Source organism: uncultured Peptoniphilus sp. (assembly GCF_946998875.1).
Classification (GTDB): Bacteria; Bacillota; Clostridia; order Tissierellales; family Peptoniphilaceae; genus Peptoniphilus_A.
On record NZ_CAMQAY010000001.1, the window covers coordinates 115,085 to 172,755 of the forward strand.

The 57,671-nt window shown below is 34.3% G+C and carries 55 protein-coding genes and 1 riboswitch (2 of these 56 running past the window's edge); of the genes, 43 read left to right on the forward strand and 12 right to left on the reverse strand.

The window, feature by feature from the left end:
- Window positions 1-1,327, forward strand: partial view of a chaperonin GroEL gene (groL, locus tag Q0U74_RS00580; protein WP_297391906.1) — the 3' portion only. The gene continues 296 nt to the left of window position 1, outside the view; the window shows 1,327 of its 1,623 coding nt (coding positions 297-1,623); its start codon lies beyond the left edge, outside the window; its stop codon occupies window positions 1,325-1,327.
- A 514-nt stretch (window positions 1,328-1,841) separates the two neighbouring features.
- A complete protein-coding gene (gene gloB / locus Q0U74_RS00585) occupies window positions 1,842-2,531 on the forward strand; it encodes a hydroxyacylglutathione hydrolase (RefSeq protein WP_297391908.1) in 690 nt (229 codons plus the stop codon).
- A 42-nt stretch (window positions 2,532-2,573) separates the two neighbouring features.
- Here gloB and Q0U74_RS00590 read toward each other — a convergent pair whose 3' ends face one another.
- From Q0U74_RS00590 to Q0U74_RS00605, 4 genes are all read right to left on the reverse strand, one after another.
- Complete coding sequence (locus Q0U74_RS00590; protein WP_297391909.1) at window positions 2,574-3,149, reverse strand: hypothetical protein; 576 nt, start codon at window positions 3,147-3,149, stop codon at window positions 2,574-2,576.
- A gap of 175 nt (window positions 3,150-3,324) precedes the next feature.
- The gene (locus Q0U74_RS00595; RefSeq protein ID WP_297391911.1) at window positions 3,325-4,665 is read right to left on the reverse strand and encodes a sodium-dependent transporter; all 1,341 of its coding nucleotides are present in this window, start codon (window positions 4,663-4,665) and stop codon (window positions 3,325-3,327) included.
- A gap of 71 nt (window positions 4,666-4,736) precedes the next feature.
- Window positions 4,737-6,380, reverse strand: a complete 1,644-nt coding sequence (locus Q0U74_RS00600; protein WP_297391914.1) for a tryptophanase — start codon at window positions 6,378-6,380, stop codon at window positions 4,737-4,739.
- Between the two features lie 300 nt (window positions 6,381-6,680).
- Window positions 6,681-7,571, reverse strand: a complete 891-nt coding sequence (locus Q0U74_RS00605) for a fructose bisphosphate aldolase (protein ID WP_297391916.1) — start codon at window positions 7,569-7,571, stop codon at window positions 6,681-6,683.
- Window positions 7,572-7,658: 87 nt separating this feature from the next.
- On the opposite strand from Q0U74_RS00605, the gene Q0U74_RS00610 reads away from it, so the two are divergent.
- The 7 genes from Q0U74_RS00610 to Q0U74_RS00640 all read left to right on the forward strand — a co-directional run bounded on the left by Q0U74_RS00610 (window position 7,659) and on the right by Q0U74_RS00640 (window position 13,290).
- Window positions 7,659-8,237 (forward strand): ribonuclease H family protein, encoded by a 579-nt coding sequence (locus Q0U74_RS00610; RefSeq protein WP_297391918.1) that lies wholly within the window; start codon window positions 7,659-7,661, stop codon window positions 8,235-8,237.
- Window positions 8,234-8,653, forward strand: a complete 420-nt coding sequence (locus Q0U74_RS00615; protein WP_297391920.1) for a deaminase — start codon at window positions 8,234-8,236, stop codon at window positions 8,651-8,653. The genes Q0U74_RS00610 and Q0U74_RS00615 overlap by 4 nt, the downstream gene beginning before the upstream one ends.
- Window positions 8,654-8,750: 97 nt before the next feature.
- A complete protein-coding gene (mscL, locus tag Q0U74_RS00620; protein ID WP_297391922.1) occupies window positions 8,751-9,170 on the forward strand; it encodes a large conductance mechanosensitive channel protein MscL in 420 nt (139 codons plus the stop codon).
- Window positions 9,167-10,198, forward strand: coding sequence for a patatin-like phospholipase family protein (locus Q0U74_RS00625; protein ID WP_297391924.1), 1,032 nt, complete (start codon window positions 9,167-9,169; stop codon window positions 10,196-10,198). Before mscL ends, Q0U74_RS00625 begins: the two co-directional genes overlap by 4 nt.
- On the forward strand, window positions 10,188-10,817 hold the full coding sequence (locus Q0U74_RS00630) for a CoA pyrophosphatase (RefSeq protein WP_297391926.1): 630 nt from the start codon (window positions 10,188-10,190) through the stop codon (window positions 10,815-10,817). Before Q0U74_RS00625 ends, Q0U74_RS00630 begins: the two co-directional genes overlap by 11 nt.
- Before the next feature lie 386 nt (window positions 10,818-11,203).
- The gene (locus tag Q0U74_RS00635) at window positions 11,204-12,190 is read left to right on the forward strand and encodes a 3D domain-containing protein (RefSeq protein WP_297391928.1); all 987 of its coding nucleotides are present in this window, start codon (window positions 11,204-11,206) and stop codon (window positions 12,188-12,190) included.
- Window positions 12,191-12,384: 194 nt separating this feature from the next.
- On the forward strand, window positions 12,385-13,290 hold the full coding sequence (locus tag Q0U74_RS00640) for a hypothetical protein (protein WP_297391930.1): 906 nt from the start codon (window positions 12,385-12,387) through the stop codon (window positions 13,288-13,290).
- 32 nt (window positions 13,291-13,322) lie between these two features.
- On the opposite strand, the gene Q0U74_RS00645 is transcribed toward Q0U74_RS00640, so the two are convergent.
- Complete coding sequence (locus Q0U74_RS00645) at window positions 13,323-13,562, reverse strand: glutaredoxin (RefSeq protein WP_297391932.1); 240 nt, start codon at window positions 13,560-13,562, stop codon at window positions 13,323-13,325.
- A gap of 106 nt (window positions 13,563-13,668) precedes the next feature.
- On the opposite strand from Q0U74_RS00645, the gene Q0U74_RS00650 reads away from it, so the two are divergent.
- The 16 genes from Q0U74_RS00650 to Q0U74_RS00725 all read left to right on the forward strand — a co-directional run bounded on the left by Q0U74_RS00650 (window position 13,669) and on the right by Q0U74_RS00725 (window position 31,174).
- Window positions 13,669-14,133 (forward strand): hypothetical protein, encoded by a 465-nt coding sequence (locus tag Q0U74_RS00650; RefSeq protein ID WP_297391933.1) that lies wholly within the window; start codon window positions 13,669-13,671, stop codon window positions 14,131-14,133.
- On the forward strand, window positions 14,120-14,890 hold the full coding sequence (locus Q0U74_RS00655) for an alpha/beta fold hydrolase (RefSeq protein ID WP_297391936.1): 771 nt from the start codon (window positions 14,120-14,122) through the stop codon (window positions 14,888-14,890). Before Q0U74_RS00650 ends, Q0U74_RS00655 begins: the two co-directional genes overlap by 14 nt.
- 9 nt (window positions 14,891-14,899) lie before the next feature.
- Complete coding sequence (gene murF / locus Q0U74_RS00660) at window positions 14,900-16,453, forward strand: UDP-N-acetylmuramoyl-tripeptide--D-alanyl-D-alanine ligase (RefSeq protein WP_297391938.1); 1,554 nt, start codon at window positions 14,900-14,902, stop codon at window positions 16,451-16,453.
- A gap of 4 nt (window positions 16,454-16,457) precedes the next feature.
- A complete protein-coding gene (locus Q0U74_RS00665) occupies window positions 16,458-17,630 on the forward strand; it encodes a D-alanine--D-alanine ligase family protein (RefSeq protein ID WP_297391940.1) in 1,173 nt (390 codons plus the stop codon).
- The gene (rnr, locus tag Q0U74_RS00670) at window positions 17,630-19,732 is read left to right on the forward strand and encodes a ribonuclease R (protein ID WP_297391942.1); all 2,103 of its coding nucleotides are present in this window, start codon (window positions 17,630-17,632) and stop codon (window positions 19,730-19,732) included. Before Q0U74_RS00665 ends, rnr begins: the two co-directional genes overlap by 1 nt.
- A complete protein-coding gene (smpB, locus tag Q0U74_RS00675; protein WP_297391944.1) occupies window positions 19,725-20,180 on the forward strand; it encodes an SsrA-binding protein SmpB in 456 nt (151 codons plus the stop codon). Before rnr ends, smpB begins: the two co-directional genes overlap by 8 nt.
- A 149-nt stretch (window positions 20,181-20,329) precedes the next feature.
- Complete coding sequence (locus Q0U74_RS00680) at window positions 20,330-20,932, forward strand: YhfC family glutamic-type intramembrane protease (RefSeq protein WP_297391946.1); 603 nt, start codon at window positions 20,330-20,332, stop codon at window positions 20,930-20,932.
- Window positions 20,919-21,320, forward strand: coding sequence for a hypothetical protein (locus Q0U74_RS00685; protein ID WP_297391948.1), 402 nt, complete (start codon window positions 20,919-20,921; stop codon window positions 21,318-21,320). Before Q0U74_RS00680 ends, Q0U74_RS00685 begins: the two co-directional genes overlap by 14 nt.
- 93 nt (window positions 21,321-21,413) lie before the next feature.
- Entirely contained in the window at window positions 21,414-22,115 is a 702-nt protein-coding gene (locus tag Q0U74_RS00690) for an ABC transporter ATP-binding protein (protein WP_297391950.1), read from the forward strand.
- A gap of 7 nt (window positions 22,116-22,122) precedes the next feature.
- Entirely contained in the window at window positions 22,123-26,124 is a 4,002-nt protein-coding gene (locus Q0U74_RS00695; protein WP_297391952.1) for an FtsX-like permease family protein, read from the forward strand.
- A gap of 213 nt (window positions 26,125-26,337) precedes the next feature.
- Window positions 26,338-26,823 (forward strand): quinolinate synthase NadA, encoded by a 486-nt coding sequence (locus Q0U74_RS00700; protein WP_297391954.1) that lies wholly within the window; start codon window positions 26,338-26,340, stop codon window positions 26,821-26,823.
- Complete coding sequence (gene nadA / locus Q0U74_RS00705) at window positions 26,730-27,254, forward strand: quinolinate synthase NadA (RefSeq protein ID WP_297391957.1); 525 nt, start codon at window positions 26,730-26,732, stop codon at window positions 27,252-27,254. Before Q0U74_RS00700 ends, nadA begins: the two co-directional genes overlap by 94 nt.
- 1 nt (window position 27,255) lies before the next feature.
- Window positions 27,256-28,518, forward strand: a complete 1,263-nt coding sequence (locus Q0U74_RS00710; protein WP_297391959.1) for an L-aspartate oxidase — start codon at window positions 27,256-27,258, stop codon at window positions 28,516-28,518.
- Window positions 28,490-29,335, forward strand: a complete 846-nt coding sequence (nadC, locus tag Q0U74_RS00715; RefSeq protein WP_297391961.1) for a carboxylating nicotinate-nucleotide diphosphorylase — start codon at window positions 28,490-28,492, stop codon at window positions 29,333-29,335. The genes Q0U74_RS00710 and nadC overlap by 29 nt, the downstream gene beginning before the upstream one ends.
- Before the next feature lie 7 nt (window positions 29,336-29,342).
- On the forward strand, window positions 29,343-29,852 hold the full coding sequence (locus Q0U74_RS00720) for a transcription repressor NadR (RefSeq protein ID WP_297391963.1): 510 nt from the start codon (window positions 29,343-29,345) through the stop codon (window positions 29,850-29,852).
- Between the two features lie 359 nt (window positions 29,853-30,211).
- Window positions 30,212-31,174 (forward strand): D-isomer specific 2-hydroxyacid dehydrogenase family protein, encoded by a 963-nt coding sequence (locus Q0U74_RS00725; RefSeq protein WP_297391965.1) that lies wholly within the window; start codon window positions 30,212-30,214, stop codon window positions 31,172-31,174.
- Between the two features lie 47 nt (window positions 31,175-31,221).
- On the opposite strand, the gene Q0U74_RS00730 is transcribed toward Q0U74_RS00725, so the two are convergent.
- On the reverse strand, window positions 31,222-32,205 hold the full coding sequence (locus Q0U74_RS00730; RefSeq protein ID WP_297391967.1) for a LysR family transcriptional regulator: 984 nt from the start codon (window positions 32,203-32,205) through the stop codon (window positions 31,222-31,224).
- A 112-nt stretch (window positions 32,206-32,317) separates the two neighbouring features.
- On the opposite strand from Q0U74_RS00730, the gene Q0U74_RS00735 reads away from it, so the two are divergent.
- The 6 genes from Q0U74_RS00735 (at window position 32,318) to Q0U74_RS00760 (ending at window position 38,027) form a co-directional block, all read left to right on the forward strand.
- On the forward strand, window positions 32,318-33,196 hold the full coding sequence (locus tag Q0U74_RS00735; protein ID WP_297391969.1) for an NAD(P)-dependent oxidoreductase: 879 nt from the start codon (window positions 32,318-32,320) through the stop codon (window positions 33,194-33,196).
- Window position 33,197: 1 nt separating this feature from the next.
- Entirely contained in the window at window positions 33,198-33,899 is a 702-nt protein-coding gene (locus Q0U74_RS00740) for an RraA family protein (protein WP_297391971.1), read from the forward strand.
- Window positions 33,900-33,912: 13 nt separating this feature from the next.
- Window positions 33,913-34,905, forward strand: a complete 993-nt coding sequence (locus Q0U74_RS00745) for a tripartite tricarboxylate transporter substrate binding protein (protein WP_297391973.1) — start codon at window positions 33,913-33,915, stop codon at window positions 34,903-34,905.
- 14 nt (window positions 34,906-34,919) lie between these two features.
- Window positions 34,920-35,387: a tripartite tricarboxylate transporter TctB family protein gene (locus Q0U74_RS00750; RefSeq protein ID WP_297391975.1), complete on the forward strand. Its 468-nt coding sequence runs from the start codon at window positions 34,920-34,922 to the stop codon at window positions 35,385-35,387.
- A 14-nt stretch (window positions 35,388-35,401) separates the two neighbouring features.
- Window positions 35,402-36,883, forward strand: a complete 1,482-nt coding sequence (locus Q0U74_RS00755) for a tripartite tricarboxylate transporter permease (protein WP_297391977.1) — start codon at window positions 35,402-35,404, stop codon at window positions 36,881-36,883.
- A gap of 133 nt (window positions 36,884-37,016) precedes the next feature.
- Entirely contained in the window at window positions 37,017-38,027 is a 1,011-nt protein-coding gene (locus Q0U74_RS00760) for an aminomethyltransferase family protein (protein ID WP_297391979.1), read from the forward strand.
- Window positions 38,028-38,252: 225 nt separating this feature from the next.
- Here Q0U74_RS00760 and Q0U74_RS00765 read toward each other — a convergent pair whose 3' ends face one another.
- From Q0U74_RS00765 to Q0U74_RS00775, 3 genes are read right to left on the reverse strand one after another with little or no spacing between them, the layout of a single operon-like run.
- Window positions 38,253-40,337, reverse strand: a complete 2,085-nt coding sequence (locus Q0U74_RS00765) for a TRAP transporter permease (RefSeq protein WP_297391981.1) — start codon at window positions 40,335-40,337, stop codon at window positions 38,253-38,255.
- Window positions 40,324-40,857 (reverse strand): DUF1850 domain-containing protein, encoded by a 534-nt coding sequence (locus Q0U74_RS00770; RefSeq protein ID WP_297391983.1) that lies wholly within the window; start codon window positions 40,855-40,857, stop codon window positions 40,324-40,326. Before Q0U74_RS00770 ends, Q0U74_RS00765 begins: the two co-directional genes overlap by 14 nt.
- Window positions 40,857-41,927, reverse strand: a complete 1,071-nt coding sequence (locus Q0U74_RS00775) for a TAXI family TRAP transporter solute-binding subunit (RefSeq protein WP_297391985.1) — start codon at window positions 41,925-41,927, stop codon at window positions 40,857-40,859. Before Q0U74_RS00775 ends, Q0U74_RS00770 begins: the two co-directional genes overlap by 1 nt.
- Before the next feature lie 276 nt (window positions 41,928-42,203).
- On the opposite strand from Q0U74_RS00775, the gene Q0U74_RS00780 reads away from it, so the two are divergent.
- The 7 genes from Q0U74_RS00780 (at window position 42,204) to Q0U74_RS00810 (ending at window position 50,564) form a co-directional block, all read left to right on the forward strand.
- Window positions 42,204-43,133: a nitronate monooxygenase gene (locus Q0U74_RS00780; RefSeq protein WP_297391987.1), complete on the forward strand. Its 930-nt coding sequence runs from the start codon at window positions 42,204-42,206 to the stop codon at window positions 43,131-43,133.
- Window positions 43,134-43,197: 64 nt separating this feature from the next.
- Complete coding sequence (locus Q0U74_RS00785) at window positions 43,198-43,926, forward strand: TraX family protein (RefSeq protein ID WP_297391989.1); 729 nt, start codon at window positions 43,198-43,200, stop codon at window positions 43,924-43,926.
- A gap of 201 nt (window positions 43,927-44,127) precedes the next feature.
- Window positions 44,128-45,075 (forward strand): D-2-hydroxyacid dehydrogenase, encoded by a 948-nt coding sequence (locus Q0U74_RS00790; RefSeq protein ID WP_297391991.1) that lies wholly within the window; start codon window positions 44,128-44,130, stop codon window positions 45,073-45,075.
- 407 nt (window positions 45,076-45,482) lie between these two features.
- Window positions 45,483-47,093: a MutS-related protein gene (locus Q0U74_RS00795; protein ID WP_297391993.1), complete on the forward strand. Its 1,611-nt coding sequence runs from the start codon at window positions 45,483-45,485 to the stop codon at window positions 47,091-47,093.
- 142 nt (window positions 47,094-47,235) lie between these two features.
- A complete protein-coding gene (locus tag Q0U74_RS00800; RefSeq protein WP_297391995.1) occupies window positions 47,236-47,841 on the forward strand; it encodes a histidine phosphatase family protein in 606 nt (201 codons plus the stop codon).
- A gap of 9 nt (window positions 47,842-47,850) precedes the next feature.
- The gene (locus Q0U74_RS00805; protein ID WP_297391997.1) at window positions 47,851-48,786 is read left to right on the forward strand and encodes an FAD-dependent oxidoreductase; all 936 of its coding nucleotides are present in this window, start codon (window positions 47,851-47,853) and stop codon (window positions 48,784-48,786) included.
- Complete coding sequence (locus tag Q0U74_RS00810) at window positions 48,783-50,564, forward strand: thioredoxin domain-containing protein (RefSeq protein WP_297391999.1); 1,782 nt, start codon at window positions 48,783-48,785, stop codon at window positions 50,562-50,564. Before Q0U74_RS00805 ends, Q0U74_RS00810 begins: the two co-directional genes overlap by 4 nt.
- A 64-nt stretch (window positions 50,565-50,628) precedes the next feature.
- Here the strand turns inward: Q0U74_RS00810 and Q0U74_RS00815 are convergent, their stop codons facing one another.
- Complete coding sequence (locus Q0U74_RS00815) at window positions 50,629-51,258, reverse strand: HAD family phosphatase (RefSeq protein ID WP_297392001.1); 630 nt, start codon at window positions 51,256-51,258, stop codon at window positions 50,629-50,631.
- 77 nt (window positions 51,259-51,335) lie between these two features.
- Here Q0U74_RS00815 and Q0U74_RS00820 point away from each other — a divergent pair, with 77 nt between their 5' ends.
- From Q0U74_RS00820 to Q0U74_RS00830, 3 genes are all read left to right on the forward strand, one after another.
- Window positions 51,336-52,394 (forward strand): DNA polymerase IV, encoded by a 1,059-nt coding sequence (locus tag Q0U74_RS00820; RefSeq protein WP_297392003.1) that lies wholly within the window; start codon window positions 51,336-51,338, stop codon window positions 52,392-52,394.
- Window positions 52,381-52,797, forward strand: coding sequence for a PaaI family thioesterase (locus tag Q0U74_RS00825; RefSeq protein ID WP_297392005.1), 417 nt, complete (start codon window positions 52,381-52,383; stop codon window positions 52,795-52,797). The genes Q0U74_RS00820 and Q0U74_RS00825 overlap by 14 nt, the downstream gene beginning before the upstream one ends.
- 94 nt (window positions 52,798-52,891) lie before the next feature.
- On the forward strand, window positions 52,892-53,596 hold the full coding sequence (locus tag Q0U74_RS00830; protein ID WP_297392007.1) for a YwaF family protein: 705 nt from the start codon (window positions 52,892-52,894) through the stop codon (window positions 53,594-53,596).
- 26 nt (window positions 53,597-53,622) lie between these two features.
- On the opposite strand, the gene Q0U74_RS00835 is transcribed toward Q0U74_RS00830, so the two are convergent.
- On the reverse strand, window positions 53,623-54,378 hold the full coding sequence (locus tag Q0U74_RS00835; protein ID WP_297392009.1) for a formate/nitrite transporter family protein: 756 nt from the start codon (window positions 54,376-54,378) through the stop codon (window positions 53,623-53,625).
- A 53-nt stretch (window positions 54,379-54,431) separates the two neighbouring features.
- On the reverse strand, window positions 54,432-55,859 hold the full coding sequence (nhaC, locus tag Q0U74_RS00840; protein ID WP_297392011.1) for a Na+/H+ antiporter NhaC: 1,428 nt from the start codon (window positions 55,857-55,859) through the stop codon (window positions 54,432-54,434).
- A gap of 114 nt (window positions 55,860-55,973) precedes the next feature.
- Between nhaC and Q0U74_RS00845 the strand changes: the two genes are divergently transcribed.
- Together Q0U74_RS00845 and thiC are read left to right on the forward strand one after the other, a co-directional pair.
- A complete protein-coding gene (locus Q0U74_RS00845; protein WP_297392013.1) occupies window positions 55,974-56,483 on the forward strand; it encodes an adenine phosphoribosyltransferase in 510 nt (169 codons plus the stop codon).
- Between the two features lie 108 nt (window positions 56,484-56,591).
- Window positions 56,592-56,689: riboswitch (TPP riboswitch) on the forward strand.
- 24 nt (window positions 56,690-56,713) lie between these two features.
- On the forward strand, window positions 56,714-57,671 hold the 5' portion of the coding sequence (gene thiC, locus Q0U74_RS00850; RefSeq protein ID WP_297392015.1) for a phosphomethylpyrimidine synthase ThiC. The gene runs 344 nt beyond the window's last position; the window shows 958 of its 1,302 coding nt (coding positions 1-958); the start codon lies at window positions 56,714-56,716; the stop codon falls past the right edge of the window.

The window sequence follows — 57,671 nt, forward strand, 5'->3', positions numbered from 1 at the left end:
TAGAGAAGGAATGAGAAACCTTGCAGCAGGCGCAAACCCAATGGTTCTACAAAAGGGAATTGCTAAGGCAGTGGAAAAAACTGTTGAAGAAATCAAAAACTTCTCTACAGAAGTTTCTTCTAAGGAAGCAATCGAGCAAGTTGCATCAATTTCAGCTGCCAATGAACAAGTTGGAAAGCTAATCTCTGAAGCAATGGAAAAAGTTGGCAACGACGGCGTAATCACTGTCGAAGAATCAAAATCCATGGGGACAAGTCTTGATGTAGTTGAAGGTATGCAATTTGACAGAGGATACCTTTCTCCATACATGGTGACAGATTCTGACAAAATGGTTGCAGAATTAGAAGACCCATACATTTTAATTACAGACAAAAAGATTTCAAATATACAAGAAATTTTGCCACTACTTGAACAAGTGCTTCAAGCATCAAAACCACTTTTAGTCATAGCAGATGACATTGACGGCGAAGCACTAGCAACACTAGTTGTAAACTCCCTAAGAGGAACACTAAATGTAGTTGGAGTAAAGGCTCCAGGCTATGGCGACAGAAGAAAAGATATGCTACAAGATATAGCAATCTTAACTGGCGGACAAGTTGTTTCATCTGACCTAGGTCAAGACCTTAAGGATGCAACTATTGAAATGCTTGGATCCGCATCAAAGGTTAGAGTAGAAAAAGACCTTACAGTTATAGTAAATGGCGCAGGGGAAAAATCTGAACTAGAAAATAGAATTTCCCACATTAAAAATCAAATAGAAGAATCAGATTCAGAATTTGACAAGGAAAAATTACAAGAAAGACTTGCAAAACTTTCTGGCGGAGTTGCAGTAATCCAAGTAGGAGCAGCAACAGAAGTTGAACTTAAAGAAAGAAAGCTAAGAATCGAAGATGCCCTTGCAGCAACAAGAGCAGCAGTAGAAGAAGGAATTGTAGCTGGTGGCGGAACAGTACTAATCGACTCAATAGATGCAGTAGCAAAAGTAGTTGAGGAATTAGAAGGAGACGAAAAAACTGGCGCAAATATAATCCTTAAGGCATTAGAAGAACCACTAAGACAAATAGCAGAAAACGCAGGACTAGAAGGTTCAGTAATAGTAGAACATGTAAAGACAAAAGAAGCTGGCATTGGCTTTGACGCATATAGGTCAGAATATGTAGACATGAAAAAGGCTGGAATAGTGGACCCAACAAAGGTAACAAGATCAGCCCTACAAAACGCAGCAAGCGTAGCATCAATGATTTTGACAACAGAAGCAGCAGTAGCAAACATAAAAGAAGAAGCACCAGCAATGCCTCCAATGAATCCAGGCATGGGAATGATGTAATGATAAGAAAAACCGAGACGAGTCTCGGTTTTTCTGGTTTTCACAGCGAATGCGAGCGTTAGCGATGCAGGAGCTGATGAAAAATCTTATCCAGCGAACGAAGACGATGCGACCGAATAGGGAGCATTGTCGAGTGAGTCGGATTGTAAATAAAGAAAAAACCTAAACAAAGACAGTCACAAAAAGCGGCTGTCTTTTTAAATGTCTTCACTACGAATGCGAGCGTTAGCGACGCAGGAGCTGATGAAAAATCTTATCCAGCGAACGAAGACGATGCGACCGAACAGGGAGCATTGTCGAGTGAGTCGGATTGTAAATCAGAAAACAACCTAAACAAAGACAGTCACAAAAAGCGGCTGTCTTTTATTTTATCTTTACACTGAAGCCAAGCGATAGCGACGCATGACCTGATGAAAAATCTTATCCATCAAAATAACAAATTTTTAAAGCAAAACAAAGTCACTCCTCACGTTTAAATCTTCACAACAAGAGTAATAATATTATGAGGTGGAATATGTTTATTAACTATATTAAAGCTTTTAATGACAATTATATCTGGGCTATGGAAAAAAATGGAAAAGTCCTTGTTGTGGACCCTGGCGACGCTGGCCCTGTCATAGATTATTTAAAGGATAAAAAACTTGACTACATTCTTTTAACTCACAAGCACATGGACCATGTGGGAGGAGTTAAAGAACTTAAGGATAAATATGGTGCGAAAGTCTACGGACCACTTGAAACAAAAGAATATAACGACATAACTTTAAAAGACGGCGATGAATTTGAAATTCTTGGTGAAATTTTTAAAGTCATTTTAACTGGAGGACACACAGAAGACCACATCTCTTATTTAGTGGAAGACAAATTATTTTGCGGCGATGCCCTTTTTCTTGCTGGCTGCGGCAGGGTCTTTACTAAGGACTACAAAAAAGCCTATGAAGGACTAAATAAATTAAAGGACTTAGATGAAAACACTTATGTTTATCCCGCTCATGAATATTCTCTTGCCAACTTAGAATTTGCAAGGTCTGTCATTTCAAATGAAGACCTAGACAGTGAATATGATAGAGTAAAAAAACTGCGTGAAGAAGATAAGATCACTCTTCCATCAACTATAGGCAAGGAGAAAAAAATAAATCCCTTCTTCTTGGCAAGGGACTTAGATGAATTTATCCAATTTAGAAAGAAAAAGGATAATTTTTAAAGAGAAAGCTCTGGATCATAAGCTGACCCAGAGCTTAATTTTTTATTGATTTAATTCTTTTTCTATCTTATTTAGCAAATCTTCTGGTATAGGGTTTTCTTCACTATACTTAGGATAATCTATTTCCTTGCAGAAAGCGTAAATATATTCTTCTAAACTAGGTGCAGAAGAAAGAGGGTTAGTCATAGAGCGACATTGTTTCTTAAAATTATAATCATCCATTTTTGATAAAATATCACTGTGGTTTTTGGAATCTGTAAGAATTAAATCTGGATAGACTTCAAAGATTACATCTGTATTTGGATTTTTTTCGCTTCCAACAATTTTTGCATCTGGATAAAGGTCCTTTGCTTCTTCTACAACTCCACCAACATTTTCATAGTCAATTTCCTTTAAAATAATAGAAATATTTTTAGTTAGTGCCACAATATTATACTTTTCTTCAATTTGATTATCTTGATTTTCTTTAGCTGAAGTGTCTTCTGCTTGGACTTGTTCACTTTGAGTAGAATTTTTCGGTGCTTCTTCACTAGAATTTCCACTTTCGCTATTTGTTTTTTTACAGCCACTAAAAATTAAGGGAAGTGTCAATAAAATAATGAGATATTTCTTTTTCATAATCTTGCCTCCTAAACTCACAAACTATACTTTACCTTAATAACATAATATCACACAAAAAAACATACAAGAACTTTTTTTTAATTTAGAAATTTTATTTTAGAGAATATAAAATAAATTGTAGGTCAAAAAAAGTGCTGGCAAAAATGCCAACACTTATTTTTTTTATATTATATCAACCGATACCGCCAAATTTTGCGCCTGCTATTAGGGCGATTATGGCAGCTGTTACATATACATATTTTGCAAGTGGATAATACCATCCGCCGATTTCTTTTCTATGACCTTGACTAACTGCAGGGATTACATAATCTTTTCCTGCAACCCATAGGAACATTATGCCTGCAAGGGCTGCTCCAAGTGGGCAGATGTAAATGGAAACTACATCCATCCAACCGCCTACTATAGCTTGAATAAATATAGCTACAATACAACCAATTACATGAATAGTTGTTGTTGCAATTGGTCTTGAAAAATTAAATTGTTCTTGCAAATAGGCAACTGGTGCTTCGTAAAGATTTATTATTGAAGATACGCCTGCGAAGAGCACACAGATGTAGAAAATAATACCAATGACTCTTCCTACAGCCATGCCATTAAATACATTTACTAGGTAAATAAACATTAATCCAGGACCACCAGTATCAAGAGGTGCATTTGCTGTTGCCATGGCAGGGATAATTACAAAGGCTGCAAGTAGAGCTGCAAGAGTATCAAAGACTGCAACATTTCTTGCAGAGGATGGAATGCTTTCGTTTTTAGGTAAATAGGAGCCGTAAATTACTGTTCCATTTCCGGCAACTGATAGGGAGAAAAAGGCTTGTCCAAAGGCAAAAATCCAAACTTTTGGATCCTTTAATCCTTCTGGGTTTACTGTAAAGATGTATTTATATCCATTAGCTGCACCTGGAAGGGTGAAGATGTAAATTGCAAGTCCTACAAATAAAACAAAGAGGACAGGCATCATAATTTTGTTTGCCTTTTCAATTCCGCCAGATACGCCCATTACCATGATGACAAAGCTTGCAATAATTGCTACAATGACCCAAATATTTGCGCCAAAGGCAGAGGCTGTTTGTCCAAAAGTTCCGTCAATTACATCCATGTCTTGACCCATAGCATAAAGTCCGCCTGATAATGAAAGGAAAGTGTACTTAAAAATCCAAGCCATTACACAAGTGTAACCTATTGCTAGGGCAAGGGAGCCTACTACTGGTATAAGTCCAATTATTTCGCCAAGTTTTCTATTATTCCATCTTAATTCCGTGCATTTTCCAAAGGCGCCAACTGGACCAGCTTCAGCAGATCTTCCCAGTGCCATTTCAGAAATTACGCCAGTAGAACCTATAAGAGTTACAAATATTATATATGGAATTAAAAAAGTCATTCCACCATAGGTAGAAACCATTATAGGGAATCTCCAAATATTACCCATACCAACTGCAGAGCCTATACAAGCAAGTATAAAACCCCATTTACTTTTAAAACCATCACGAGCTTTTAAGTTATTATCCATAGTCATTCTCCTTAATAGGGTAGCCCCTCTTGCAAGGGGCTTTTCTTAATATTAAATTAAAAAATTAAAACTTATTTTTCATCTTCAGAAGGTTCATAAGTTTCAAGGAAAGCGTGGAAGTGACGCATTGGAAGGTTCTTGCCTTTTACTATTCTAATATTAGGAATAGTTGCACGATCTTCGTAAAGAGCCTTTACAGCTGCAATAACATAATCCATGTGTTCCTTTGAAAGTTGACTTCTGTTTACTGCGAAACGAACTACATTGGCTACTTCAGCTTGTTGTTCTGGAGTCTTTAGGTCATATTCCATTGAATAGTTGCCTAGTTCTGCAGTTCTAATTCCATAGCGTCTAATTAATTCAACAGAGAAACCTTGACCAGCAAAAGTTTCTGGTCCTCTCTTGTTGTCGAAAAATTCGTCCATGTTGATGTAAACACCGTGACCACCAGCAGGAAGTACAACGCCCTTTACGCCAGCCTTGTAGAAGCCTTGTGCAAGGTATTCGCATTGTTTAACACGGGCATCAAGATAATCAAACTTTGCTGCTTCATAAAGGCCAGCAGCAAGTGCCATAATATCTCTACCACTCATTCCACCGTAGGAGTCGTTGCCGTAGGAAGAAATTTGTTTAACCTTTAAAAGAATTCCAACATCAGTTTTAACTGATCCGTCTTCGTTAAAGTCAGAGAATTTCTTCCAGAATAAGCCCTTATCTCTAAAGGCAAGAACGCCACCCATGTTTGCGTGTCCGTCTTTTTTAAGAGATGCAGTAAAACCGTCGCAATAAGAGAACATTTCCTTAGCGATTTCTGGGATTGATTTGTCAGCATAGCCATCTTCATTAACTTTTATGAAGTAAGCATTTTCTGCCCATCTTGCAGCATCAAACATGTAAGGAATTTCGTATTTGTGAGCAATTCTTGAACATTCTCTCATGTTAGCCATGGAAACTGGTTGACCACAAACTGTGTTGTTAGTAATAGTTGTATAAATTAGAGGAACATTTTCTGGTCCTAATTTTTCAATTAATTCTTCCAACTTTTCTGTGTCCATGTTGCCCTTAAATGGATTCTTTTCATAGTGACCATTTTCAGGAACTTCCCACAAAAGTTCTTTATTGTATAAGTTTCTTGGGATAGAGCCCATTTGCTTGATGTTTCCTTCAGTTGTGTCAAAGTGTCCATTAGAAGGAATTGTATAAGTCTTTCCAGGTTCTCTTCCATTTAAAATATTTCTAACAAGTTCAAATAAAACAGATTCAGCTGCACGGCCTTGTTGGATGATAAAAGTATTAGGTCTTTCCATTTGAGCGGAGCCACCGTTAAATAGTCCACCTTCATATTCACAAAGGTAAACTTCATTCATCATTTTTTCAACATCAGTGCAGTCAGTTCTTACAAGGTCAATAATTCTCTTTTGATCGTCGCCTCTTTCGAAGACATCTCTAAAGGTATCTAGTAGGACATAGTAGCCCTTGTTTCTACCATAGGATTCATCACCCAAAAACATTGCAGACCATTGAACATCTGTCATGGCAGTAGTTCCTGAGTCAGATAACATATCGATAGTTAACATTCCTGCAGGGAAAGCAAATTCATTGTAGTGAGTAGCCTTAAGAGCTCTTTCTCTTTGTTCCACAGTTACATTTGGAATATTCTTTGTAACATAAGTGTAGGAATGTGGTGTAGGTACATCTAATTGATACTTTTTCATAAAAAACCTCCATATAAAAATAAAAAAGTTATAGAGGAACCCCGGTCATCGACAAAAGTCGACTAGCGGACAGTATCCTATAGAGAACCCCGGTTATCAAAATTTTAAAAATTTCTTTCTTGATGAGCGGTCAGAACTCCAAGATAATATGTATTATCTAAGAAATAGTTTACATTACCGATTTATCAAAGTCAATAATAGAAGTTTCCCAATAAATAAATTTTTAAGGGAAAAAATCTTTGGTTTTTTTTAATTTTCCAATAAAAAAATCTCCAATAAAGGAGATCTTTTCGTCTTTATTTATTTTTCAACTGAAGCTGAATAATTTTTTTCTATAGAGTCGTCAAGCATCTTTGTAAATTCTTCGTCACTTTGATTTACATTAAGTCCTTCAGTTAAGGCTCTTGAATAAGATGCAATTACGCCCCTATTTTTTCTAAGTTTTTCGTTAGCTTCTTCTCTTGAGTAGCCGCCAGATAGGGCAACAACCCTAACAGTTTGGTCAAAGTCATATAAATCTTCGTAAAGATTTTCTTTTTCTGGAAGAGTCAACTTAAACATTACATAATTTTCCTTGCCAAGTTTTTTTAGTCCTTCAATTAAATATTTTTTAAGGACTTCTTCGATAGCAGCCTTATCCTTAGCGTGGATGTCAACTTCTGGTTCAATAATAGGAACAAATCCTGCTGCAGAAATTTTCTTTGCGTAGTCAAATTGTTGTTCAACAACTTTTTTAATTGACTCTTCATTAAGTTCCTTTACAACAGAACGCATCTTAGTTCCAAAAATATTTCTTTCTTTGGCATTTGCAAGAAGTTCGTCAAGGTGCTTGAAAGGCTTCATAAGTTGAGCGCCGTCTTTTTCGGCGTCAAGACCTTCGTCAATTTTTAGGATTGGAACTATGCCCTTTTCTTCCCAAAGGTAGTCACCAGTGTACTTGTCGCCTACTTTTGAATTCATTGTAACCTTAAATAAAATTGCAGCCAAAATTCTATCAGATATGAAAGCTTCGTTTGTTATAATTCTCTTTCTCATTTCGTGAACGAGCTTAAACATTTCTTCATCGTTGGAATACTTGTCTTCTGTAACCCCATAATTTAAAAGTGCCTTAGGTGTTGAGCCACCTGATTGGTCAAGAGCAGCTATAAAGCCTTTGCCATTTTTCATTCTATCAAATTGTTCTCTATTCATTTTTACCTCCAAAGTCTAGACTTCTAATTACTTCTAATTATATAATAAGTAGACAAAGTTGACAAATGACAAAATTTTGAGGTGAATATGAATTATTACGCAGTTAGAGTTGGGAGAAATCCTGGCATATATAAAACTTGGGACGAATGCAAAAAAGAGACCATGGGCTTTAAGGGAGCAAGCTTTAAAAAATTCTCTAGCTTAAAAGATGCAGAGGCCTTTATAAAGGAAGTTGAAGAAGAAAAAAAAGACCAGGCAGAAAAAGATGAACTCATAGTTTATGTTGACGGTTCTTATAGAAATTCTGATAAGAGTCATTCATATGGGGTATATATGTATAATAATGAGGAGGAATATTCCTTTTCCAAGAGATTTTTTAAGGATTCAGACATGAGAAATGTTTCTGGAGAAATAAAGGGCGCCATGTGTGCCATGGAATACGCAGAGTCTATTGGTAAGAGAAAAATTTATCTTCATTACGATTACGAAGGCATAAGGTCATGGGCTCTTGGCTTTTGGAAGACAAATAAAGAGGGAACCATAGCCTATAAAAAATTTTACGACGACATTAAGGATAGGCTTCAAGTGCAGTTTATAAAAGTTGAGGCACATACTGGCGTCAAGTACAACGAACTTGTAGACAAGCTTGCAAAGGAGGCAAAATGAGAAAATCTTGGGACGAATATTTTATGGAAATAACTGAAATGGTAGCAACGAGATCTACTTGCGATAGGGCCTTTGTGGGCTGCGTTTTAGTAAATTCTGACAACAGAATAATTTCAACAGGCTATAACGGATCAGTAACGGGAAACCCTCACTGCGACGAAGTAGGGCATACAATGCGCGATGGACACTGCATAGCAACTATCCACGCAGAAATGAATGCCCTCTTATACTGTGCAAAGGAAGGAATTTCTGTCAAGGGCGCCAAGGCTTATGTGACACATTTTCCATGTCTTAACTGCACAAAGGCACTTATACAAGCAGGAATCTGTGCCATTTATTATCACGAAGCCTATAGAGTTGACGATTATGCAATGGAGTTAATTGATAAGAATAAGATAATATTGAAACAAATTTAAAAGCGAATTTATACCTATTAAGTTACATTAATAGGTTTTTTTATTTAAAGGCTGGGTATCTAATATTTGTAATAAATTAATAATTAGGAGGTTAGAGATGAAGGGATTTATGGAAGAGTTTAAGGAATTTATTGCCAAGGGCAATGTCATGGACATGGCTGTTGGTGTCATCATAGGGGGAGCTTTTGGTAAAATCGTTTCAAGCCTTGTAGAAAATATTTTGATGCCACTTATTGGTATAATTCTTGGCGGAGTAAACTTCTCAGATTTAAGTGTAACTGTTGGCACAGCTGAAGTTAAATACGGTATATTTTTGCAATCTGTTTTTGACTTTTTGATAATAGCCTTTGTAATTTTTGTTATGATAAAACAAATTTCAAAGGTTACTGACAAATTCAAAAAGGAAGAAAAAGAAGTGGAGCCTACAGAAAAGGTATGTCCTTTCTGCAAGTCAACTATTGCCATTGATGCTACTAGATGTCCACACTGCACATCTGAACTTGGAAGTGTAAAATGAAAGAGTGGGCTTTAGTTCTTGAAGGTGGTGGAGCAAAGGGCGCTTACCAAGTTGGAGCCTACTTTGCCCTAATGGAAATGGGATTTAATTTTTCAAAAATTGTTGGTACAAGCATTGGCGCTTTTAACGGTGCCATGTTCTCTCAAGGTGACGCCTATGAGTGTTTTAAAGCTTGGAAAAGTTTAGATTTCTCTTCCTTTGACAATGAACTTAAAAATGCAGAAGAAGACGAGGACCTTTTGACGAAAATCGTCGATAAACTTAGAAGTCACGACATAAAAATTCCTGAACTTACAAGGTCTCCCTATCCACTTTTTAGACTTGTGGACCAATTTATTGACGAGGATAAGCTTAGAAATTCAGACATTGATTTTGGAATTTGCACAGTAAATGTGTCAGACTTAAAAGTTGAAAAACTTTTTAAAAAAGATATAGAGAAGGGACTTTTAAAGGATTATATCATTGCCTCATGCTATCTTCCCTTCTTTAAGTTAAAGCCACTTCACGGCAAATATTTTATAGACGGAGGCTTTGCATCACCAGCTCCCATGGAAATGATTGATGACGACATGGACATTGTCCTTGTGAGGCTTTCTGAGCTTCCTCTAAAAAATATTGAGCGTGCAAAATATGTTATTAAGCCCAATAAAAGACTGGGCTCATCTCTTGGCTTTGATACAGAAAAAGCTGATGAGCTAATAAAAAATGGATACTTTGACGCCTTTAGGGCAGTCAAGGGCTTAGTTGGCGATGACTATTATATTATGCCCATTGAGGAAGAGGAGAGTTTAAAGTACATTTATAAGATTTTAAAGGATAAAGTTGATGAAAGTGACAATAAGATTCTTAGAAATATATTTGAAGAGTATGCTCCAAAGATTGCAGGGGAATTAGAATTGCCAGAAACTTTTGGATACGACGAACTTCTCTACAAGCTTCTGGAAAATGAGGCAGAGAAAAAGAAAGTGGACAGATTTAAAATTTATACAGTAGATGAACTAATGAGGGAATTGGAAAATGGATTTTAATGCTGATTTTGACTTAATGAAAATTAAAGCTAAACTTCAGAAGAAAAGTCCCATGCCTGTAGATGTGAAAAATAGATTTGCTGTTATGATTCCTCTAATAAAGAGAAAGGGAGAAATTCACCTTTTGTTTGAGAAGAGAGCCTTAACTCTTAGAAATCAACCTGGAGAAATTTCCTTTCCAGGAGGTCGTATAGAAAAAAATGAGACTCCCTGGGATGCTGCTCTTAGAGAAACTTGCGAAGAACTTTTAATAGAAGAAAATGACCTAGAAATCTATTCAGAGGGCGATTTTTTGGTTAATCCCTATGCTGCAATTATCTACACCTTCATTGGAGAAATTAAAAAAGATTTTTTCGAAATCAGTCCATCAAAGGCAGAAGTGGAAAGTATTTTTACAGTTCCACTAAGGTTTTTTATGGAAACTGAGCCAAAGTCCTACACCATAAATTTAAAGGTCAATAGAAGCGAGGACTTCCCCTACCACTTGATCCCAAATGGTGAGAATTATAAGTTCAAAAGGGGAAAGGAAGAAGTTTTATTTTACGATTACAAGGGACAAATCATTTGGGGTTTTACTGCAAAAATGGCGAGAAGGTTTGTGGAAAGAATAAGCCTATAGACTCAATGAAATTTTGTACAAATAATGTTCAAGAGTTTTATAAAGCATAACAAAAGGAAAAAATTTTCTCATAAAAAAGGGAAAATTTAAGGATTTTTTATAAAAAAAGGATAAAAAAGTAAATTTCATTTGTAACACAAATGTAATATTTCTTTTTCAAGCTCTAAATTTCAAGCTTTAGCGCTTTTTTTATTTTTGTAAGAAAATATATACAAATAATATAAATTTACAAATGGCTAAATATTAGGAATCAGAACAAGAATTACAAATTAGTTACAAAAAATTGACAAATCAAGTTTTTTCTATTATACTTTTATGAGGTTAGAAGAAGTTACAAAATTGTAACAAAATTTACAACTTTGTAACGCAATATGGAGGTAATGTATTTGAATAGAAAAAACATTTTTAAAAATGCGAAATTTATTTTAATCGTCCTAGTTTTTGTGTCTGTACTTACAATGGGTTTTAGCACAGCTCTAGGAAATGATGTTGAATTAAATATTAATGGAAAGACAAAGACAGTTTTTACATATGAAAAGACTGTAGGCGACTTCTTGAAAAAAGAAGGCATCGTACTTAAAAATAAGGACCTTGTAAGTCCAAGTATTGATAAAGAAATTGAAAAGGATATGAAGATTACTATATCTTCTCCAAAGTCTTATCACATCAAGGATGGCAACAAGACTCTTATAGCTGAAGCAAGTGGCTACACAGTAGCTGATGTACTTGACAACTTAAATATCAAGTTAAACAAACTTGATAGAGTTTCTCTTCCTCTTGATGAAATTGCAAAAGAAGGAATGGAAGTTAAAATTGATAGAGTTGTTGTAGAAAATCTTGATAACAAAATTGAAATTCCCTTTGAAACAGAAAGTCGCGAAAATAATGACATGTTTGAAGGAGAAAAAAAGGTAATTACTAAGGGCGAAGTAGGACAAAAGACTGAAAGCCTAAAGAACACTTATGTAAATGGAGTTCTTGAAACAACTGAAGTTTTAAAAAGTGAAATCACAAAGGATCCAGTTAAAGAAGTAGTAGAAGTAGGAACTAAAAAAGGTACACAAGCTCCTAATGGGAAAAATGCAAAGAGAGTAATAGTAATGCAAGCTACTGCTTATGACCCAACAGCTGGTTCAAAAACTGCCATGGGAACTCGTGCAAGAGTTGGCGCAGTTGCAGTTGACCCTAGAGTAATTCCTCTTGGCTCAAAACTTTATATCGAATCAATGGACGGTTTCGCAAGTTATGGATATGCAACAGCAGAAGATACTGGCGGAGCAATTAAGGGCAACAGAATTGATTTATTTTACAATTCAAACGCTGAGGCTAATAGGTTTGGCAGAAGAAATGTAAAAGTATATGTACTTGACTAATTAAGGTCCTGGCAACAGGACTTTTTTTATTGCAAAAATTTTTATTTTTTTAAAAATTTGTTGGAGTTTTATAAAAAATTTGACAAAATTTTCAGCTAAATTAAAAATCTAAGAAATTATAAAATTAAAAAAAATAAAGCTGGACCATTTAAAAGAACTTTTATTTACTTTATAATATATATGAGGATGATTTTATGAAATTAAATGAACATGAACTCGTCGATAGATATATTTATTATTTGCAAAGATACATTCCCTATGACAAGCAAAAGGATGCTAGGGATGATTTTTTAGAAATTTTGAAAGATAGACTTCCCGAAATTTATAGGGAAGATGACATAAAAAAAGAATTAAATAAAATGGGTAATCCCTACGAATTTGCCAGTGCCTATACTGAAGGCGGAAACTTTCTTTTAAGTGGCAAAAATTATGAAATTTTTATCGCTTTTTTGAAGATGCTTTCTCTTTCAGCCCTAATTGGAATAATTTTATTTATTATTAATTACTTCACGAGGTTTATCAGTGCAAATTTATTTGACCTACTAAAGACTCTAGTCATTAGCATTTTTGTCTTGAGTCTACTGCCTTCATGGATTTGTGAAAAAATCAAGACTACAAAAATTTTAAAGGCACTTAGAGAGGATTGGGACATAGATAATCTTTACGAGAATAAGGATTTTAAAATTGAAAAGTATGAAGTTGCGCTACATCTAGTGACTTTTTCAATGTATTTTATGCTTCAGACTTATATAATCACTGCCAGCATAAATATTTCCATTGTCACTTACACCTTTATAATGTTTTTATTTTTTATAAATGTGCTTAGCGACAATTTAAAACTTTCAGAAAACACCCTTGTCTCTAAGGTAATGTATCTGGAATATTTTGTGGATATTTTTACAATAATTAGCTTTGTTTTCATGACTAATTATTTTATTCCAAAGGTATTTATCATAAAGATTTTAATTCTATGCAGCGGTCTAAATTTACTTTTAAATACTTACAATATTTCTAAAAGCAAAAATATTTTGCTATCGCGAAAAAAGAGAAAGAAAAATAAATACAAGAGAAGAAATAAAAAAGACAGAGAAAACTTTTAAAGTCTCCCTGTCTTTTTTTCGTTAAATAAATATTATGCTAGATTTTCCTTTAAATATTTAATAATGTCCAGTGATTCGTAAAGTGGCTTGTCGCCAATAAATAGACATGGCACTTGTTTTTTGCCACCCTTTTCAATTAAATATTCACGAGCTTCTTTGTCCTTGTCGATATTTTTTATTTCTACAGAGTCAATGCCCTTATCTTCCATAAAGGATTCAACTTTTTTACAAAATGGGCAAGTAGTTCCTACATAAAGTGTTAATTTTTCCATAATATCCCTCCAAAATAGATTTACCCAATTAATGGCAAAGAAAACAAGGGCAGTATTTAAAAAACAGCCATTTTTTGATATAATAACATAGATTCGAGGTGATATTGTGGGATTTTTTGACAGTCTCGATGGCAATGTAGATGAAATTATGGAAAATTTAAATTATTTGAAGAAAAAAATCGTTAGTGAGTCACAGGAAATTAAGAAGATGGCAAGGCTAAAGTACGAAATTTTGAATGAAGATAGAAAATTATCTGAACTTTTTGAAGCTCTTGGTCGCCATGAGTATAGTCTTTTAAAGGGCATTCAGTCAGATCTTGATGTTGATGAGACCTTAAGAGAAATTGAAAGGCACAGTGCAAGGATCTCTTCTCTAAAAATGGGTCTTGATACAAAGGATAGTTCTAGTCTTATTTTTACAAGTGATTCTAAAAAAGATTTGGATAAAAATTTAGGCGAAGATAACTTTTCTGGTCTTTTCATGGAAAAAGCTTCTGGAAAAGAAAATAATTTAAAGAAAGATGAAGGCTCCATAATTTTTATAGAAGAAGATGAAGATGAAAGTAAATAAAAATTTTATTGATATAGATGGAATAAAAACTGCATATATAAAGAGAGAGGGCGGCGAAAAAGTTGCTGTCATTCTCCACGGCTGGGGCGCATATATTGAATCAATTATGCCGATTTTTAATGCCATACCAGAATCCTATACAGTTTATGCCTATGATGGACCAGGCTTTGGCGACTCTGAAAACCCAAAAGAAGTCATGGGGACCTACGATTATTATGAATTTCTCTTAAAATTTTTGGATAAGTTTAATATAAAAAGGGCGACCTTTATCGGTCACTCCTTTGGTGGCAAGACATTAACTATTTTAGGTGCCAGAAATAAGGACTTAATAGACAAGCTTGTAATAATTGATGCATCGGGAGTTCTTCCCAAGAGAAAGCTTTCTTATTACACCAAGGTCTACTCCTTTAAGGCGGCAAAAAAATTATATATGCTTACTCATGGGGGTAATGAGAAAGCCTTGGAAAAGTTTTACAAAAATCACGGCTCTGACGATTATCAGGCAGCAGATGGAATTATGCGCAAGTGCTTTGTAAAAGTTGTAAATGAATCAACGAGAGAAGAGTTTAAAAATATTGAGGCAGAGACCCTTCTCATTTGGGGAGATAAGGACGAGGCAACGCCACTTTACATGGCAAAGATTTTTGAAGAAGAGATAAAAAATTCTGGACTTGTGGTCTTAGAAGATGCAGGTCACTATTCTTACCTAGACAAGTTTTCGCAATTTAGCGCAGTTATTAATTCATTTTTAGATTAGGAGATTTACATGGAATATTTTTTGGCGAGATTACCAATTTACTTAATAGATTTTGTAGTTATTTGCCTGGCACTATATTATTCCCTAATTAGGAGCAATTTTCCAATTCATATGCTTCAATTAGAGGGCTACGACAATGATGAATACAAAATATTTTTAAAAAACAACAAGGAAAAGATGAATAAGTTAGTCTATAAGCTTGAGAAAAATCAAAAGACTCCCATAGTTTGGACTGACAGGGCAAAGAGACTTTTAAATAAGCACAAAAGAGTAAATGACATTACTTTTATAATTATAGTAATTATTTCACTGGTCCTATTTGATATGACAAAGTCTTATGTCATTTCAGGTCTTGCGACAATCATCCTTTCCTTTTTGACATATTTTTTCCAATATAGACTTTTGATTTTGTCTAATAAGTGGGCAAAGCCTACTGAAGATAAAATAAATATGGGCTTTTATACTTCTGCCCAAGAAAAAATAAAAAAATTTAAAAAAGAAAAGGGCTTAAAGGTCCTTGGCATAACGGGTTCCTTTGGAAAGACTTCTGTAAAATTTATTTCTGACACAATTTTATCTGAGGGACTAAGGGTTAAGAACACACCATCTTCTTTTAACACACCTATGGGCCTTTCAAAGATTATAAATAACGAGCTTGAAAGTGACAGACAAGTTTTTATTGCAGAGCTTGGCGCCAAGCTGCCAGGAGAAATTCACGAAGTGGCACAGCTTGTCCAACCAGACATTGGCATAATAACAGCTATTGGACCAACTCACATGCACCTCTTTAAGACTATTGAAAACATTCAAAAGACTAAGTACGAGTTAATCGAGGACTTGCCTGAAGATGGAATTGCAATTTTTAACTACGACAACGACTATGTAAAGTCCCTTGCAGACAAGACTAAAAAGAAAACTTACAGGTACGGCACAAAGGATTTTGACAAGCTAGATGTCTACGCCCATGAAATAAAAGTAAATGAGGAAGGCTCCGAATTTACCCTACACATTAAAGATGTGGGAGAAATAAAATGCGAAACTAGGCTTCTTGGAGTCCACAATATTTCAAACCTACTTGCGGCGGCAACAGCAGCTCATGTCCTTGGACTTAGCCTAAAAGAAATTCAAAGGGGCATAAAAAAAGTTGAGCCAGTGGAACACAGGCTTTCACTTATACCATCAAGTAATGGCACAATAATAATTGATGATGCCTTTAATTCAAATCCAGTAGGCTTTAGGGCAGCTCTTGATGTACTAAGAGAGTTTAAGGACCACAGAAAAATTATTATTACACCAGGCATGGTTGAACTTGGCGACATGGAAGAAGAAGAAAATAGAAAAATAGGCGAAGTCATGGCAGATGTCATAGATTTTCCAATTTTAGTTGGAAAAAAGAGAACTATGCCAATTTACCAGGGCTTAAAAAATAAAAATTTTAATGAAGATAATATTTATAGAGTGTCTTCACTAGCAGAAGCTACTGAAGTTTTAGCAAAGATTTCCTTGCCGGGAGATGTCGTTCTCTTTGAAAATGACCTACCTGACAACTACAATGAGGAGTGAAAAAATGGAAAATATAGGAGTAATCTTCGGAGGCAGATCCGTTGAACACGAAGTTTCTGTTATAACAGGAATGCAAATTATTGAAAATATGGATAAGACTAAGTACAATCCTATTCCAATTTATATTACAAAGAGCGGCAAATTTCTATCTGGCGAAAGTTTAAAAAACTTTAAAGCCTACAAGAACCAGGACTTTCATGATGGAGTTGAAGTTTTCTTTAAGCCAATTTATGGCGACAGAAATCTTTACTGCGTGAAACACAATGACAAGAAATTATTTAAGGCAGAATATGATTCTGTAGAAGTTTACCAAAAAATTGACGCAATATTTTTTGCCCTTCATGGAACATTTGGCGAAGATGGATGTACTCAAGGACTTTTTGAACTTATGGGCATGCCTTACACTGGCTGTGGCGTAATGTCTGCTGCTGTGGGAATGGACAAGGTTGTAATGAGAAAAGTTTTTGAATCAGAAAATATTCCCATGACAAAATACAAGTATTTTTACAAAGATGAGCTCAAAAATTTACAAAATATTGTTGAAAAGTGCAAGGATTTGAAATATCCTCTATTTGTAAAGCCAGCAAATTTAGGTTCCTCTATTGGAATTTCAAGAGTGGAAAATGCTCTTGACCTTTCAAAGGCTCTTGAAGTTGCTGCCCATTACGACAGAAAATTAATCGTGGAAGAAGCAGTGGTAAACCCAAGAGAAATAAATGTGGCAGTCCTAGGTTATGAAGATGATTTAAAAGTTTCTGCAGCAGAAGAACCTCTTGGCTTTAAAGATCTTTTAAAGTATGAAGACAAGTATGTTTCTGGCTCAAAGGGAGCAAAATCTTCACAAAAGCATCAAAACAAAAAGCTTCCAGCTGAGCTCACACCAGAACTTGAAAAAGAAATTAAGGACCTTGCTAAGAAAAGTTTTAGGGCAATTGACGGAGCAGGCGTTGCAAGAATTGACTTTTTAGTTGACGGCGATGTGGCTTATGTAAATGAAATCAACACACTTCCAGGTTCCATTGCCTTTTACCTCTATGAAGTTGAGGGCTTAAAGATTAAGGATTTAATCACAAGATTAATTGAACTTGGTCATGAAAGATACAGCGAAAGGGCAGAAAACAGCTATTCCATCGATTCAAACTTATTTAATATGACAAGTTATGGAGCAAAGATTTAATGATTAGAGAAAAGATTTTAGAAATTATCGAAAAGACAACACCTAGGTCAAAAGAGGAACTCCTTAAATTATTTAAAATTAAAAATAAAGAGAAGAAGCAGTTTTTGAAAATAATTGAAGAACTAGAAAATGAGGGACTTATTTTTGAAGACAACAGAAAAAAATATAGATTTGTAGACAATGACAAATTCTTTTATGGAAAGCTTCAAACAAATGCCAAGGGTTTTGGATTTTTGATTACTGAAAATCTTGACGAAGACATTTATATATCAAAAAATAATTTAAACTTCGCACTAAATGGCGACCAGGTCATTGTGAGAAGATATAAAGATTCCTTTGGCGACAAGCCTGAGGGAAAGGTCCTTGCCATAGTAAAGAGGGTGAACACAAAATTTGTGGGCATCTTTCAAGACAAGAGAGACTTCGGTTTTGTAATCACTGACGAGAGCAAAATGGCAATGGACATCTACATTCCAAAGAAAAAAATTAATGGAGCAAGAAATGGTCAAAAGGTAGTCGTAAAAATCGAGAAGTGGCCAGAGGCAAATAAAAAACCAGAAGGACGCGTCCTAGAAATTTTAGGTTATCCTGATGATCCTCATGTGGACATAATGTCTGTGGCAGCAGGTCTTGACCTTCCCATGGAATTTAACAGGGCAGCCCTAGCTGAGGCAAAGAGCCTGCCACAAGAGGTTTCTGCTGATGATATAAAGGGAAGGCGGGACTTTAGAGAGTTACTTACTTTTACTATTGATGGGGCAGATTCAAAGGACTTTGACGATGCCGTTTCTCTTGAAATTTCTAAGAAGGGCAATTACCTTTTAGGCGTTCACATTGCCGATGTGGCTCACTATGTAGAAGAGTTTGGCGCCCTTGACGAGGAGGCTTTCAAGAGGGGCAACTCAGTCTATTTGTTAAACAAGGTAATACCAATGCTACCCTTTGAACTTTCCAATGGCATATGCTCCCTTAATGAGGGCGTAGATAGGCTTACCCTATCAGTTATGGCAGAGATAAATAAAGAGGGCGATGTGGTAAATTATGACATCTGTGAATCTGTTATAAATTCAAGTAAAAGGCTTGTCTATGAAAATGTGTCTGACTACTTGGAAAAGGGAATTCATCACGAATCTATAGTGGGGCTGGAAAAAACTTTAGACAAGATGTATGAACTCTCAAAAATTTTGCAAAAGAAGAGAGAAGAGGGCGGCGCCATTGACTTTGACATACCAGAAGTTGTAATTGAAGTTGACGATAAAGGTTGGCCACAAAATATTCACAAGAGAGATAGAAGGTCAGCCAACAAACTCATTGAAGACTTTATGCTTACAGCCAATGTCTGCGTGGCAAGGGAATATTTTTTCAAACACATTTCTTTCTTATATAGAATCCACGAAAGACCTAAGGAAGAAAAAATTTCTGAACTTAATACCTACCTAAGACCTCTTGGTTACATGATAAATTTCGATGAAAAAGTTCAGCCAAAAGATGTACAAAAGGTTCTTGAAAAGGCAAAGGGCTCTAAGGAAGAGATGTTTATCTCGACTATGACCCTTCGCTCCATGACAAAGGCAAGGTATTCTGAAATAAATGACATTCACTTTGGTCTAGCCTTTGATTATTATTCACATTTCACTTCTCCCATAAGAAGATATGCAGATTTGACAATTCACAGAATTATAAAGAAATACCTAAAGGGCAAACTTTCTGGCGGCGAAATAAAAAATTTAAAGACCATCTTGCCAGAAATTGCAGAGCAAGTATCAAGGACAGAAAAAATTGCTCAAGATGCAGAAAGACAAGTAGATGACATAAAAATGGCAGAATACATGTCAGAGCGCCTTGGAGAAAGATACAATGGTAGAGTCTCTAGCATTACAAGTTTTGGAATTTTTGTGGAACTAGACAACTTAATCGAAGGTCTTGTAAGCTACAGGTCCATGGATGGCTACTACGAATTTGACCTGGACCACTACAAGGCTGTGGACTATGATACAAAAAATGAATTTCACATAGGCGACCAAGTAGAGATTGAAGTTGTAAGTGTGGACTTAAATATGGGAAATATTGATTTTAAATTAGTAGGTGATGAAGATGAGTAAAGAAAAAGATAGTGCAATTGCAAATAACAAAAAGGCAAGCCATCTTTATTTTATCGAGGACACTTATGAAGCTGGCATAGAACTTTTTGGTACAGAAGTAAAGTCAATTAGAGCAGGGCAGGTTAACATAAAAGATTCCTACTGCGACATAAATAAGGGAGAAATTTTTGTCTATGGCATGCACATTTCTCCCTACGAGCAGGGAAATATATATAATGTTGACCCCATGAGGAAGAGAAAATTATTGATGCATAAAAATGAAATTTTCCGTTTGGAAAAAGTTAAGACCCAAGAAGGCTACACAATTATTCCCCTAAAGGTTTATCTATCTCGTGGAAAGGTAAAGGTCTTAATTGCCAAGGCAAAGGGTAAAAAACTTTGGGACAAGAGAGAGACTATGAAGAAAAAAGAAGTGGACAAAAAACTTCGCCAAGCTACAATGTATTAAAATTTTTAAAATATAAAATTATTCGAAGAACGCTCAGTCAAGGGCGTTTTTATTTTGTATTTAAAATCAAAGGAATTTTATTGACATAGCAAAACAATGATGATAAAATTCTATTTAGACAATAATCTAAATAGAAAGGGGTTTTAATTGTGAAAAAATTCTTAAAATTATTTTTGCTAGGAATGATATGTTTTGTATTGTCACAGCTATGCCTTCGATTACCTCTTTTGAAATTATTAAACAACAACTTATGGCTCAACAACTTTCAGAGTCTTTATCCATTATTATATGGATTTTTAATCACCCTGAGTGCTGGACTTTTTGAAGAGGGTGGAAGATTTATTTTTAAGGATAAGTTTTTAAAAGAAAGTAATAGCAAGTCAGATGCAATTATTTTTGGGTTAGGTCATGGACTTATAGAAGTAATATTTGTTCTTATTGTGAGTTCTAGCAGTCTAAACCTAATGACTAGGTCTGATATTTTTTTAGGATTATATGAAAGATTGTTAGCGGTGATTTTTCATATTGGTATGACTTTATTAATATGGCTTGGATTTAATAGAATGGAAAAATACAGATATTTAATTCTAGCGATTTTTTTACATGGTTTTTTTGATTATTTTATAGTTTTAAAGAATATTTTTGGATTTAGTAATTTGATTTTGTACGGAAGTTGGACTTTGCTTTGTATATTTATCTTAATTTTCATTTTTAAAATTAATTTAGGAGGGAATAGAAATGAAAAAATTTAAAATTTTAACTTTAACAGCTATTGTTTTACTTTTGGTTGCCTGCGGTTCTAAGACTAAAAAAATGTCAGATGAGGATTTTAATAAGTATCAAAAAAAATCTCAAGCTGCCATAAGTTTAGTCAATGAGAGAAAAACAGATGAATTTATTGATTTAACAGAGAAATCACTGGGATTTAAAAAAGAAATTTTGGAAGAAGCCTATAAAAATCTTGATGAAAATGGGAAATTTGTAGAATTCGGTGATGCTAAGGGGATCTATGAAGAGGATAAAAATTCAGGAACAATTTATTCTACTATCTTACAAAAGGTCAAGTATGAAAAGAAGGATGTCCTTTTTAGGGTAAGTTTTAATAAGGATGATAAAATAGTTGGAATATTTTTCAAGTAAATGTAATAAAATTAGTTAAAGAACGCTCAGTCAAGGGCGTTTTTTTAAATGTTAAAATAGTTAGATTTTGATATAATAGCATCAGGTGATATTATGTCTTTTATTGAAGTTAAAAATCTTTCCAAGGTCTACAACATTGGCGAGAGATCTGTAATGGCTAATGATAAATTAAATTTTGAAATAGAAAAAAATGAATTTGCAATAATTCTAGGCGCGTCTGGTGCTGGCAAGTCAACTTTTTTAAATATTCTTGGCGGCATGGACACTGCTTCTGGTGGCGAACTCTTAGTGGATGGCAAAAACATTGCCTCCTTTAGCGAGAAAGAACTGACAGATTACAGAAGGTATGACATGGGCTTTGTCTTTCAATTTTACAATCTCATACCAAACTTGACGGCTCTTGAAAATGTAGAGCTTGCCACACAAATTGTAAAAAAGGCAAAGGACCCAGTGGAGGTTTTAAAATCTGTAGGACTTGGCGAGAGAATGGACAACTTTCCATCACAATTATCTGGTGGAGAACAGCAGAGAGTTTCCATTGCTCGTGCAATTGCAAAGAATCCTAAGCTTCTCCTTTGCGATGAACCTACGGGAGCTCTTGACTATCACACAGGCAAGCAAATTTTAAAACTCTTGCAAGATTTAACTAGGACTACAGACACTACAGTAGTTTTAATTACCCACAATTCTGCAATAAAAAATTCTGCAGATAGATTAATTGAAATTTCTGATGCCAAAGTTAAGGATATTATTATAAATAAAAACCCAAGGGATATTATGGAAATAGAATGGTAGGTGCAGGGTGAAAGCTTTTGATAAAGATAATTTTAGAGAGATAAAAAATTCTCTTTCGAGATTTATATCTATTTTAATAATTGTCTTTCTAGGTGTTTTTGTATTAATTGGCTTGCTCTCTACAGGCCAAGTTATGAGAAACACCATTGATAATAAGATAAAAAAACTTAATCAAGAGGATATAAAAATTTCTGTGCCCATTGGTCTTGAAGATGTAGATAGAAGTATTATAGAGGACCAGGAGGATATCTCTGAGCTTGAATACGGCTATGACAAGGATGCCTTCCTAGAGGGAGATTCTATAGTCATAAAGCTTCTTAATATGCCCTATGAAATTTCTAAGCCCGAAATTGTTGAGGGAAGAAGTATAAAGAGCCCTGATGAAATTGTCCTTGATATAAGAATGAAAAGGGAAGGCAAAAAAATTGGCGACATGATCTCCTTTAAAGAGGACAATGACAACGATGATGACAATGATTTAAAGAGGCTTTCCTACAAGGTTGTGGGCTTTGCCAATTCTCTGGACTTCATTCAAGACAAGAACGGAACTTATTCTGAAAGGGGTTATGGAAAAATTTCTTACTTCGCCTATATTGATGATGGAAATTTCTCTGGTGAGCCAACTCTTGCCAAGCTAAAATTTTTGGGAACAGAGGATCTTATGACTTCTGACAAGGAATATGTGGACTACATGGACAAGAAGTCTCGCGCCCTAAAGATTGATTTAAAAAACAGACCTAAGGAAAGACTTTTATCCATGCAAGATGAAATTTCGGGCAAGATAGTTGATGCCGAAGACAAAATTACTGACGCAGAGGACAAGCTCACTGATGCAAAGGATAAACTCCTTAAGGGTCGTAAGGACTTAAATAAGGGAAAGAAGGACTACAAAGAGGGTCTAGACAAGTACAACAAGGAAAAAAGTGATGCAGAGTCCGAAATTTCAAAAAACAGAGACAAACTTTACAAGGCTTCTGTGGAAATTGACGATGGCGAGAGAAAACTCATTGACGGCTACGAAAAGTTAAGCGAAGGCAAGAAAAAACTTGAAGATTCCAAAAATGAGTTAAATTCTGGAAGGGAAAAGCTGGCTGAAGGCAAGGAAAAGTACCAAAAAGGACTTGGCCAAGCTGAAGCATCAGAAAAGGCACTAAAAGAAGGGGAAGATAAGCTCCTTGAAGGCAGAAAAAAATTAGACGATGGCTGGCAAAAAATTGAAGAATCCAAGGCGAAACTGGCTGAAGGAATGAAAAAATATGAAGATGGCGAAAGAGAATACGACAGTGGCAAAAAGCAGCTTGAAGCAGGCAAAGAGGAGCTTGTAAGTAAAATGGGAGCCACTTCCTATGAAGATGCTGTTGAAAAAATTTATGCCCTGGATAAAATTTTGGACACAGCCAGTGAAATTTTAAACAAACTTCCCACTATTGAAAGTGAAATTGCAAGTACAAAGGCACAGTTAGACCAAGTTGACGGGGGACTTGGGCAAGTTGAGGCTGAAATTGCAAGTACAAATGCGGCCCTCAAGGATCCAAATTTATCAGATGAGGACAGAATAAAACTTGAGGCTAAAATTCAAGGCTTAGAGGGTCAAAAGGCAGAACTTCAAAAAAATAAGGAAGCCCTAAATAAAAAGCTAGAGTTTTTAAATAATTCCAAAGCTGAAATTGACAAGGCTCTTGAGGAAATAAATAAGGAAGTGCCAGGAGGAATCACTGGTAGCTTAGATGACTTAAAAGCCAAGGTAAAAGAAGGCAAGGCTGGCATTGAAAAAATAAATGAAAGCGAGAAAAAACTTGTAGCAGCAAGGGCGACTCTTGATGCAAGTAAGACGCAACTTGAAGAGGGTAAAAAGCAACTTGAAGAGGGAATTGCTGAAGCTGAAAAGGGCGAAGCGGAGTACGCAAAAAATAAGGATGAAATAGAAAAGAACAAGAGGAAACTTCAAGACGCCAAGGAAGAACTTAATAAGGCAAAGAAGAAACTTGATGACTCCCAAGAAAAGCTTGACCAGGGAAGTGCCGATTACGAAAGTGGCAAGAAGGAGTATGAGGAAAAGTACGACGAATATGTAGAGGGCAGAGAAAAATTATCCAGAGCCAAGGAAAAGTATTTGTCTGGCACTGATGAGCTACAAAGAGGAGAAGAAAGACTTGATAAAGAGCTAAAGACTGGCAAGAACAAGTTAAATGATGCCAAGGGCAAGCTCTACAAGGCAGAAAAAGACTTAAAAAAAGGCGAAAGAGAATACAGCGACAAGTCCAAGGAGGCTGAAGAAAAAATTTCTGACGCAAGAGAAAAAATTGCTGACGGAAGGAAGTACTTAAGCCTAATAAAACAACCTCGCTATAAAATTACGCCTAGACATCTTTCAGGTGACATTAACACTTATTTGGACTACGCAAAGAGAGTTGACGGCCTATCCTTTATCTTTCCAATATTTTTCTTTGCCATAGCACTTTTAGTTTGCTTCACAACTATGACTAGGATGGTTGACGAAAATAGACTTGTAATTGGAACCTACAAGGCTCTGGGCTATACAAATAGAGAAATTGGAAGAAAATTTTTCCTATATGGCACACTGGCATCAATAATTGGCGGCACACTTGGCGCCATAACTGGGTCTTATTTATTGACTTACATCATTGGCAATGCCTACTCAACTAAGACAATTTTTGAAGACCATTTAATTATAAATGCCTTTCCACTTAGAATAATTTTTGCCATAGCCATTGGATTTATGTTTACAACAGTGGCGGCAATAATCACTGTCAATAAAAACTTAAAGGAAAAGACAGCCTACCTTCTTCGTGGGAAAGCACCTTCCAAGGGCAACAGAATAATGCTGGAAAAAATTCCTTTCATTTGGAACAGGATGAGCTTTTTATCAAAGGTAACGGCGAGAAATTTATTCTTGTCAAAGAAGAGAATGTTCATGACAGTAGTTGGCGTCATGGGCTGCGCGGCACTGCTTGTTTTGGGCTTTGGAATATCAGAATCAGTAAAAGATGTAGAAACTTTGCAGTTTAAAGAAATTTTAAAATACGACCTTTCGGTATTATACGACAGCAAATTTGACGAAGATGCCTATAGAGATTACAGAAAGGCAATTGACGGTAAAAATTTAGAGTACACAAAGACCTATGAAGAATTATTCACAGTAGATTACCATGAGATCGACCAAAATGTAAATGTAATTGTGCCAGAGGACAAGGAAGACTTTAAAAATTATGTAGCTCTTAGGGACAAGGACAGTGGCGAAGAGCTTGAGCTTTCCAATAATGGCGTAATAATAACAGAAAAATTATCAAAACTTAAAAAGATAAAGGTTGGGGATCCACTTGAACTTCGCGATGTCTATGGCAATGAATTTGAAGTGGAAGTATCAGGCATTACAGAATTTTACATTGGACACAATGTCTACATGGATAAAGACTATTTTGAAAAAGTAACAGGCTCAGACTTTGTGCCAAACACAGACTTAATAAAGGTGCCTCAAAATTTTGACAAGGACAGTTTTACAAAGACCACAATAGAAAACAAGGCAGTCTTTAACATTACAAATATAGGCGACCTAAATGATGTATTAAATAAATTTTTATTCTCAATAACAAAGGTTGAAATAATAATTTTAATTGTGACAACAATTTTGGAAGTGGTAGTATTATATAACCTTACAAATATAAACATTGAAGAGAGAATAAGAGAAGTCTCAACTATAAAAGTTTTGGGCTTTTATCCAAGGGAGACTACATCTTACATTTACAAGGAAACTTATATCCTTGCCCTAATTGGAATATTAATAGGGCTGGTCGTTGGAAAAATTTTGCACTACTCAGTCTTGCAAATAGTTGTGCCCTTTATGGCAATGCTGCCAGAAGATTTGACGGCAAGGCCTTTTATACTGGCAGGCGTAATAACAGCCCTTATAAACACTTTTATAATGGTAATATTCCACTTTAGGATAAAGAAGATAAACGCCCTTGATGCCCTAAAATCAAATGAATAAAATTTGACCGAAGGATAAAATCTTCGGTCTTTTTTTAACTTCAATTATAAAAGGACTGATAAAAATTAAAAAGAAAATTTTTGCCTTTAAATTTATAGTAAATTAAAAAATAAAGAGGTCACTTTACCTTACAAGTGTATATACACTTGGCTTGTCTCATCATCTTATTTGTAATATAATTTTATTTAAAATTTATTAGGAGATTGGATAAAATTGGAAAATTTAGAAAAGTTAAACTTTGATGAAAAAGTGGAATTCTTAAAAAAATTAAAGGAAGAAAAGGATGCAGTTATTCTTGCTCATTATTATATAAATGAGGATATACAAGCTATAGCTGATTACATAGGAGATTCTTTTTTCCTAGCTCAAAAGGCAACTGAGTTAAAGGAAAAGACAATAGTCATGGCTGGGGTTTACTTCATGGGCGAAAGTGTAAAAATTTTAAATCCAAGCAAAAATGTATTGATGCCAGATCTTGGAGCAGATTGTCCTATGGCACACATGGTAAGTGTAGAAAAAATTAAAGAGATGAGAGCAAAGTATGATGATTTAGCAGTTGTAACATATATAAACTCCACTGCTGAAATTAAAGCTTATTCAGATATTTGTGTAACATCTTCAAATGCTGCAAAAATTGTAAATCAATTAAAGGAAAAAATATATTTTTTGTTCCAGATAAAAATCTTGGCGACTACATAAAAAAATCGTTACCTGATAAAAATATTATTTTAAATGATGGTTACTGCCCAGTTCACGATGAAATTGACCTTGATGATGTTAGATCTTTTAAGGGCAAGGTAAAAATTTTAGCTCATCCTGAATGTAGAAAAGAAGTCTTAGACCTTGCTGACTTTATAGGTTCTACAAAGGCTATTATTAAAGAAGCTGGAAAATATGACGATGTACTAGTTGTTACAGAGGAAGGAATTTTTACTGAGCTAAAGAAAAAATATCCAAATATTAATTTTAGAAAATTGAGAAAAAGTCCAATTTGTAATGACATGAAAAAATTAAATATTGATAAAGTCATTAGGGTAATTGAAAACAATGAAAATCAAGTTGAGGTAGATAAAGAAATTAGAGAGAAAGCTTTAATTCCTCTAAAGAGAATGTTGGAGCTAGGTGCTTAAGATGAAAAAATATGATATTTTAATAATTGGCTCTGGACTAGCAGGCGTTAGCACAGCCTTAGAGTTAAGTAAAAATTATAAAATTGCTCTAGTAACTAAGAAAAAGTTAGAAGATTCAAATTCATATCTGGCTCAAGGTGGCATAAATGTCCTCAAGGATAAGTCTGACAGAAAAACTTTTATTGAAGACACATTAAAGGCAGGTCACTACAAAAATAATTTGCAAGCTGTGGAAAAAATGGTAGATATGTCCCAAGCTGCAATAAATTTTTTACTTGACCTTGGAGTTGAATTTACAAGGAAGAATGGAGACTTTGAATATGCAAGAGAAGGCGGTCATTCTATAGCCAGAGGTCTTCACATAGATGATGAAATTGGCAAGGGGATTTTAGATGTCCTTTATAAAAGGCTTAGGGAAAGAGCTAATATAGAAATATTTGAAGACACTCCTATTGTTGATTTAATTGTAAATAAGGGCAAGTGCTATGGCGCAAGGTCTTTAGATAAAATTTTTATTTCTACAAATGTTGTTCTTGCAACTGGTGGACTAGGTGGACTTTTTGATAGGAGCACAAATTTTTCTCATATATGTGGCGATGGATATGCCATGGCTATAAAAAATGGCGTCAAGTTAAAGGATATTTCCTACATTCAGTTTCATCCAACTTCCCTATATGAAGAAGGGGCAGAGAGACAATTTTTGATTTCTGAATCTGCAAGAGGTGAGGGCGCTCTCTTATTAAACCACAAAAAGGAGAGATTCACCGACGAAATGAAGCCTAGAGATATTGTGGCAAAGGCAATATTAAGGGAAATGAAAAAAGAAAAGGTAGACTTTGAATACTTGTCCATGAAACCTCTAGGTGAAGACAAAATTCCAAAGAGATTTCCAATGATATTTAAGGAATTAAAAGATAGAAAAATAGATGCAAGATATGAAAATATTCCCGTTGTTCCATGTCAACACTACACTATGGGCGGCATAGAATGTGATATTAAGGGAAGGACTAATATAGAGGGACTCTTCGCAGTTGGAGAAGCAGGAAATGTTGGTATTCATGGCTCCAATAGACTTGCCTGCAACTCACTTTTAGAGTGTGTAGTTTTTGGAAGACTTTTGGCAGATTACTTAAATGAAAATAAACTTGAAGATAGAAAAATAGATTTTCAAATTAATGCTGGAAAGATTGATAAAGAAAAAAATCGAGTTATTATTTTTGAAAGGATAAAAGAAGATGAGAGAGCTAAAGCCAATAGTAATTGATAAGTATATTATTTCTGCTCTAAGAGAAGACATGACTAGTGGCGACATCACTACAGATGCAATTTTAAAAGATGAAAAGGGAGAAGTAAGTTTAATCTCAAAGGATAGGGGAATTATTGCAGGTCTTGATGTATTTAAGCGAGTCTTTGAAATATTAGATGAAGATGCAACTTTTGAATTTAATTTTTCTGATGGCGATGAGGTAAATAATTCTGACTTAGTGGGGACAATAAGGGCAAAAGCCAGGGCAATCTTAGAAGGCGAAAGGACTGCCCTAAATTATTTGCAAAGGATGAGCGGTATTGCCACTTATACTAAAAAAATGGTAGCTTCCCTTAATAGTGACTCTGTAAAAATTTTAGACACTAGAAAGACTACACCAGGTATGAGAATTTTGGAAAAATATGCAGTAACTCTTGGCGGCGCCTACAATCACAGATATAATTTATCTGACGGAATTATGATAAAGGACAATCACATAGACGCTGCTGGTGGAATAAAAAATGCCATAGAAAAAGTAAGAAGCCTAAATCCCTTTGTCAAAAAAATTGAAGTTGAAGTAGAAAATTTAGATGAAGTGAAAGAAGCATTAGAAGCTAAAGCTGATATAATTATGTTAGACAACATGAATATAGAAGAAATAAAAGAAGCCACTAAGCTTATTGATAAGAGGGCAATAATCGAGTGCTCAGGAAATATTAGTCTTGAAAATATTAGTGACTATAAAAATTTAGACATTGATTATATTTCATCTGGTGCCATAACTTACCAGGCAGGAGTCCTAGACTTATCCATGAAAAATTTAAAAATCTATTGAGGAAGATATGAAGGAACCAAAAACACGAAGAGATGACCTATTAAAATTTTTATATGACAATCAGAAGCCAATATCAGGAGAAAAGTTGGCAGAAAAATTTGATGTAACTAGGCAAGTAATAGTGCAAGATATAGCCATACTTCGAGCTAGTGGAAAGAATATTGTTTCAACTAATAGGGGTTACTATATAAACGAAGAGAGAACTCAAAAAGTTTTCAAAGTTAAACACAGCGATAAAGATATAAATAAAGAATTAAATGCCATTGTAGACCTTGGCGGAAGAGTGAAAGATGTAATAGTTCACCACAAGGTTTATGGAGAAATAAAAAAGGATTTAAACTGCTCCTCTAGGCGAGATGTAAAAATATTTTTAGAAAAAATGAAGAAAGAAAAGTCAAAGCCCTTAGATGTACTTACTGGTGGAGTTCACTTCCACACAGTTGTTAGTGAAAATGAAGAAGTAATTGAAGAAATTGAACTTGTCTTAAAGGAACTTGGATTTTTAATAGAGGAATAAAAATAGGCTTTTCTTTCAGTAAAGGCAATATAAAAAACTTAAAAGCTAAACTTATTAAGAAAGCGCAAGATATATGTCTTGTGCTTTTTGTTTTTAAAAGTTATTTTAGACTAGTTTAAAACATTTTGATTACAAGGTTTTTATTTAAATATTTATATAAATATCTCATAGAGCAAAAAGTATTTAATGACAAATAAATATTGTTAAAAAGCTATAAAAAGTCTGTTAGATTTTATAAATATAAACTGATATTATTATGCTGGAAAGAAAAAGTTTATTCAATGCTATTTTTAAGAATAAGTAGAGTCTAATTGATTTTATGGAGAAGAATTATAACTATTAAAAAAGGAGAAATCAGTTTGAAATACAAAGTTGTTTTAGCAGGTAAATATCCACAAGGTACCTTTGAAAGATTTAAAACTACATTAAATAGAGATTTTTTTGATTTTGTGAAAGTAGAAAATGAAGAAGAATATAATTCAATGAAAGATGCTGACATTCTTATATTAAGAGTTTTTAAAGCACCTAGAAAAATTATAGATAATAATAAAAATTTAAAAATTATTATGCGATGGGGAGCGGGCTATGATTCCGTCGATGTGGATTATGCAAGCAAAAAAGGAATCATAGTGACTAATACTCCTGGAGCGAATGCTTATTCTGTTGCAGAATTAACAATAATGCTAATGCTTGCAGTTGGAAGAAAATTATTATCTCATCAGGAATGTCTTAAAAATGGAATATGGAGTAAAAACACATTTATAAATGAATCTTATTCATTAAATAATAAGACTTTAGGTATTATTGGAGCAGGAAATATCGGAAGAAGAGTAGCTAAGTATGCTCAAGTTTTTGGAGCTAGGACGCAATACTATGATGAATATAGGTTAAGCGAAGAAAAAGAAAGGGAATATAATTTAGAGTATAAAGATTTTGATGAAATATTAAAAACTTCTGACATTTTAACTTTACATGTTCCGTTGACAGAATATAATCGACATTTGATAGGCAAACATGAATTTGATATGATGAAAAAAGGCTCAATAATAATAAACACATCAAGAGGTGGACTAATTGATGACAATGCTTTGCTAGAAGCGGTTAATTCAGGCAAATTACTTGGTGTTGGCTTAGATGTTGTTGAAAATGAGCCTTTAGACAAAGATAATGAACTTTTGAAAAATCCAAATATAATAGTTACACCACACATTGGAGGTGGAACGGCCGATATAAGTGATATTATTATACCTATGCTTGTTGATGATTTGAACAAATTTGTTAAAGGAGAAAATATTTCTCACGTTGTAAATAGAGACAAATAATAAGTAATTTTTTAACTAAAAAGCTAAGAAATTTTAAAATGATTTATTTAATTTCTTAGCTTTTTTTTTGTATTAAATAGACATTTCTGTAAGTCTATATTTTTAATATCATTGAAGTGATCCACTATCAATGATTGAAAAAATTTGGAATAAGAGTTCATATATCTATCTTTTTGTGTTATCAGTGTAATTGGTCTGCGGACAGCTTCTCCTTCGTGAAAGAGTGGAAATAAATTCATATCATTTGTTACATCTTCTTTTAAACAGATTAGAGTGGCATGGCTTACAAAACAAGCTGAAAGAGAGTTTGAACAAAAGGGAAGAATAAGTTGTGAGTATGTACTGGAAAAATTTATTTTAGGCACAATTTCTTTTTCAATAAAAAAGCTTTCTATTTTGTTTCCCAAACGATTTGACATCATAGAAAAAGGAAGTTCTTTAAAATCTTCAACAGAAGCTCCTTTTTTGGACTTCTCTTTTAAATATTCATAATCATTAGGATAATATTCCTTTAATAATTTATTCGTTACACAAAGATAGATTTGATCGTCCATTAATTTTAAGGATTTAATATTTAGTCCTGGTCTTTCGCTTATTACTATGGCAAAATCAAGCTCATTGTTAACAATCAATGGTTCCAAATTTTTTGAAATATCATCAATATATTTTATTTGTACATTTGGATATTTTTTTGTAAATACTGGGAAAATTTTTGGAAGAGATATTGTTGCTCTAGATATACTTGCACCAAATTTTAGAGAACCAGATAATTCTTCGTTTATATCTGAAAACATATCTTCAAGGTCTCTGTTTTTTAATAAAACCTCTTTTGCAAAAGCTAAAAGTCTTTCTCCTGCATAGGTCAATGTAACTCTTGGCTTTCTATTTATCAACTTTACATTGTAATAACTCTCAAGAGATTTTATGTTATTGCTCAAGGTTTGTTGCGATATATATAGTCTTTCAGCAGTTTTTGTAAAATGCAAATCCTTAGATAACTCCACAAAATAATATAAACTTAAAAAATTCATAATTACCTCCACAAGAAAAACTTGTCAAAAAATGAAAAAAATCAAAATTGTCTTTAATATAGGTAAATGTTATCATAAATTTAAAGAAAAAACAATTGGAGGAAGGTAAAGTATGAATATAGGATTTGTAGGATTTGGTGAAGCTTCCTACAGTTTAGCAAAAGGATTGAGTAGTGAAGGATTAAAAAAAATGAAAGCATTTGATGTAAATGTTTTCAATGATGAGTGCAATTCTTTAATAAAAAAGAGATCAAATGAACTAAATATGAAAGTAACAGATTCTTATGAAGGTTTTTTTGACGATATAGATTATGTATTTGTTGCTGTCCCAGCCTTCGTAGCCTTAGATGCTTGCAAAGAAATAAGTAACTATATAAAAGATACTTGTACTTATGTTGATGTGAGTGCAAGTTCGCCAGCAATAAAAGATAAATGCAAAAATATTTTAGATAAAAATAATGTTTCATATATTGACGCTTCAATGTTAGGCTCACTACCAAAGCTAAAACATAAAGTTCCATTTTATGTTAGTGGTGAAAAAGCAAAAAAATTTATTGAAGATTTTGAAAAATATGGAATGAATATTACTTATGTAAATGAGAAACCTGGCTCTGCAACTTCAATAAAACTAATAAGAAGCATTTTTATGAAAGGCATATCTGCATTAATGATTGAACTTGTTATGGCTTCTGATAGCTATGGAGTTTCAGATTTTGTTCTAAATTCAATTAGTGACAGTTTAGATGGAATTAGTTTTATGAGTCACCTAAATAGAATTTCTACGGGTTCAGCTATTCATGCTAAGAGACGTGCATTTGAAATTGGCGGAAGTATAGAAATGCTTGAAGACAAAAATTTAGATTCACTTATGAGTGAAGCCACAAAGAAAAAGCTAGAAATTTTAGCCAATTATGATTTTTCAAAAGTTGCTGAAAAAGATAATAAAACATGGAAAGATGTAGTAAGTGTTTTAAAAGGAGTTGAAAATTAATATGTCAGTTGGAAAGAGAATTTATTTAAAGAGGATTTTACCAGATAAAAAGTTAATTGAGGAATTTAAAGAAATTCCAGCATCAAATACATGTGATGTAATGGGGAGAAATTCTGCAATGAATCCTAGAATTAAATTAGTAACCAAACCAAAATTACAAATGATGTGTGGACCTGCACTAACAGTCAAATGTAGAGCTGGGGATAATTTGACACTTCATGCAGCATTAAATATCTGCCAAGAAGGAGATGTACTCGTAGTATCAAATGAGGAAGATACTACAAGAGCGCTAATGGGTGAAATTATGATGGCTTATCTTTTTGAAGTAAAAAAAGTTGCAGGAATAATATTAGATGGGCCAATAAGAGATATTGATGAAATTGGTAAATGGGATTTTCCAGTATATTGTACTGGTACGACACCGGGAGGACCCTATAAAGAAGGACCAGGAGAAATTAATGTACCAATTGCCTGTGGAGGTGTATCAGTAAATCCCGGAGACATAATTCTAGCAGATCCAGATGGAGTAATAGTTATTCCAAATAAAGATTCGGAAAAAGTTTTAGAAGAAGCAAAAGAGTTTAAAAAGAAAGATGAAGCAAAATTAGAAAAAGCTAAAAATAATGAGTCAAATAGAGATTGGGTAAATAAATTATTAAAAGAAAAAGAATACGAAATCATTGATGATTTTTATAAATATTAATATGGAGGATATTATGAAAAAGAAATTCAGTACAATATTAACTTTAGTAGCATTAACATGTGCACTACTAGTAGGTTGTAGTAATGACAAAGGTAAAGATACAGCAAGCAGTGAAGAAGGAGTCAACTGGCCAACAGATACTGTCACAGTAGTTGTACCATATGGTGCAGGAGGAGACACTGATACTTATGCTAGACAAATGGCATTACAATTGCAAAAAGAATTAAATCAAAATTTTGTAGTAGTTAATACTACAGGTGCGGCAGGAGTAGTTGGGGCATCAAGTGTATTAGATGCGAAGCCAGATGGAAATACTATGTTATTCAACCATACTGGGGCTTCGCTATCTCAAGAAGCAGCTAACGCAAATGAATTTTCATTTTTAGATGATTTTGAAACAGTAGCATCTGTTGCTGAAGATGATACCTATACTTTATTAGCAAAAAAAGGAAGCGAATGGGATTCATTAGATAAAATGATAGCTTGGGCGAAAGAAAATCCTGGAAAGCTTAGATATTCTAGCACATACTATGGTGCGACTCATGCGGTTGCAACTCAAATGGAAAAAACTATGGGGATAGAATTAGACAAAATAGATGTTGGGTCCAGTACATCTGAAAGATTGACTTCATTCATCCAAGATCAATGTGACATTATAGTGGTAAATTTCATGAATGTTGCTGATTATGTAGAAAAAGGTGATTTTGTAGTTCTTGGTGTTTGTTCTGATGAAAGATTAAAAGGATTAGAAGAATTTCCAACTTTAAAAGAACAAGGTTATGATGTAGTAATGCCTAAAATTTATGAGGTTAGATTTCCGAAGGGAACAGATCAAGCTATTGTTGATAAATTATCAGAGTCAATTAAAAAAGTTACTGAATCAGAAGAGTTTAAAAGCACATTAGAAAAATATTATGCTAAATCTCTATATAGGGATGGGAAGACTTCAATTGAAGAAGATAAATTAGAGGTACAAAGACTAAAAGATTTATTTGGCATAAAATAATCGGGAGATGAAGTATGACAAAAAGAGTTAGAGAAATAATAATTTCAATTTTATTTATGCTTGTAGGTATATTCATATACTTACAAGCTATGAATATAAAGCCTCTTATGAAAAATGAACTTGGTTCGGGTTATTTTCCTAAAGTAATTGCGGTTGTAATTATAATACTTTCGGTAATAAATTTATTTATTAACTTGAGGAAAGATAAAGAACAAGAAGAAGAGGTTAAAGAAAAAGGAGATTTTTTTGGAGGATTATCTACCATTGTGTTGATTGGGATTTATTCCGTTCTATATCAAAAAGTAGGATTCCTTATAGGAACATCTCTATATTTATTTATCCAAATATTAATTTTATCACCAAAAGAGAAAAGAAATATTCCTATCTTTGTAGCTATTTCTATTTTATTTCCAATATTTGTATATTATGTGTTTACTAGATTAATTAATATGCCTTTACCAAAAGGATTATTTGGTTTTTGAAAGGGGGAAAAACTTTGGTATTAGAAGCAATGACGATGATTTTTAATCCCTTTACACTAATGTTAATATTAATTGGCGTCATTATAGGGATAGTATTTGGGGCAATTCCTGGTTTATCAGCAACAATGGCATTAGTGTTATTTTTGCCTATGTCTTTTGGAATGGAACCCATGAATGGGATTTCTTTATTAGTAGGTTTATATTTAGGAGGAATTTCAGGTGGATTGATTTCAGCCATTTTACTTAAGATACCGGGGACACCGTCATCCATAGCAACTCTTTTTGATGGTGCTCCAATGGCGGAAAATGGTCAAGCAGGAAAGGCGCTTGGCACAGGGATTTTAGTTTCATTTATAGGTGGTCTTTTAAGTATATTTGCATTAATGTTCATTTCACCTGGACTTTCTAAGGTAACATTATTATTCACATCTGTTGAATACTTTGCAATAGCAGTTTTTTCCCTTACAATAATTGCAAGTTTATCAGGGGATTCTTTGATTAAAGGTGTATTGTCTGGATTATTTGGATTAGTTCTTTCTCTTGTTGGAATAGCACCAATTGATGGGGTTAGAAGATTTACTTTTGGAATAACAAAGCTTTACGGAGGATTCGAGACAGTTGTAATACTAATCGGAGTTTATGCAGTAACAGACATTATTTTGGCTGGGTTTAATAGAAATTCAATTGTAATAAAAGCTGAAAAAACTCCATATAACCTAAAAGGGTTTGGAATCACTTTAAAAGAGCTATCAGAAAACTGGTTAAACATTTTAAGATCAGCTTTAATAGGATTAGGTATTGGTATTTTACCGGGTATAGGTGGATCGACAGCCAGTATATTAGCCTATACAGCTGAAAAGAATAGTTCAAAAAACCCAGAAACGTATGGTAAAGGTAATATTAGAGGTATAATAGCATCTGAAACTTCAAATAATGCAGTAATCGGAGGATCATTAATTCCATTAATTACAATGGGTATACCAGGTAATGTTGCAACAGCAGTATTTCTAGGTGGACTTACAATTCATGGAATTTCACCTGGACCACTAATTTTTGACAAAAGTGGTAAATATGTGTATGGTATATTTATCGCTTTACTAGTAGCAAATGTATTTATGTTAGTCTTTGAAAGAGCTGGGCTTCGAATTTTTGTAAAATTATTAGATATTCCAAAGTATATATTATTACCATTGGTTTTAGTTTGTTGTGTTTTAGGAGCTTACTGTGCAAACTTTACATTATTTGATGTTATTTGCGTATTTCTTTTTGGCTTAATGGGATTCGCTTTTAAAAAGTTTGGGATTCCTACCACACCACTAATTATTGGATTTATATTAGGTGGAATGACAGAATTAAATTTAAGACAGGCTCTTATGCAAAATAAAGGGGATTGGATGATATTTATACAAAAACCAATATCACTTGTATTTATATTAATTGCTGTAATTTCAATAGCATTAACACTAAGAAAATCAATTAAACAAAAAGTTAAATAATATTTCATAAAATAAATCCTTGATAGAGAAAGTGCAAGATGTATGTCTTGTGCTTTTTGTTTTTAAAAAACTTTTGAGGGTATATTAGGGGTGAGAGATTTATTTTTATAACGTGATAAAGGAAAGTGATTTTATGAAAAATGATGTATTAAGAAGAAAAGAACACGAAGCTGTTAGAAATGGCGTTGGTTATTATGATTTCACTCACCAAGTTTTAGATGTCAAAGGTAAGGATGCAGCAACTTTTTTAGACAAAGTTTTTGTAAATGACATAAAAAATATGAAAAAGGGTCACGCACTTTACACTACAATGCTAAATGAAGAGGGAAAAATTATTGACGATGTTATTGTTTTTAGGTTGGAAGATGACAAGTATTTGATTTCAACTTTATACATTGACAAGATGATTAAGTGGTTTGACAAGTTTAAGGACGGCTGCGACATAGACTACAAGGACATCACTTCAAAATTAACTATGTTTGCAGTCCAAGGTCCAAAGTCAAGAGATCTTGTGAATAAAATTGTGGACAAGGATGTTTCTTCTATGAAGTTCTTTACTATTGAAGATAACACTGTTGGCGACTTAGACATTATGGTTGCAAGGTCAGGCTTCACAGGCGAACTTGGCTATGAACTTTATGTTGAAAGCGGCAAGAAGGAAGTTCTTGAAGAAAAAATAAAAGAGTGCGGCAAGGAATTTGGCTTAGTTAATATTACAACTGATGTAATTATTGGCTCACTTCCTGGTGAAAAGGGATATGTATTAATGAGCGACCTTGAAGGCACAAATCCTCTTGAAGTTGGCTATGGATGGACAGTTCACTGGGACAGTGACTTCATTGGCAAGGATGAACTTCTAAAGGCAAAGGGAAATATTAAGAGAGATCTTTTCGGCTTTGAACTTTTAGAAGAAGGTCAAGTTGAAGCAGGAGACCCAGTTCTTTGTGATGGCAAGGAAATTGGCAAGGTTACTAAATTCACTTACGGCTATACTCTTGAAAAGTTCATTGGCTACTGCTTAATTGAAAAAGAATGTGCAGTGGAAGGAAAAGAAGTTGAAATTAAAAGTAAAGCAGAAAGCCTAAAGGCAAAATTATGCGACAGAGTTTTCTATGACAAAGAAAATGAAAGAGTAAGAGGATAAGAGGATAGATTAAAGAATTAAGATAAAGGGAGTCCATGGGGCTCCTTTTTTTATGCTAATCTACAATAAATTTTAAATAAAAATTTTTTGCACTTATATTTTCATGCTAACTTATTTTAAGTTTGCACAAGACTATAGGTGCAATTTTTTTGCAAAAAAATATCTGTTAGAGATTTACTCCCCAACAGATATTTAAAAATTTTAAAATTATTTTATTAATTAAGATTAAGCAGCAGCTGCTGGTTTATTCTTATTTAATATTTTTTGAGTTACAAATATAAATGCTAGAGCAGCAAGTCCAATTACATCAGTAAGAAGTTTTGGATCAAGTAGTGCAAAAGCAGCTAAAAGAAGTATAACTCTTTGCCATATTCTTAGTTTTCCAAATAGATAAGATTCTACAGTACCAGCCAAGCAAACTGTACCAATAAGAGCAGTTACAATTGTTGGAAGTGCAGCTGTTATTGGAAGCCAATTTACTGTTGTTCCTACTATGGAATCTACCATTATTAAGTGTGGATTTATTACAAAGATGTAAGGTATTATAAAGGCGCCTATGGCAAGCTTAAAGGCTTGGAAACCAGTCTTCATTGAGTTTGCACCTGCGATACCTGCTCCTGCGTAAGCAGCTAGGGCTACTGGAGGAGTAACGTCGGCAACTACACCAAAGTATAGGATAAATAGGTGGGCTGACATTAAGTTTACACCAAGTTTTGTTATTGCTGGAACAGCCATTGTTGCAAGTACGATGTATTTTGCAGTAGTTGGAAGTCCCATGCCAAGGATAATTGAAGATATCATTGTAAGAAGTAGTGTAGGGATAAGTCTACCTTGAGCTATTTGAACAATTACTTCTGCAATCTTTAAACCGAAACCAGTAAGTGTTACAACACCTACTATCATACCAGCACAAGCACAGGCACAAGCTACACCAACGGCACCCTTAGCACCTGCTTCCATTGCTCCAAGAATATCTTTAGGAGTAAAGGAATTATCTTTTTTAATAATAGATGCTGTCATGGCAACAATAACGCCAATTACTATACCAGTTAAAGCAGCCATTGTTGGTGGATATTGTTTAACCAACATGAAGATGATTGCAATAAGAGGTAGAGTTAAATAACCTTGTTTTTTCAAAATATTTGAAACCTTTGGAAGTGTTTCTCTAGGCATACCTTTAAGTCCAAGTTTACAAGCTTCCAAGTGAACCATTGTACCAACAGCTATATAGTATAGAACAGCTGGGATAATGGCAGCCTTAACAATTGAAATGTAAGGGAAACCAGTGAAGTCTGCCATGATAAAGGCAGCAGCACCCATTACTGGAGGCATGATTTGTCCACCAGTAGATGCAGTAGCTTCTACGGCACCTGCATAATGAGGTTTGTAACCAACTGATTTCATTAGTGGAATTGTAAAGGCACCAGTAGTAACTGTGTTAGCTACAGATGAACCTGAAATTGAACCCATAAGTCCTGAAGAAAGAACTGATGTCATAGCTGGACCTGATCTTGTAGAACCAGTTAAAGCGTAAGCAAAGTCTATAAAGAATTCACCAACACCAGTTTTGTCTAGGAAGGAACCAAATAGTATAAACATAAATACGAAAGTAGAAGATACTCCAAGAGGTGTACCCATAATACCTTCAGTAGTCATATACATATGTGAAACAATTCTTGTTACGTTAAATCCTCTGTGTGCAAATATACCTGGCAAGTGTCTGCCGAAGTAAGCAAATAGTAGGAATACTATGGTAACTATAGGAAGTTCAGGTCCTACAACTCTTCTTGTAACTTCAAGAGTAAGAAGAACTGAAAGAACACCAAGTACCATGTCAGTTGTGGACATTTGACCACCTTTAAGGGCAATTGCCTCTACATTAAAGAATATGTAGCCCCAAACACCAACTGATAAAATAATAAGAAGCCAATCAGTGATATCAATTTTATCCCTTGATGACTTTTTAAATCCTGGATAAAGTGCAAATCCAAGAGTAAAGGCAAAGATTAAGTGAAGAGATCTTTGCTTCATAGCTAAAAGTGTACCATGCCATGCTGTAAATAAATGGAAAGCAGACATTAAAATTGCAACGATTGTAATAAATAAAGCAACCTTGCCAGTTAACTTACGAAGTTTACTAGTTTCAAGGTCATATTGCTCCATTAATTCGTTAACATCCATAGTTCCAAGTTCTTCAGCTGCCTTAGCAAAGCTAGGCTCAGAAGAAGAATCTTTTGAATCTATTTTTGAATCTTCAGTTTTTATTTCTTCAGATTCTAAATTTTCATTTAATTTCTTATCTTCGCTCAATTTGGCACCTCCTTAGTGCGTATTGTAAAAGTGAGATGTGTTCAGTAGAAAACTCTAAAGCTTCTCTAGGTTCAGAAAATTCTAAAAAGGGAGTAGTCTTTCCATTAATAACAAGTTTGTGATTTGCTATGACAGCTCCAGTTCTATAAATAACAGTTTCAAAGGGAACATTCATATCATAGAGACAAAAGCTACCGTCATCAGCGTATTTAAACTTGTATATTAAATTTACAGGAAGACCTGCACCTTGGTCGCGATATCTTTGTTCCATTAGGATTAATTTTCCATCGCGAACTTCATACCATTCGCTAGTCTCTGACCTTTCAACGGAATGGGTATAGACTATGCCGAACCTTTCCTTATCCTTTAACTGACAAATCTTTAATAGATCACCATCAAAGTAAGATTTTATAATTATTGCGTCTATTTTCACAAAGGATAAAATAAAAAAAACTATTATAATAAAGAGAATTGGAAAGAATAACTTCTTTCCAATGCCCTCTTTATTTCTACCATTCATTATTTTTTAACTTCGTCGAAATATTTTTGTGCACCTGGGTGAACTTGAATACTCATACCGTCAAGAGCCTTATCAAGAGCAATGTCGCCACCTCTTGCGTGAGATTCTTTCATTGTATCAAGGTTTTCAAATAAAAGTTTAACGATATTGTATGCATCTTCTTCAGGCATTTTTTCGTCAACAGCTAGCATTGATTGTACAGCTACTACAGAGATTTCTTTGTCTTGTCCCTTGTATTCTGTAGGAGTAATGTGTAGGTTAACATAGAATGGATATTTTTCAATTAAAGCTTGAGCTTTATCTTCTGCAATTGGAACTAGGTGAACATTGTGAGTAGTTGCTAGTTCAGTAATAGCTGAAGATGGAATTGCTGCAGTTAAGAATGTTGCATCAATTTGACCAGATTTAATTTGGTCAGCAGCTTCTGCGAAAGATAAGTAGTCAACTTTTCCTAAATCCTTATAAGTGATTCCGTGAATATCAAGAATTTGTTTTACGTTAACTTCAACACCAGAACCTGGAGCACCAACAGCAACTCTCTTGCCCTTTAAGTCGTCAATAGTTTTGATTCCTGATTCATCAGAAGCAACTATTTGTACGATTTCAGGATATAGACAGCATAGACCTCTTAGAGAAGGTTTCTTTTGTCCTTCGAAAGTATCAGTACCATTTACTGCGTAGTAAGCAACGTCGTTTTGAATAAATGCGATTTCTGCGTCTCCCTTAGTAATAAGTTCAACATTTTCTTTAGAAGCACCAGTAGCTTGTGCAGTAGCTGTGTAATTTACACCTGCATTGTTAAGAATGTTAGATAGTGCTCCACCTAGTGGATAATATGTACCACCAGTACCACCTGTAGCAACTGACATGAATCCGCCCTTAGTTTCCATTAGGCCTTCAGCTTTGATGTCGCCAGTAGCTTCTTTGCTTTCTTCTTTCTTTGCGCCTTCTTCGGTTTTAGTAGCGTTAGCAGGTTCTTCTTTTTTGTTTCCTCCACCGCCACAAGCAGTTAAAGTAACTGTAACCAAAGCAATAAGCATGATTAGCGTCATAAATTTTTTCTTAGTCATAATAATCCTCCTTGACCTTATTCAAATAAACTAAAATTTTATGAAAATGTTTATCTGATAGTTTTATATTACAATAAGTAATATTAAATGTCAATTAAATAAAAAGGATATTAGGGCGGGAAATTGTATTATATTTATACAAAACTATAAATCTGAAAACGGTTTATAAGAGAAAAAGTTGGATAAAGTGATGAAATAAGCTTTTGGGGTAAGAATAAAATATAAAATTAGTAAATAAAATCATAAAAAATTTAAAAATAAATTTTGGAGGAAAAAATGAAAATAACTGAACTTCTAAATATTAAGTATCCAATTTTTCAGGGAGCCATGGCAAATATTTCTACTGCAGATCTTGCTGGTGCAGTTTCAGAAGCTGGTGGTCTTGGCATGATAGCAACAGGTGGCTTTAGTCCAGAGGTCGTTAGATCTGAAATTAGAAAAATAAAAAGGATGACAGATAAAGCCTTTGGCGTAAATATGGTAATGATTCATCCACAAATTGATGAGCTCAATAAAATTGTTGTGGAAGAGGGAGTAAAGATTATAACTTGCGGCGCAGGCAATCCTGAGAAGTATTTTGACTACTGGCTAGAAAAGGGTTTAAAGGTAATTCCTATAATTGCAAATAAAAAAATGGCGCAAAAAGTTGAGAGCCTTGGTGCCCTTGCCTGTGTCTTTGAAGGGGCAGAGGCAGGTGGACATATTGGGAAGCTAAACACTTTTCCCGCTCTGCCAGAAATATGTGACTCAGTAAAAATTCCTGTGATCTCTGCTGGTGGCATTTACACGGCAAGACACATCTTAGCTGCAGAAATTTTGGGAGCAAGTGGTGTGCAAATGGGCACGAGATTTTTGGTGTCAAAGGAAGCACCAGTCCACGAAAATTTCAAAAAAGTTTTAATTGAGGCAACGGATAGGGACACAATTGTAACTGGAATTACAAGACCACATCCAATTAGGGGCTACAAAAATAAATTGGCTGAAAAACTTTTGGAGATCGAAATAAATAATTTCGACCAAGAAGAATTTGAAAAGTACGCAGCAGGCTCTGGCAAGAAGGCTGTAAGAGATGGCGATGTAGACTGGGGATCTGTCATGGCAGGCGAAGGCTATGAGTATTTAAATAAAATTGAAAGCGTAAGAGATATAATAGAAAACATTATGAGAGAATATGAAGATTTGAAAGAAAATTTTAAGAGAAGCTAAGATTTTCTTTGTCACTTAATAAATTTTATAGTAAAATAATTTCGCAAAAAAATTGGAGTAAAGTATGGAAAGATTTAATAATGAAAAATTAAAAAAGATTCAAGTCCTAAATGGGGCACAGTTAAAGTATATTGCCTTTATTTCTATGCTAATTGACCACATAAACAAGGGCATAATTTTACCCTACCTTGAAGTGGGAAGCACTCTATCAAAGATTTCTACAGTTTTTGATGTCTTGGGCCGCATTGCCTTTCCACTCTTTTCCTTTTTTGTTGTGGAAGGATTTTTTAAGACTCACAGTAGGAAGAAATATTTACTAAATTTACTTTTATTTGCAGTGATTTCTGAAGTACCCTATGACATGTTTTCTTCAAAAGTTTTTTTAGAATTTAGATTAAATAATGTTCTATTTTCTCTTGCCCTATCATTAATTTTTATATGGGTCTTAGACGAATTTAGAAATAAATTTGAGGATAAAATTGGCAAGTGGTGGCTTCTTATTTCAATTCCACTTTTAATTGTAATGTACTTTGCAAGCACTTTTGTGTCAGGTGATTATGATTTCCACGCAATACTTACAGCTTTCTTTTTTTATATATTTTATAATAGACCTATTACTTCAGCAGTCCTTGCCTATTTAAGTATTATTAAAGAAGTTTGGTCAATACTGGGTTTTGGTTTAACTATAATGTATAATGGCGAAAAGGGAAAGCAAAATAAATTATTTAATTATTTATTTTATCCAGTCCACCTTTTTATCTTGGGACTACTTAGGTTTTACCTAAATATATAAAATTAAATAGAAATTTTTATATAAACAATGAGATGCCTTTGAGAGAACTATTAACTTTAAGTAAATATAGAATAGTTTTCCAAGGGCTTTTTTAAAGAAAAGTGTTAATTATATTAAGGATACAAATGAACTTGAAAAAGAATCTTATTTCAACTAAAATATAAATGTAACGAAGTACATAAAAATTTAAGGAGGATGTAAATGAAAGCGTTAATGGTAGATTATATGTCAGATGTAATTGACAAGGGACTTGAAGAAAGAGGTATTGAACTTGATAAAGTTATGCTTCCAACTTCTGAAAAATTAGCAGAAATTATTGAACCTTATGATTTCTTATTCATGAGAGTTGACCCATTCATCAACAAGGAAGTTCTTGATGCTGCTAAAAACTTAAAGGCAATTTTCGTTGGTTCAACAGGAACTAACCACATTGACCTTGAATATGCAAAGGAAAAAAATATTCCAGTTAAAAACTCTCCAGGACAAAATGCAAACGCAGTTGCTGAACTTGTTTTTGCAAAAATGTTAGACCTTTACAGAAACTCTGTACAAGCTCAAAACGAAGTTAAATCTGGAATTTGGAACAAATATAGATGGATTGGTAGAGAACTTAGAAATAAGACTCTAGGAATTTGTGGTTTTGGCGCAATTGGTAGAAGAGTTGGCGAAATAGCTAATGTATTCCACATGAGCGTTCTTGCTTATGACCCATTCTTAAAACCAGAAGACATCAAAGTTGACTATGCTAAACTTGTTGATTTCGATACTCTTGTAAAAGAATCTGACATCGTAACTCTTCACATGCCACTAACTCCTGACACTAAGGACTTATTTGCTAAAGAAGAATTTGAAAAGATGAAAGACGGAGCTTGCATAATAAATGCTGCTCGTGGCGGAATTGTTAACGAAGATGACCTATATGACTACATCAAAAATGGCAAACTAGGTGGAGCAAACTTAGATACACTTTCTAACGAACTTGGCTCTGGCGGACTTGACACTCAAGATGTTCCAGTAGAAAACAAATTATTTGAACTTGATAGACTTTATGTAACACCACACATTGGTGGATCAACTATCGACGCTCAAGACGACATTGGACATGTAATTCTTAAAAACTTTGACGAATTATTTCCAAACTGTAAATAATTAAATAAATTTTTAGGGCTGTTTGTTTTTAGTAAAATGAACAGCCTTTTACATAATATTTAAGCTTTAATAATACTTAAGCACTTAATAGGGGAGGATGAAATAAGATGAAAAAGCAAAAGTTTTTTAAATTTATTGAGTATCTCTTTTTTGCAATAACAACTTTTATGACAGGTGTCTTTTTGTATTATCTTTATGAAAGAAAGGAACTAGATTTTTTAAAGACTTTAATGCCATATTTTGGGATACTTGTTTTTGCATCCTTTATTAGTGCTGTAAAATACAAAAAGAAATAAAATAATTTTTTAAGGCTGCTCACAATGTGGGCAGTTTTTTTGCAGCCTTTATTCATTGTAATGACAATATATTTGTAATAAAATAATGAAAGAGATTAAGAGGAGGATGACATGAAGGACTATTACGCACCAATTATTTTATTATTAGCTTTTACTGGAGTAATTTTTTTATACAATTACTATGTGAAAATAAAAAATGAAAGAATTTTGCGAGTTGAAATAAGAAAAAACTTCGGCAATATTCACTCAAAAAAATTCAAGGGAAAAATCGACTGCATACATAAAAGACTTGGGGGAAATTTAAGTGAAATAACAGCAGCTGATTTAAATTTCGACAAAATCATCGAGAAGATGAACCATAACATGACAAGGATGGGTCTCGAGTATTTTTATTATAGGCTGAGAGATTTAATTTTAAATAAGGACAAAATCAAAAAGACTCAGAATAACATAAAGCTTTACGCTGATAGTGAAGACGAGCTTCTAGACATGCAGTTTCAACTGGGAAAGATTGGATTTTTCAAGGAAGATGTCCTAAATCTTATTGAAGAAGAAGTTAAAGTAGATAGAGAACTTGAGATTGCGGCGAAAATTTTTTCTTTCACTGCACTTTATATTATTCTTCTCTTTATTTTCTTAAGGGCCAAGGCAGTCCTATTTATCTTTGCTCTCCTTGGAGTCAACACTTTTATTTACAAAAAATTTAATGAAATAACTTTGGGGAAATTGGAAAGCCTAGTAAGGCTTAAAAGTATTTTATTTGTATCAGAAAGCTTGACGAAAAATAAAAACAAAGTCTTCACAGAAGAACTCCAAGAAGTGGAAAATATTTTAAGAGAACTTGGGCCCCTAAAGAAAACTTTAAAATCCTTTGGTTTTTTGACGGGCAATGCAGAGATGGACTTCGCTGAAACTTACAAGAATGTATTATTTTTATCAGAAGCCAGGAGTTTTTCCAAGGCACAAAAATATTTCAAAAAATATGGAGAAGAAATCTTTAGACTTTACTACTTGCTGGGAAAAATCGACTGCCAAATTGGAATTATTTCAATCACAAAGGCCTATGGCACAAACTTTGCAGACTTTGGAGAAAAAATTTCTGGCAAAAACTTATACACTCCACTCTTAAAGGACCCAGTAGCAAATGATTTAGATTTAGAAAAATCAATGATCCTTACAGGCTCAAATGCATCAGGAAAGTCAACTTATCTTAGGACAATTGGCATCAATGCAGTCTTTGCCTTAAGCTTTGGAATATTCTTTGGCGAAAAATTTGAGATAAAGCCAATGAAATTAAGATCAGCCATTGACATATCTGACTCAATAATGGAAAACCTATCCTATTTTATGGCAGAGTCCAAGGCAATAGGAGATATGATAGAAGATGGAGAAGAAAAAATAATTTTGCTTGACGAAATATTTAGGGGGACAAACACCATTGATAGAATAGCAGCAGCCACTGCAACTCTAAAATATTTGGCAAGGAATAACCATGTAGTGGCAGCAACACACGACATTGAACTTACAATTTTGTTAAAAGATTTATACAAAAATATGCACTTTGAAGAAAAAATAGAAGAGGGCGACATAAAATTCGACTACCTATTAAAGGAAGGACCAGCCACAAGCCGTAACGCCATTGCAATCTTAGACAACCTAAACTACCCAAGAGAAATAATAAGTGAAGCAAGAGCCCTTTCAAAGGACTTAGAAGAAAGATAAAAATATATAAATTCCACTGGACTTGTGCCAGTGGTTTTTTTGACAAAGCTTTTCATACTTTAATTGTTTTTTCTTATAATATATAATATTAGTAGGAATGAAATTTTTTATATAGATTGTGCATATAGATTGTGAGGGAAGTATGAGGATTTATTTTACAAGACATGGGGAGACTGAATGGAACAGGGCTGGAATTATTCAAGGGCAAGATGATTCGCCACTTACTGAAGAAGGCATTGAAATGGGTGTGATTCTTCGCGAAAAGTGTAAGGACATTCACTTTGATAGAGTTTATTCATCTGATCTTGGCCGTGCCTATGACACTGCAAAACTCATTTGTCCCAATAGAAAGATTATCAAGACTTCTCTTCTTCGTGAAATAGATGTGGGTTATTGGTCTGGCAAAAATATTAAGGATGTTAGAAGAAAGGACAGGTGGCTTCACAGTCTTTATTTTGACAATCCTCACAAATACAATAGAATTGATGGTGAAAGTCTCTACGACCTAAAGAGGCGAGTTGAGAAATTTTTTGAGTATGCTGTTTATCCTGAGCTTGACAAAAATATTTTAATTGTCACTCATGGAGTTACTATTGTTGCCATGTATTCTATTATGGAAAATGTGCCCATGGAAAATTTTTGGGTAAATAGGGTAAGGCGCAACGCCGAGTTTAACATTGCTGAATATCATGATGGCAAGTTTAAGATTATTAAAAAGGCTCCACAAAATCCTGTGGATTCTATTTGAGGTGATTAGATGAAAAATTATGATTTGATTATTATTGGTGCAGGGGCAGCTGGTTTAAGTGCTGCTATTTATGCTGGCAGGTCTCTTTTAAATACTCTTGTCATAGAGAAGTTTTCCTTTGGCGGAAGGGTTAACGACACGCCAAAAATTATCAACTATCCTGGCTTTAAGGAAATTTCGGGAAGAGATCTTATTAATGAGTTTAAAAAGCAAGCTGAAAATTTTAAGACTAATAATTTTATTTATGGTACTGTTTCTAAAATCGAAAAAGTTGATGATGGATTTAAGCTTACTACTGCAAGGCGAAAGGAATTTTTTTCTAAGGCAATTATTATTGCTACAGGAACTTATGCCAAGATGATAAATGTGCCTGGTGAAACGGAATTTGCTGGTCGTGGCGTGTCCTACTGCTCAACTTGTGATGCTGATTATTTTAAGGACAAGGACATACATATTTTAGGTTCAGGGGACCTTGCTTTAGAGGAAGCAGATTATCTCTCCAATTTTGCCAACTCCATTAACATGATTATTATTCACGATGAGGGAAATTTTGACGGAAATGAACTTGAAGTTGAGAGAATAAAAAAGAATCCAAAAGTTTCTTACACTTGGCACTCAAAACTCCAGGGAATTTATGGTGACGAAAGAGTTAACAGTCTTGATATTTTAAATTTATCTGACAAGAGAAGCACTAGGGTAACTTCTGATGGGATTTTTATCTTTGCTGGCATGAGTCCCAACTCCGACTTTGTTAAAGACCTTGTGGAAGTAGATAGTTTTGGCTTTATAAAAACTGATGACTGCATGAGGACATCTGTGGAAGGAATTTTTGCTGCAGGAGACATAAGAGAGAAGCCCCTTAGACAAATTGTCACAGCGGCAAATGATGGTGCAGTGGCAACAGTTTATGCAGAAAAGTACATTAGAAATAGAGGTGTATTATGAGAGTCTATCCAAGGGGAACTGTAGTCTACAATAGAGAAAAGGCCTACAATGGCATAAATTTAATTTCAACGGCAAAGGACGGTGCTCTTATAACAAAAATGGACGGCACAGAGCTCAAAAGGTATTCTGTAAACCCAATGCCTGCCAAGATGCTGCCAAACAAAAATATTATGAGTATTTCTTCCTTTAGGTCATCAGATTTTGGCGTCAGCGATGGTATTAAACTCATTGAGTTTGACAAGGAGGGCAAAATTCAATTTGACTTCGACAAGTTTAAGTTTACAGAGGACAGGGGCTACAGGCCAAAGTGGATGGCTAGGGCTCACTCTGACTTCCAAAGAGAGGGTAACTCTCTTGGCTACTATTATCCTGGTGAAAAAATTGTTGAAGGGGGCAAGACTCTCCTACTGGTTCACGATGCAATTAAGGACAGCAGAATTTCTGATAAGACTTTACTTGATGATGTGATTTTAGAAGTGGACGAAGAGGGAAATATTGTTTGGAAATTTTCCTTTAGCGAGCACTTTGACCAGCTGGGATTTTCTGAAGAGGCGAAAAATGTTCTCTACAGAAATCCAAACCTGAGAATGACAGAGAGGCCTCTTGGAAATTATTTAGATGTTACATCAATTTCAACAATTGGCGAAAACAAGTGGTATGACCAAGGAGATCCACGCTTTCACCCAGATAATATTTTATTTACGGCGAGAGCTGCCAATATTATTGGCATAATCGACAAAAAGAGGTCACGCATTTGCTACAAGCTGGGACCAAATTTTTCTGACTTCAAAAAGGTTGACCCTGTAGTTGGCTCTGCCTTTGCAAGTATTATTCCCAAGGGCTTAAAGGGCGAGGGAAATCTTTTAATTTTTGACAATGGCGGAAGATGTGGCTACGGTTCACCAACCCTAACATCTCCATCGGGTCTTCTTCCCTTCGTGAGAAATTATTCAAGAATTCTTGAAATAAATCCAGTGACTCTGTCAGTTAACTGGTCAGTGGATCCTAGGGATTTTGGTTTTTCTATTCCAATGAATGGCTACAAATTTTATTCGCCCTATGGTGGAAACCTTCAAAGACTTCCCAATGGCAACACCCTAATAACTCTTGCCACAGAAGGTCTTGTATTAGAGATTACTCACTCCAAGGAAATAGTTTGGCAGTGGACTTGCCCTTACAGGACTACTACGGAAAATCTTTTGAAAAACAATATGATCTACAGAGTTTATAGGTATCCTTACGATTATCTAGGCGTAGATGAAAGTGAAAATGAAATTGAAGAGATTGAAGATGCATCCTACTACAAGTTAAGGGGTGCAGGGAGCTTCAAATCTGTGGAGGTTACTAATGTAAATAGAAGTTCACTAAATAATGACATTGACCCACTTTCACAAGAGTCTGAGTCAGTAATTGACCTTGAAGAAAATAAAAAGGTAATTAAGAGAAATGAATCTGTAATAAAATATGTGACAGAAAATCACTTCGATGATACGATAAAAAATCAAAAGGCGGCTCTTGTCATCTTTGGTGCAGAGAGATGTTCTCACTGCGAGCCACTTATGGAAGTTATGCAAGTTCTTCTTGAAGAAGAATTTAGAGAAGTCTCTTGCTATTATATGGATTTGGACAAAAATAAGGACTTTGCAGAGAAAAATGAAATCTTTCAATTACCGCGAGTTTCCTTCTACAAGGATGGCGAAAAAGTTTACGAGTTCATTGGAGAAAAATCCTATGACGAAATTGCTGAATTAATTGAAAAATATATTTTAGGAATTTAAGAGCTGAAAGAAATTTTTCTTGAATTAAAAAAACTGAGGGCGACCTCAGTTTATTTTTTTGAATTTATTTATTTGTATGCCAAGATAAATTTATATAGCCTCTCTTATTTACTCCTGAATTAATTAAAAACCTATTTTTTACCATGCGAAGCATATACTTGTCGTCCTTGTAGGAGTCGGAGTAGGCAAGGGAATTTTCGTAGTCAATTTCATAGCCATCTCTTTTTAAAATTTCTTCAATATTTTTTACCTTGACATCCTTTTTGTTGTTGCCGCGACATAATTTATAGTCGTCGTCTAAGTCTGTTCCAATAATATAATCAAAAGAAAACAATTCGCCCACATAAATTAAATAATTTGTGGCAGAGGCAGAGCAGAGGATTTTTATGGTGTCCTCGTCATATGAAGAAAATCCATCTTCAAATTCCTTAAAGAAAAATTTTGGATAGAGATAGTTTGTCACAAAGTCTTGGAGGTCATCTTCTGTCAAATATTTTATAATAGAGACCATCTGATTTTTCATAATTTCAAAATCAGAATTTACCTTTGATTTTATGTAAGCCACAGCTAATTTCCAAAGATTTTTAAAAATATTTATTTTTTTATTTTTGTAGGCATATTTATAAAGCTCAACTATGGACTCGCAATTCACCACAGTTTTGTCAAAATCGTAGAGCGCAACTTTTCTTTTCAAAATCTCACCTCTCTAGAATTATATCAAATTCTCTTCTTTATAAAAAGCTCTTGTGATATACTAAAGTCGTGATATTTATGGGAATTATTATACATGTTGATATAGACGCCTTTTACGCATCAGTAGAAGAGCTTGACGATAGGAGCATAATAGGAAAGCCAGTAGTCGTAGGTGGCAGGTCCAATCATGGAGTTGTCACTACGGCTAATTATATTGCGAGAAATTATGGCATCCACTCTGCCATGCCCATGTATATGGCGAAAAATCTCTGTGACCATCTGATCATCAAGCCCATGAGAAGGGAAAGGTACCTAGAAAAGTCTCGGGAAGTTTTTGACGTATTAAAGAAATATACAAATAAAATCGAAAAAGTTTCCATTGATGAATCCTATCTCGACCTGACGGGACTTGGCTACGATGAAAGTATTGTCTATGATCTTCAAAAAGATGTCTATGAAAAAACAGGGCTAAGCGTTAGTGTAGGTCTTAGCTACAACAAATTTTTGGCAAAACTTTCAAGCGACTGGAATAAGCCAAGGGGAGTTATGATTATAAGAGAGTCCGACATGCCAGAGATTTTATTTCCCCTGGACATAAGAAAGATTCACGGCATTGGCAGCAAGTCTGAGAAAAAACTTAGAAATATTGGCATAAATAAGGTTGAGGACCTTTACAACCTGTCCTACGATTTTTTGGTGGACATGTTTAAAAAAAGTGGCGAAGAAATTTATTATAGAATCAGGGGCATTGACAAGAGAGAAGTGACGCCAAATGCTGTGAGGAAAAGTCTTGGCACAGAGTCAACCTTTGAAGCCACAAAAAATAAAGATAAGCTCATAAATTACTTAAAGGACTTTGCCAGAGAAGTGTCAGAAGATTTAATTATAAAGGAAATTTCTGGCTACACCTTGACTTTAAAGATGAAAAATGAAAATTTTAAGCTTAAGACCAGGTCCAGAACCTATGACGCAGCCATTTTTGAGGAAGAAGATATTTTTAATAAGAGCCTGGAAATATTTTTTGAGGCCTATGAGGGCGAAAAGCTAAGGCTCATTGGCATCACTGTTTCCAATTTAGTGGACTTAAATATTAGACAGCTTTCTTTTTTTAATAGGGGGAGAAATGGAGAAAATTAATTTTAAAAAATTATTTGAAGAAGATGAATATGTAAAGAGAAGCCATATTAAATTAGTTAAATTAGAGGGCGACAACTTAGTTTTAAAGATGAAGCCAGAGAAAAATCAGTTTAATGCCTATAACATTCTTCATGGAGCAGAAATTTTTGCATTGATGGACACAGCAGCAGGCTGCCTTTCCATTGCCATGGGCAGAAAGGGCGTGACCTTAGACTCTAGTGTGAACTTTATTTCCAGCGTAAAACTTGGAGAAGAAATTTACTCCACAACAAAGATAATTCACTCAGGCAAAAGCACAGAGATAATAGAAGTCTTGGCAAAGAAGGGCGACAAATTAGTTGCCAAGGGAAGCTTTACACTTTTTATTGTGGGCGAAATTGAAATTAGCGGAAAAAATTTTTAAAATAATTTTTACAGATAAAAAATTTTTTTAATTTCTTTTTAAAGTTTCTATGTTAAAATATTTGAAGAAAAAAGATAAAGGATTTTAATTAGAGATGAGAAATTTTTGGGATTTAGATTATGGCCAAGTTGGCTTTAAATTTTATGGAGCCTACCATTTTATATGGCTATTTATTATTTTTATATTTGGACTTTTCTTATATAAGCCCTGGAAAAAAAGTAAAAAATTTAGAAAAGTTATTGCCCTCCTGCCAATTAGCCTAGAAATTATTAGGCTTATAGCAGTTTTAATTGACGGGCATTACGACTCTTCCTACTTGCCCTTTCACCTCTGCCTAATCGGGTCGCAGTTTATGGCAGTGGATGCCTTCTATGACAGCAAAATTATTAAGTCATGTCTTTACTATTTATTTATGCCAGCTGCAATTTTAAGTCTTTTTACGCCAGGTTGGGACCAAGTAAATAAATATTCCTATGTGGCAATAATTTCTTGGATAATCCACGGGATAAATTCTTTTTATCCAATCTATATTGTGATTTCAAAGGAATACCTGCCAAAGCTAAGAGACATTATTTATCCAGTGATTTTTATTCTTGTTACACTTCCAATAATAAAAATACTAAATAAAAAGCTTAATGCAAATTATTATTTTATAGAGGAGCCCTATGAGGGATCCGCCCTTGCTACTATAAAAAATGTCTTTCCCAATTATATAGTTGGACTTTTTATAGTGACAGTATTTGTCATGGTCCTTACATTTTTTATTTACAAGTTAATAGTAAGTTTGAGAAAAAAATAAGACGAGGCTCTTTGACCTCGTCTCTTTTAATTTTCTGAAGCTATAATATTATAAGTTAGGGCAACTAAGACGCCACCAATAATATTTCCAATAGTTACAGGTATTAAATTTTTAAGAATTAGGGCAAAAGTAAAGTCTGGGTTTAACATTTTTGCCAATGCAAAGCAAGTCATATTTGCAACACTATGCTCGAAGCCAAGGCTTACAAAGGCAAGTATGCACCAAAAAATTAAAATCAATTTTGCTGAATCAGAAATTTTTCTTGAGCAAATTAAAACTGCAAGGCAGACTAAAATGTTACACATAATTCCCTTGAAAAGCAAAGAAATAAAGTCAAAGCTCGTCTTTCCAGTGACAAGTTTTAATAAAGCTTCGTTATACTCTGGGGAAACGCCAGTCATTTTAAATAAAAATGAAATTAAAACTGAGCCCAGAATATTTCCAAGATAGGAAAAAATTAAAATTTTTAAAAGCGTTCCAGTGTCAATTTTTTTATTAAGCCTTCCCACACTTGTCACAAGGACATTTCCTGTGAAGAGCTCTCCACCTGCAAAGACCACAAAGGATAGGGCAAGGGAGAAGACAAAGCCGTTAATAAATTTTACGACAGGGATGGGCAGTGGAGAAAAGACACTTGCTGATAGAGTCATTATGAGCATGCCCACGCCAATAAAAAATCCTGCAAGTATGGAAGCAACCATGTACCTAAAGAAAGAGCCTTCAAGTAAATTTTTCTTCGTATTTGCAGAATTTGTAAGTCCACTTATTATATCTTTATACATATTGCACCTCTTTTTTTATTCCACTAAACATTATACCAAAAAGAGGTGGTTTTTCAATTGGTGAAAGCATCTTTATCTTGGTCTAGCTTAAATTTTTTTGAATCAAGAGCTGTAACTATTATTTGTACAAGAGGCATGAGGAGATTAAAGAACAAAAATGGTAAGTAGTGGACAGTGGAAACTCCAAGGACTGATGTCATATAAGCACCACAAGTGTTCCAAGGAATCATAGCTGATGTAACTGTTCCACCTGATTCAAGCGTTGAGGACAAAAGTTTTGGATCTAGATTTCTATCTCTATATTCATTTTTAAACATTCTGCCTGGGACAACTATGGAGATGTACTGCTCAGGCATAGTTGCATTTGTGAAAAAGCAAGTGAGAATTGTGGCAGCGACAAGACCAACAGTGGACTTTACCTTGCCAAGGAATTTTTTTACGATTGCTTCAAGTATTCCAGTCTCTTCTGCAATTCCACCAAACATCATGGCAATAATAGTAAGAGAAATGGAAGACATCATGTTGTTAAGTCCGCCAGTAGTTAAAAGTTTATCCACTGACTCAACGCCAGTTTCTGATACAAAACCATTTAGGGCAGCAGATAATATGTCGCCAAAATTTACTTTTTGATAAATTGGTCCCATAATGGCAGCTGCAATTATGCCAAGGCTTATGCCAGGCACTGCAGGAACTTTTTTTGCAATAGAAAGTATTACAATAAGTGGCGGAATCAAAAGAACTGGAGAAATATTAAAATTATTTTTTAAGCCTTCAGTAATAATAGTTACGCTAGACAAGTCTGCAGAGCTTCCCCTGTATTTCATTGAGAAAAATCCAAAGATGAGTAGGGTCAAGACATAAGTAATAATTGTAGGTTTTAACATTGCCTTGATGTGAGTGAAGACATCAGTGCCTGCCATTGCCGGTGCAAGGTTTGTTGTATCAGATAGGGGACTCATCTTGTCGCCAAAGTAAGCGCCAGATAAAACTGCCCCTGCTGTTATTGGTGCAGGTATGCCAAGACCACTTGCTATGCCCATAAGGGCAATACCCATAGTGCCAGCAGTACCCCAACTTGTTCCCGTAGCAAGAGAAGTTATTGAAGTGATTAAAACTGTTGCCACAAGAAAAATTGATGGTTTTAAAATCATAAGTCCGTAGTAAATCATAGTTGGCACAACGCCAGCTAAAATCCAAACGCCAATTAAAACTCCAATGATGGCGAGAATTATTATGGACTGCATGGCTTGTGAAATTCCCTTTATCATTGAGTTCTCAATAAATTTCCAGGAGTAGCCAATTTTTAGGGCGACAAGGGAAGCTATTAAGACCCCGATTAGCATAGGGATATGGGGACTTTCACCGTACTTAATAATACTTATGAACATAATTAAAACTAGAGAGAGAAAGGTAAAAAGAGCTTCAGAAAAATTTGCCTTTCTTATTTCTCTGTCATATTTTTTTATATTATTTTTATTCATTTAACACCTCGTGAATAAATAGAAAAATTTAACATATTATATCATTAAAAGAGTGATAATAAAAGTTTTAGTTGTTTATTAAAGATGTTATACTATAAGGGAATGGAGGAAGTTATGGAATTAAAAAATACAATTCGCGCAATTAAAGATTATCCAAAGGAAGGAGTCATCTTTAGAGACATTACTACTCTCTTAAAGAACAAGGATGCCTTCAAAAAAGCTGTAGACCAAATGGCAGAAAAAATTGATGAGGATGTAGACAAGATAATTGGCATTGAAGCAAGGGGATTTATTTTTGCCTCAGCCCTTGCCTATAAACTTAACAAGGGCTTTGTTCCAGTGAGAAAACCAGGCAAGCTTCCTTGTGATAAGGAAAGAGAATCCTATGAGCTTGAATATGGCGAAGACTCAATTGAAATTCATAGGGATGCCATAGAGCCTGGCGAAAAAGTTGTAATAGTAGACGACCTTCTTGCCACTGGTGGCACTGCCAAGGCCTCTGTAAATCTTGTGGAAAAGCTAGAAGGAAAAGTTTCCTCTTTAATTTTCTTAGTGGAACTAGAAGATTTAAAGGGACGAGAAATGTTAAAAGGCACAAGGGTAGAATCAATTATAAAATATTAAGAAATAAAAATTTCTTATCTCTATTAAAGAGATTTAAAAATTTTATGAATTAGTATTATATTTTTTCTTGTTTTAAAAGATTTTATATTATAAAATCAATAAATGAATAAATAAACTTATGGGAGCAATTTGCTGAGAGGAGTTAAGACTCGACCATCTTACCTGCTAGGATAATGCCTTGGCAGGGAAAAGTAAGATTACTCCTATAATTTTATAGGAGGTTTTTTTATATGAAATATGCTACTCAAATGGAAGCAGCAAAACATGGTTTTGTCACAGAAGAGATGAAAATTGTGGCAAAAAAGGAAAATGTATCTTGCCAGTATCTCCTGGAGAAAATGGCTTGTGGCGAAATTGTCATTCCAAAAAACAAAAATCACAAATCAATTTCACCTGAAGGCATTGGCACAGGACTTAGGACCAAGATAAATGTAAACTTAGGAATTTCCAAGGACTTAAATGACATTGACATGGAAATGGAAAAAGTTGACATGGCACTAAAAATGGGTGCAGAAGCCATAATGGATTTATCAAATTATGGCAAGACTCAAGAATTTAGGAAAAAATTAATTGAAAAATCTACAGCCATGATAGGCACAGTGCCCATGTATGATGCAGTGGGATTTTTGGACAAGGGACTTTCTTACATAAAGGCAAAGGAATTTTTAGATGTAGTTAGAAATCATGCCGAAAATGGAGTGGACTTTGTGACAATTCACGCAGGCATAAATAGAGCAAATGCTGAAATATTTATGAGGAATAGGCGTGTAAATGAAATTGTATCTCGTGGTGGCTCTCTACTCTTTGGTTGGATGATGATGAATGACAGAGAAAATCCCTTTTACCAATATTATGATGAGCTCTTAGATATTTTAAGAGAATATGATGTGACTCTTTCTCTTGGAGATTCTCTGAGACCTGGTGGCATTCATGATGCCACAGACCCTGCACAAATTTCAGAACTTATTACACTTGGCGAGCTTACAAAGAGAGCTTGGGAGAAGGATGTGCAAGTAATTATTGAAGGGCCTGGTCATGTACCAATTGGTGATATTGAAATGAATGTCAAACTTCAAAAGAAACTTTGTCACAAGGCACCTTTCTATGTCTTGGGACCTCTTGTTACAGATGTGGCACCTGGTTATGACCATATTACATCGGCAATTGGCGGTGCAATTGCAGCAGCTC

Bases quoted from the DNA above. Each gene is read 5' to 3' on its own strand.
- gloB (WP_297391908.1), top strand. From the start codon at position 1,842: ATGTTTATTAACTATATTAAAGCTTTTAATGACAATTATATCTGGGCT.
- Q0U74_RS00590 (WP_297391909.1), bottom strand. From the start codon at position 3,149: ATGAAAAAGAAATATCTCATTATTTTATTGACACTTCCCTTAATTTTT.
- Q0U74_RS00595 (WP_297391911.1), bottom strand. From the start codon at position 4,665: ATGGATAATAACTTAAAAGCTCGTGATGGTTTTAAAAGTAAATGGGGT.
- Q0U74_RS00600 (WP_297391914.1), bottom strand. From the start codon at position 6,380: ATGAAAAAGTATCAATTAGATGTACCTACACCACATTCCTACACTTAT.
- Q0U74_RS00605 (WP_297391916.1), bottom strand. From the start codon at position 7,571: ATGAATAGAGAACAATTTGATAGAATGAAAAATGGCAAAGGCTTTATA.
- Q0U74_RS00610 (WP_297391918.1), top strand. From the start codon at position 7,659: ATGAATTATTACGCAGTTAGAGTTGGGAGAAATCCTGGCATATATAAA.
- Q0U74_RS00615 (WP_297391920.1), top strand. From the start codon at position 8,234: ATGAGAAAATCTTGGGACGAATATTTTATGGAAATAACTGAAATGGTA.
- mscL (WP_297391922.1), top strand. From the start codon at position 8,751: ATGAAGGGATTTATGGAAGAGTTTAAGGAATTTATTGCCAAGGGCAAT.
- Q0U74_RS00625 (WP_297391924.1), top strand. From the start codon at position 9,167: ATGAAAGAGTGGGCTTTAGTTCTTGAAGGTGGTGGAGCAAAGGGCGCT.
- Q0U74_RS00630 (WP_297391926.1), top strand. From the start codon at position 10,188: ATGGATTTTAATGCTGATTTTGACTTAATGAAAATTAAAGCTAAACTT.
- Q0U74_RS00640 (WP_297391930.1), top strand. From the start codon at position 12,385: ATGAAATTAAATGAACATGAACTCGTCGATAGATATATTTATTATTTG.
- Q0U74_RS00645 (WP_297391932.1), bottom strand. From the start codon at position 13,562: ATGGAAAAATTAACACTTTATGTAGGAACTACTTGCCCATTTTGTAAA.
- Q0U74_RS00655 (WP_297391936.1), top strand. From the start codon at position 14,120: ATGAAAGTAAATAAAAATTTTATTGATATAGATGGAATAAAAACTGCA.
- murF (WP_297391938.1), top strand. From the start codon at position 14,900: ATGGAATATTTTTTGGCGAGATTACCAATTTACTTAATAGATTTTGTA.
- Q0U74_RS00665 (WP_297391940.1), top strand. From the start codon at position 16,458: ATGGAAAATATAGGAGTAATCTTCGGAGGCAGATCCGTTGAACACGAA.
- rnr (WP_297391942.1), top strand. From the start codon at position 17,630: ATGATTAGAGAAAAGATTTTAGAAATTATCGAAAAGACAACACCTAGG.
- smpB (WP_297391944.1), top strand. From the start codon at position 19,725: ATGAGTAAAGAAAAAGATAGTGCAATTGCAAATAACAAAAAGGCAAGC.
- Q0U74_RS00685 (WP_297391948.1), top strand. From the start codon at position 20,919: ATGAAAAAATTTAAAATTTTAACTTTAACAGCTATTGTTTTACTTTTG.
- Q0U74_RS00690 (WP_297391950.1), top strand. From the start codon at position 21,414: ATGTCTTTTATTGAAGTTAAAAATCTTTCCAAGGTCTACAACATTGGC.
- Q0U74_RS00710 (WP_297391959.1), top strand. From the start codon at position 27,256: ATGAAAAAATATGATATTTTAATAATTGGCTCTGGACTAGCAGGCGTT.
- nadC (WP_297391961.1), top strand. From the start codon at position 28,490: ATGAGAGAGCTAAAGCCAATAGTAATTGATAAGTATATTATTTCTGCT.
- Q0U74_RS00720 (WP_297391963.1), top strand. From the start codon at position 29,343: ATGAAGGAACCAAAAACACGAAGAGATGACCTATTAAAATTTTTATAT.
- Q0U74_RS00730 (WP_297391967.1), bottom strand. From the start codon at position 32,205: ATGAATTTTTTAAGTTTATATTATTTTGTGGAGTTATCTAAGGATTTG.
- Q0U74_RS00735 (WP_297391969.1), top strand. From the start codon at position 32,318: ATGAATATAGGATTTGTAGGATTTGGTGAAGCTTCCTACAGTTTAGCA.
- Q0U74_RS00740 (WP_297391971.1), top strand. From the start codon at position 33,198: ATGTCAGTTGGAAAGAGAATTTATTTAAAGAGGATTTTACCAGATAAA.
- Q0U74_RS00745 (WP_297391973.1), top strand. From the start codon at position 33,913: ATGAAAAAGAAATTCAGTACAATATTAACTTTAGTAGCATTAACATGT.
- Q0U74_RS00750 (WP_297391975.1), top strand. From the start codon at position 34,920: ATGACAAAAAGAGTTAGAGAAATAATAATTTCAATTTTATTTATGCTT.
- Q0U74_RS00760 (WP_297391979.1), top strand. From the start codon at position 37,017: ATGAAAAATGATGTATTAAGAAGAAAAGAACACGAAGCTGTTAGAAAT.
- Q0U74_RS00770 (WP_297391983.1), bottom strand. From the start codon at position 40,857: ATGAATGGTAGAAATAAAGAGGGCATTGGAAAGAAGTTATTCTTTCCA.
- Q0U74_RS00775 (WP_297391985.1), bottom strand. From the start codon at position 41,927: ATGACTAAGAAAAAATTTATGACGCTAATCATGCTTATTGCTTTGGTT.
- Q0U74_RS00780 (WP_297391987.1), top strand. From the start codon at position 42,204: ATGAAAATAACTGAACTTCTAAATATTAAGTATCCAATTTTTCAGGGA.
- Q0U74_RS00785 (WP_297391989.1), top strand. From the start codon at position 43,198: ATGGAAAGATTTAATAATGAAAAATTAAAAAAGATTCAAGTCCTAAAT.
- Q0U74_RS00790 (WP_297391991.1), top strand. From the start codon at position 44,128: ATGAAAGCGTTAATGGTAGATTATATGTCAGATGTAATTGACAAGGGA.
- Q0U74_RS00795 (WP_297391993.1), top strand. From the start codon at position 45,483: ATGAAGGACTATTACGCACCAATTATTTTATTATTAGCTTTTACTGGA.
- Q0U74_RS00800 (WP_297391995.1), top strand. From the start codon at position 47,236: ATGAGGATTTATTTTACAAGACATGGGGAGACTGAATGGAACAGGGCT.
- Q0U74_RS00805 (WP_297391997.1), top strand. From the start codon at position 47,851: ATGAAAAATTATGATTTGATTATTATTGGTGCAGGGGCAGCTGGTTTA.
- Q0U74_RS00810 (WP_297391999.1), top strand. From the start codon at position 48,783: ATGAGAGTCTATCCAAGGGGAACTGTAGTCTACAATAGAGAAAAGGCC.
- Q0U74_RS00820 (WP_297392003.1), top strand. From the start codon at position 51,336: ATGGGAATTATTATACATGTTGATATAGACGCCTTTTACGCATCAGTA.
- Q0U74_RS00825 (WP_297392005.1), top strand. From the start codon at position 52,381: ATGGAGAAAATTAATTTTAAAAAATTATTTGAAGAAGATGAATATGTA.
- Q0U74_RS00830 (WP_297392007.1), top strand. From the start codon at position 52,892: ATGAGAAATTTTTGGGATTTAGATTATGGCCAAGTTGGCTTTAAATTT.
- Q0U74_RS00835 (WP_297392009.1), bottom strand. From the start codon at position 54,378: ATGTATAAAGATATAATAAGTGGACTTACAAATTCTGCAAATACGAAG.
- nhaC (WP_297392011.1), bottom strand. From the start codon at position 55,859: ATGAATAAAAATAATATAAAAAAATATGACAGAGAAATAAGAAAGGCA.
- Q0U74_RS00845 (WP_297392013.1), top strand. From the start codon at position 55,974: ATGGAATTAAAAAATACAATTCGCGCAATTAAAGATTATCCAAAGGAA.